Raw genomic sequence first — 50,287 nt, forward strand, 5'->3', positions numbered from 1 at the left:
CTCATCTCGAATTAATCCTTGAGAAAATACCCCGTAAAATCGTTAAAAGACTCAGCGCTGCCCGGGTCCTTTATATTGACCAAATAATACCCAAATATTGTGTCGTTGGCACCCGGGATAGTGGTGGTACCCGCCCCGAGGGCCAGTGCCCGCGAACCTAGGCGCGCGTATCCAGCAGCGCCCCCAGGGTCTCATCCTCTGTCGACGCGACCTTGGCGTTGGCATCAAACACCAGTTGCTCGGCTTTCATCTGCAGCAGTGGTTCCAGCTTATTCTGGCTGGTCGACTCGGCGGGTTCCGCGGCGCGCGCCACACTGCGCTCCACTTCGGTTGGGGGCCGGGTATCAACCTGGGCGATGTCATTGGCCGACCTCGCCATTTGCTGCTGGCTGATCAACATGCCCTGCAAGCCCGTGTTCGCAATTGAATCAACTGCCATGGGGTAACTCCAAAGATTTAACACTGATGCTTGAAGTCTACGCAATTTGCGCGCAAAAAACACACAAAAGCCGGCGATTTAGCGCTTACTTTAAGAACAATTTCTGTTAAGAACTCGATTTTTATGGCATCAGCCCGGTCTGCTCCCGCTTGCCGGCGCGCTAAAACACACGCCTGGCGCTTAAATCAGAACCGAAATATCCAGGCAATCGGCCACCGCCTGGCGGGTCGGCGGCTCAAGGAAGGGCACCACTCCCAGGCAGGGTGCTGGCAGCAAGGTGGTCAGGGTTTGCAGGTTTTCCTCGAAGCAACTCATGTCCGGGTCCACCCGATTGGCCACCCATCCCGCCAGCACCAGGCCGTCGCGCTGGATGGCTTCAGTGGTCAGCAGGGCGTGATTGATGCAGCCGAGCTTCATACCCACTACCAAAATCACCGCCAGCTTCATTTCCACCGCCAGGGTCGCCATGGTTTCGCGGGGGTTTAGCGGCACCCGCCAGCCACCGGCGCCCTCCACAATGGCCAGGTCCGCCGACTGCAACAGCACCCCCTGGCAAAAGCCACTGAGTCGCGCCGCCGACAACTGACGCCCTTCATGCAGAGCCGCGATGTGCGGGGCCACCGCTTCCCGCAGGGCAATCGGGTTTACCTGGGCATAGGGCAGCGGCTGGGACATGGCCGCCATCAAGGCCAGCGCATCGTCGTTGCGCAAGCCCGCGTCGGTCTCTTCACAGCCTGCCGCCACCGGCTTGCAAGCCACCGTGGTCAACCCCAGCTGGCGCGCCTTTTCCAGAATGCCGCAAGCCACCAGCGTCTTGCCGGCATCGGTATCGGTGCCGGCGACAAAGTATTTCTTTTTAGCCATGGTCACCCTCCTGCCGGGCCAACTCCAGGTAGTACACCTCCCAGCTGGCGGGCAAGCGCTGCCGGGCATCGCGAAATTTTTCGTAGGCGCGCTTGAACGCCAGGATGCGCTGGCGGCCGGTCAAGCCGCCGCTCTGGCCGCGATTCATATTGTGAGCGCCCAGGGTCTTTAATTCGTAAGTGAGCTCGCGCACATCCTTGTAGTGCATAACGATTGTCTCTGTGTGCCAGTTGCGCAACGCCAGGCCACTGCCTGCCAGCGCCGCGCGAATAGCCGCTTCACCGGCAAATTGATTGACGTGGGTGTACTGGTCAACTTCGCTCCAGGCTGCACGCAATTCCGCCAGGGTGCCGGGCCCGAGCGTGGCGATATAAACGCGGCCATCGGCCGCCACCACCCGGCCCAACTCCTGGAACAGGGCCGGTAAATCCGCACACCACTGCAGCGCCATGGCGGAAAAAATACAGTCGACAGCGCCCTCGGCCAGCGGCAGGTATTCGGCATCGCCGCACACCCAGGTAAAGTCGCCGCGCTTTTCCCGGGCGTAGCGCAACATGCCTTCCGCCAGGTCCAGCCCCAGCACCTGCCCAAAGCGCGGCGCCAGCTGGGGCATAAAATAACCGGTGCCACAGCCCAGGTCGAGGCACAGCTCTGCCCGCGGCGGCGCCACCCGCGCCAGCAAGCTATGGCCCACCTGGCGCTGCAGTTCGGCCACGCTGTCGTAGGTCGCCGCCGCCTTGCCGAAGGAGCGGGCGATCTTGCGCTTGGCCACCGCGCGCTCGGCGGCCTGCAGAAAACGGCCGATGCGGGCGCCGATCGTCGCCGGCGCCGACCAGTGCAGGGCGTGCCCGGTGGCCGGCACAACTTCGACCAACTGGTCCCGGTTCAAGGCGCGCACGGCGCGGGCAGCGGCAACCGGCACCAGGGCATCAGCGGCGCCGAACAGGTGCAGCGCCGGCACCGTCATGGCGGCCAGGGCCGAACGATTATCCAGCGCCTGCAACCAATTCAAGGCCTGTTGCCAGGACTCGGCAGTGGCCTCACGGGAACTCTGGGCACACTGGCGCAGCGGCTTGAGTAACTGCCGGGCACGGGCATCGCCCTTGGCCATCAGGCCGGCAAAGCGCTGCAGGGTCTGGCCCTCGTCCGCGGCCAAACCGGCGCTAAAACGTTCAAAGGTCGGCGGGTCCATGGCCTCGGGCCAATCCGCGCGCGCCACAAAGCAGGCGTTGGTGGCCAGGGTCACCAGCGCCGTCACCCGCTGCGGATAGCGCGCCGCCAACTGCGTCGCCAACATCCCGCCAAGGGACCAACCGAGCAGGGCAAAACGCGGCGGCAAGTCCTCCAGCAATTGTTCCAGAAAGCGATCGATGTCGGCGCTGGCCGGGGCCTTGCCAAAACCGGGCAAGTCCACCACCCGCACTTCAATACTGGCGCCGAAATATTGCAACAGCGGCTGCCAGGAGCGACCGTCACTGCCCCAGCCGTGCAACAACACCAGCGGTTCGCTGCCGGCCAGAACCGGGCCCGGGCTCGCCTCGGGGGAATGGGTCTCGGGTGAGGAATTGAAATTGGATAGCGTCACAGGGCCAGCGTCCGTTGCAGTGCCTGCAGCAGGGCGTCTACCTGCTCCTGCGAATGGGCGGCAGAGAACGTGATACGCAGGCGGGAAGTGCCCGGCGGCACGGTCGGCGGCCGAATCGCCGCCACCCAAAAACCCTGCTCCTGCAGCGCACTGGCTAACTGCAGTGCGGACTCGGCAGAACCCAACAGCACCGGCTGGATGGCGGTCTCGGAATCCATCAACTGCAAACCCAACGCTGTCGCCCCCTGGCGAAAGCGCTGTACCAGGCTGTGCAAATGCTGCCGACGCCACTCCTCTGCCGCGATCAGGCGCAAGCTGGCTCGGGTCGCCGCCGCCACTGCCGCCGGCATGGCGGTGGTGTAGATATAGGGTCGCGCCTGCTGGATCAGGGTCTCGATCAGGACTTCACTGCCCGCCACAAAAGCGCCAAACGAGCCGACCGCCTTGCCCAGCGTACCCATCAAAATGGGCAGCTGTTGCTGGCTCAGGCCATAGTGCACCGCGGTGCCCGCGCCGCCCGCACCGAGGCAGCCAAAGCCGTGGGCATCGTCCGCCATCAGCCAGGCGTTGTAGCGCTGGCACAGGCTGGCCAGCTGCGGCAGCGGCGCCAGGTCGCCGTCCATACTGAACACCGCATCCACGACCACCAGTTTGCGGCGCGCCTCGGAGCGAGCCAGTTTGCCCTCCAGGTCGGCCAGGTCATTGTGTCGAAAACGCTGGAAACGAGCCCCGGACAGGAGCCCGCCGTCCAGCAGCGAGGCGTGATTGAGCTTGTCTTCAAACACCGCGTCACCCTTGCCCACCAGTGCATTGATGGTGCCGAGATTGGCCATGTAGCCGGTGGAAAACAGCAGTGCCCGCTCGCGCCCGGTGGCCGCAGCCAGCTCCTGCTCCAGTTGCTGGTGTTCGCGGGAGTGACCGCACACCAGGTGCGACGCGCCACTGCCCACGCCGTAGTGGCTGGCGCAGGACTGCAGCGCTTCAACAAGATGCGGGTGATTGGCCAGGCCCAGGTAGTCGTTGCTGCAGAAGTTGACCAGCCTCTGGCCGGCAACCACCACTTCCGCCCCCTGGGCCGACTCGACGTTGCGCCGCTGGCGATACAAATGCTGTTGCCGCCGCGCGTCGAGGGCGCCGGACAATTCGTCATCAAGCGACATGATAAAAGCCTAAAAGCAACATAACGGCGGCGCTACCCGCGCCGCCGCCAGACCAATTAACTGGCGGCGTTGTAGAAGAATTTATCCGAGCGCGCCGCATCCAGGGCCTGTCGTACTTCGCTTTCCTGGCCCTCTTCATCGGCGTGCACTTCATACTTCTCGGTATTGATGCCGAGCCGCTTGAGCAACTGCATATCCTTGCTGGCTTCGGGGTTGGGAGTGGTGAGCAGCTTCTCGCCGTAGAAGATTGAATTGGCACCGGCCATAAAGGCCATGGCCTGCATTTGCTCATTCATTTCTTCGCGACCGGCGGACAGGCGCACGTGGGACTTCGGCATCACAATACGGGCGACGGCGATGGTGCGGATAAAATCAAACGGATCCAGGTCCGCCTGCTCTGCCAGCGGGGTACCCTCGACCCGCACCAGCATATTGACCGGCACGGATTCCGGGTGCTGGGGCATGGTGGCCAGCTGGTGCAGCAAGCCGACCCGGTCTTCCTGGCCTTCGCCCATACCGACGATACCGCCACTGCACACTTTCATGCCGGCGGCGCGCACATTACCCAAAGTATCGAGGCGATCCTGGTAGGTGCGGGTGGTAATGATATCGCCGTAGAACTCCGGCGAGGTATCGAGGTTGTGGTTGTAGTAGTCGAGCCCGGCCTGGGCCAATTGCTCCGCCTGGTCACCGGACACCATGCCCAGTGTCATGCAGGTTTCCAATCCCAGCGCCTTGACGCTTTTGACCATTTCGGTGACGTAGGGCATGTCTTTTTTCTTCGGTGAACGCCAGGCGGCGCCCATGCAGAAGCGAGTGGCACCACTGGCCTTGGCCGCCCGGGCCTCCTCCAGCACCTTCTCGACTTTCATCAGCTTTTCTTTCTCAAGGCCGGTGTCGTAGCGCGCGCTCTGCGGGCAATATTTGCAATCCTCGGGGCAGGCGCCGGTCTTGATGGAGCAGAGGGTACTGATCTGCACTTCGTTGGGATTGAAGTGCTGGCGGTGGACGACTTGCGCCTGGAACATCAAGTCGTTGAACGGCAGATCAAACAGTGCCGCGATTTCTGCGCGGCTCCAATCGTTGCGAATTTCTGTAGCAGTGCCCATCATCCTGAAAACCTGTTAATGTCACCCGATCAGCGACGCGTTAATAATAGTGGGAGTGCCGACTGCCTCTGGCAAACAGCCAAGCCGAGCTTCGGCCGGTGCACTCGGGCACCGACTGGTGGCAAAATCCCGCCTGATAGATAAAAACTGAAACCCAAAAAGTGCCTAAATAATAACCGGTTACAGCCAGTTGTCAACCAAAATTGGCCACCAAGGTTAACAGCCAGGACAGAGACTATGCCAACCAGGGAAGGTAAGCATAACGGCAACCCCAGTGGCTGGAGGCGACTGCTGCCGCAACAGCTGTGTCGCCACTGCTATAGCCGCAACCCCCAGGGCAGCCTTTGCAGCGCCTGCCGGCGCGACCTCAACGACCCGCTGCCACGCTGCCCGCGCTGCGCCCATCCACTGCCCTGCGCAACCCCCACCGGGGTCGACTGCGGCGAGTGCCTCGCCAACCCGCCACCGTTTCAGCGGGTGATTACCGCCTACCCCTACCAGCCGCCCATCAGTGACTGGATCAATCGCTTCAAGCACCAGCGCGACCTGCGCGATGGCCACTTGCTGAGCCGGTTGCTGATCGACCGAATCGAGCTGGCCTACTGCCAGCAGCCACTGCCAGAGTTACTGGTTCCAGTGCCCCTGCACTGGACCCGGCAACTGAGCCGCGGCTTCAACCAGGCCGGCTGGATCAGTCGCTGCCTGCAACAACACTTTGCCATTTCCGCCTGCCCGGCCTTGCGCCGCCACAGGACCAGCCACAGCCAGCAGGGCCTGGATCGGAAGCAGCGCCAAAATAACCTCCACGGCGCCTATCAATTGGCGCCGCGCTTCGCTGCCCGGTTGCACAATCGACACATTGCCCTGGTGGATGACGTGGTCACCACCAGCGCCACCGCCCGCACCCTCAGTGCCCTGTTGCTGGCCGCGGGCGCCCGGCGGGTGGATGTCTGGTGCCTGGCGCGCACTGCGCGGGCCCATCCCTCGCCACCGCGCACGCCACTCACCTGACGATATGCCGCCCGCGACGGCTCTGGCGATAACTGGCCTTGAAGCCCGGCAGCGAGCGCAAACGCAGGCATTATCGAGCGCCGGCACAGCTTCCGGATTAGACCGCTCCAGCGCTTTGCGGCACAATGGTTCATCGGGCTCAATCGCCACAGGACACTATGACACTTTCGCATCCGTATGAATCTCTAACCCCGGACACCGTGCTCGACGCGGTAGAGCAACAGGGCCATATCTGCGACGGTCGTATCCTGGCCTTAAACAGCTATGAAAACCGGGTCTACCAGGTTGGCATCGAGGGTCAGCAACCGCTGATCGCCAAATTCTACCGCCCCCAGCGCTGGAGTCGTGCCCAGATCCAGGAGGAGCACGATTTTTGTGCCGAGCTGGTGGCCCACGAGTTGCCCGTAGTGGCGCCGCTGCTCAGCGAGCGCGGCGTCACTATTCTGCAGCACAAGGATTTTCTGTTCGCCCTGTTCGAGCGTCGCGGCGGCCACGCCCCCGAACTGGACAATCTCGCCAACCTCGAAATCATGGGTCGCTTCCTGGGCCGCATGCACAACATTGGCTACCTCAAGTCGTTCAACACCCGCCCCGCCATCAGCGTCCAGGGTTACGCCATCGACAGTATTAAATTCCTGCGCGAGCACGGCTTTATTCCGCCGGAGCTGGATAACGCCTACACCACCCTGACCGACCACCTGATCAGCCTGGTGCAGCAACGCTTTGCCGAAACCCACTATGAAAGCCTGCGCATTCACGGCGACTGCCACCAGGGCAATATTCTGTGGCGCGATGACATGCCCAACTTTGTCGACTTTGACGATACCCTGACCGGCCCGGCGGTGCAGGACTTGTGGATGCTGCTGTCGGGCAACCGCGACCAGCAACAGACCCAGCTGGCGAAAATTCTCGCTGGCTACCAGCAGTTTTGCCCCTTCAATGGCGCCGAGCTCAATTTGGTCGAAAGCCTGCGCAGCCTGCGCATCATCAACTACAGTGCCTGGCTGGCCCGACGCTGGGACGACCCCGCCTTCCCCCGCAATTTTCCCTGGTTCAACACCCAGCGCTATTGGTCCGACCATATCCTCACCCTGCGCGAGCAAATGGCAGCCCTGCAAGAGCCGCCGCTGTCCATGCCCTGGTAGATAATCACTGGCGGAGCGGGGATAATAGTGGCATTAGCCAGGGGAAACAGATCCATGACCGCAAGCGACGACAACATTTGGCAGGCCATTCGCCTGGAGGTAGAAGAGCAGGCCAGTGCCGAGCCCATCCTGGCCAGTTTTCTGCACGCCACCATCCTCAATCACAGCAGCCTGGAAGACTCGCTCAGCTTTCACCTGGCCAACAAACTGGACTGCCCGGCCGCCTCGGCCATGCAGATCCGGGAGGTCGTACAACAGGCGCTGGGCGCAGACCCCAGCCTCGGTCACGCCCTGCGCGCCGACCTGATCGCGGTCAAAAACCGCGATTCCGCCTGCATCAACCTGTCCACCCCGTTTCTGTTCTTCAAAGGCTTTCACGCCCTGCAGTCTTACCGGATCGCGCACTGGCTCTGGAACCACAACCGCCGCGAACTGGCCCTGTTCCTGCAAAACCGTATCTCCGTGGTATTTGCCGTGGACATCCACCCGGCGGCGCAGATCGGCGAGGGCATTATGCTCGATCACGCCACCGGCATCGTCATCGGTGAAACCGCGGTGGTGGAAAACAACGTCTCGATTATGCACTCGGTCACCCTCGGCGGCACCGGCAAGGAGTGCGGCGATCGCCACCCGAAAGTGCGGGCCGGGGTCCTGATTGGGCCGGGTGCCAAAATACTCGGTAATATTGAAGTGGGCGCCGGCGCCAAAGTCTGCGCCGGCAGCGTGGTGCTGAAGCCGGTGCCGGCACACAGCATTATCGCCGGAGTGCCGGCAACGGTAGTGGGCCGGGTCGACTCCAACCTGCCCGCCTGGGAAATGGACCAGGGTATTGGCGCGACCGTCTAGGGTCCGCCCGGGAACTCCGATATTGCCCTCTTGCCGTCATTCCCGCGCAGGCGGGAATCTATATATATCAAGCACTTACTGGCCCCCAGGACGCCAGCTACACCCGATCCACCGGAAAGGCCAGCACCGCGGCAATCTCAGCCGCCCCGGCTTGTTGCATCAACAGGCGGTCCACCCCCAGCGCCACCCCGGCGCACGCCGGCAAGCCACTGGCCAGCGCCGCCAGCAAGTGCTCGTCCGCCGCCAGCTCGGGCAAACCCAGCTGTTGTCGCCTGGCACTATCGGCGGCAAAGCGGCGACGCTGCTCAACCGCATCGGTTAACTCCCAGTAACCATTGGCCAGCTCCATACCATTGACATAGGCCTCGAAGCGCCGCGCCACCCGTTGACCTTGAGCGTCAGTCGCAACCCGGGCCAGCGCCGCCTGGGAGGCGGGGTAGTCGTAGACAAACACCAGGCCGCGGCCGAGGGCGGGCTCGATCACATGGGTCATCAGCACATCCAGCCAGGTGTCGACATCGGCCTCCTGCCAGGCCACATCCACGTGCTCAGCGGCAAGCGCACGCAGCTGCTCGGCACTGGCCCGGTGCGGATCGATTCCCAGCTGGCTCTCGAACAACTCCCGATAGGACACCCTGCGGATCGATTCCAGCTCCAGGCAGTCGCCCAGCAGGGCCTCCACCTCATCCATCAATTGCTGCTCATCCAGATCCAGCCGATACCATTCCAGCATGGTGAATTCGGGGTTGTGACGGCGCCCGGCTTCGCCCCGGCGAAACGCCTTGCCGAGGCTGTAGATATCGCCTACACCCGCCGCCAGCAGGCGTTTCATAAAGAATTCCGGCGAGGTCTGCAGGTAGCCGTCAGCCCCGTCCAGGGTTACGGCAATACTGTCGATATGGGGGTCGGTGGCGGTGTGGCGCGCCAGCAGCGGCACCTCCACTTCCAGCACGCCGCGCTGGCGAAAAAAATTCCGCAAGCGCTCATAGAGCTCGGCCCGCGCACGCAGCAGGGCCGGGGTGGCCGCAGGCGGCCAGGATGAAGACTGCATAACCGAGACTACTGTTGCGACATTGAAGGCGCGGGGCCCTGAGGAAGGCAAGTGGGGCCAGAGCCCCACCGGTAGACAAAGGAATTACTGGTCTTTGGCGCGGCTCAGGTATTCGCCGGTGCGTGTATCGACGCGAATCACCTCGCCCTCCGATAAAAACAGCGGCACCTTGACCACGGCGCCGGTGGAGAGCTTGGCCGGCTTGGTGCCACCCTGGGCGGTGTCGCCTTTGAGGCCGGGATCGGTTTCGACAATTTCCAGCTCCACGTGATTGGGCGGGGTAACCGCCAGCGGCGCGCCGTTGAACAGGGTTACGGTGACCTTGTCCTGCTCCTTCAGCCACTTGGCAGAATCGCCAACCGCCTTGGCATCCGCCTGGTGCTGCTCAAAGGTGGTGGGCTCCATAAAGTGCCAGAACTCGCCATCACTGTAGAGGTACTCCATCTCGTGGTCGCGCACATCGGCGGCCTCCAGGCTCTCGCCGGAACGGAACGTCCGCTCCCAGACCCGGCCCGAGTTAAGGTTGCGCAGCTTGACCCGGTTAAAGGCCTGGCCCTTGCCCGGCTTGACGAACTCGTTATCCAAAATGGCACAGGGCTCGCCGTCGAGCATGACTTTCATGCCGCTGCGAAATTCGTTGGTGGAGTAGGTGCTCATAGTCACTCTCTGCTTCAGTTGCTATTGCTGTAGGTATTGGTAATTGAACTAGTGTAGCGCTGAAATAATTACCGGTTGAATTTGAGGGCGGCATTATACAGCAGCCGCTGCGGCGATATAAGCCGCCAGCAGCAGTCTAATGCGCTGGCAATGGCCAGCAGAGGGGAAAGACCTGTTCGATATTCATTGCTACAATGCGCCACCCGCTGCGCTGATGATACCCGGATATGTCCCAACTGCTGCCAACACACCCCGAAAAAACCTGGCAAGAAGAGCTGATCGATGCCGTGCGCGACCCGGCGCTGTTGCTGCAGCAGCTCGACCTGCCAGTGACACTGCTGGAGCACGCCCGCCTCGCCAGCCGCGACTTCAGCCTCAAAGTACCCCGCCCCTTCTTGCAGCGCATGCGCAAGGGCGACATCAATGACCCGTTGCTGCGCCAGGTACTGCCGCTCGCCGCGGAGCTTGAAGAGACCGAGGGGTACAGCACCGACCCGCTGCAGGAGCAGGCTTACAACGCCCACAGCGGCATGGTGCACAAGTACCGGGGGCGAGTGCTGCTGATTGTCGCACCCAACTGCGCGGTCAATTGCCGCTACTGTTTTCGCCGCCACTTCCCCTACCAGGACAACAATCCCGGCCGCCAGCAGTGGCAGCAAGTATTCGCCCAATTGCGCGCCGACCAGAGTATCAGCGAAGTCATTTTCAGTGGCGGCGACCCACTCGCCAGTCCGGACCGGCACCTGCAATGGCTGGTTGACTCGATCGCAGCCATTCCTCACATTCGCCGCCTGCGCGTGCATACCCGCCTGCCGGTGGTCATCCCGCAGCGCATCACCACCGACACCCTGGGCTGGCTGGCGGGCTCCAGGTTGCACTGCAGCGTGGTACTGCACATCAACCATCGCCAGGAGCTCGATGCCGCAGTGGGCGGCGCGATCGCGCAACTGCGCGACGCAGGCATCACTGTGCTCAACCAGTCGGTGTTGCTGAAGGGTGTCAACGACTGTGCGCAAACCCTGGCGGAGCTGAGTGAGGCGCTGTTTGAACAGGGCGTCTTGCCCTACTACCTGCATTTACTCGACCGAGTCCAGGGGGCGGCTCACTTCGGGGTTGACGAGCCCCGGGCGATTGCCCTGCACCGTCAGCTGCAGGCGCGCCTGCCCGGCTACCTGGTGCCGAGGCTGGCGCGAGATGATGCCGGGGCCAGCGGTAAAACCCTGGTCAGTTAAGAGCCCAAACTAGCCGCACGGACAACCACTGCGACCCGCCCGTGCTAAACTGCTAAACTTTATCCAGACGATTACTGTAAATACTGGTAATCTCCGCCCGAAGACAGAACCTGTTCGCCCGCGGTGAATCCGCGCAAACCTGGCGTTTGCGCGAATCGAATAGCAAGGGAGTACAGACTAAGAAGATGAGCATGCAGGCCGACTTGAATTCTCTGATCACAGCACTGGAGCTGCCAGACACCAATCTGAACTCGCTCAGCTTTTGCAAAAGCAGTCGGGTCGCCGCGCTTACGTCCTGGGTAGAAAGCCTGCCGGTCACGCAGATGAATCGCACCGGCACCATACTCTACAAAGCGGTACCGGAAATACCTCGCCTCAACACCTCCGCCGGCAATCGACTGGAAATACTGGAAGCCCTGCGCCCCTGTGTGCAGCAGACCATCCAGGGTTTGACCAAGCACTTCCTGGAGCAGCCACTGTTGCATTCGGACGCAGCCATGAAAACCGCCATCGTCGCCCAGGCGCTGCAACGCCACCTCAGCGTTGGCTATTACCAGGTAGTGAGAGAGATAACGCGGGCTCGCCCCGGTGGCAATTTCAAAGGTGCGGAAAAAAAGACCCTCGCCACGGCGGTGCACCGCGCCCTCAGTGGCCTCGGCTTGCAATTCCTGCGCAGCTCGCAAATCTACACCCAGCCCACCGCCCGCCTGTGGCTGGAAATCAATACCCTGTACCGGATCGCCGAGAGTTTCGAGCTGCTTAAATTTCCCTGCCTCGACCCGCTGCTGAAGACACGCAGCGCCAACAGCATCGAACAAGCGTACTTTCGCATCACGCTGCTGGCCTGCGCCCGCCCCAATCAACTCACCCCCAAGGAAGTCCGCATCGTCTACGACCTGACGGAGAGTTGGTCAACCCTGGTACAACTGGCGCCATTGAGCGACGCCACACGTGATCTCTACGGCATCGACCTGGGCGCCAATAGCGAGCCCCGCTACGCCTCCGAATTGCCCGAACCGCGCACGCCGGAATGCCGACAGCTGGTGCTCAGCCACCTGCTGGACACCATCGCCAAACAACTGGACAGCGATGCCGAAGGCCAGGCAATTATCGAGTTACCCGCCAGCCTGCCCGCTCACTTGCTGCAGCACCTGCTGACCACCTGGGGCACAAAACTGGAGCGCCTGAACCCCAGGAACCAGCGCCAGGCCGAACTGGAGGTCGCCATCGGACTGACCAACATTCACTTCCACCTGGCCCAGCAAAAATCCTTCAATGAATTTATCCGCGGTACCCAGAGTTCGCGCTACAACTTCAGCCTCAGTGACGAGAGCGGGGCCGGCGACCCGTGGGACAACGCCTTTGATTCGGAAGGGCTCGGACGCAGCAATGTCGAGCTGAACCTGAGTCTCGACATGGACGCCAAAGCAAAGGGCGACGCCAACGATCAGCCGGGGAACGCCCAACCGACCATTTACCCGGTGCAAATGCTGGATTTCAGCAGCGACGGTTACCGCCTCGACTGGCGTGGCGAGGCGCCGTCCCAGCTCAAGGCCGGTGAAATCATCAGCGTGCGTGAACCGGGCAGCAGCGACTATCGTCTCGGCGTCATCCGCTGGGCCAAACAACACAAGCACGGCACCCAGCTGGGTATCCAGGTGCTGGCCCACAAAATCAAGGCCGCCGCAGCCCAACAACTGCAAAAAATCGGCGAAGACAATGTGTATATGCGCGCGATGCTGGCAACCGAATCCCGCCACAGCGAAGAGTACACTCGCCTGGTTACCGCCGCCCATCCGTTTCGCGCGCGCAACAAAGTCAGGATCAGGGACGGCAACCAGACCCGTTCGGCACTGTTGAGTGAGCTGCAATTTTCCAGCGCCAGTGTCTGCATATTCAAATATCGCCTGCAGCAAACTGCCAGTGATGCCGTTGCCCCTCCCGATGAAGATGGCGGCATCCGCTCCAGTTGGTAAACGCCGGGAAGTGATTTTTTGAGACCTGCATCACACTTTTACCAACCCGGCACCGCCCCTTCGGCTACTGGCGATCATTTACCCTGTTCTCAACCCAACCAGGGCTTGTTATCCCTTACATTTGGCCAGAAATAGCTATATCCTTCGCCGTATATCAATTTCCAACTCCCTCCCGCCGAGGCTCGTCAAACAGGACCACTATCGCCTTTGAACCCGGCTGCCAGCCGACTTTGACTTGCATCGTTCAAAATAGGGAATATTGCAGAACTTTATGAGCGCCAACGAAACCATTCGCCTGCTGATCATCAATGACTCCCGCGATGAAGTCGAACGGCTGGTCAGCATGCTGCAAAATGCCGGCCGCTCTGTCCGCCCGCAACATGCCGAAAGCGAAGAAGCTTTTATCAAGCTGTTGGAAGAGCAGATCTGGGACCTGCTGATCGCCCACGAGAGCAGCACCCAACTGCCCCCGGTTACCGCCCTGCGCCAGATCAACCGCCTCAACAAGGATCTACCCATGATCCTGATAAGCGATGGCGAAGCGTCACAAGCGGTGGTGGAGGGGCTTAAGCTCGGCGCCCGGGACGTGGTGCAACTGGACCAGGACCAACACCTGCTGCTGGTTATGCAGCGGGAACTGGAAAACCGCGAGCACCGCCAGCGCCGGCGCCTGGCCGACCGCAAGTTGCGCGAAGCCGAGCGTCGCGGGCAGCAACTGCTGGACAGCTCCCGGGATGCCATCGCCTACGTTCACGACGGCATGTTTCTGTACGTCAACCAGGCGTTTGCCGAATGCTTTGGCTACAGCGATCGCGACGACCTCGACTGTGTGCCCGTTATCGATATGGTGACTGCGGCAGAGCAGGACAAGACCCGGCAATTCCTGAAAGATTTTTCGCTCAAAGGGGAAGAGGCCGAGCTGTGCCAGCTAACCTTCGCCGGCATCTGCGGGGACGGCTCAACCCGCTCAGTAACGGTTAATGTCGCCACGGCCTTCTACGATGAAGAACTCTGCATCCAGTTTCAATTGCCCTCCGCAGAGCAGGCCGGCGACAACCCGCTGCAGGCACAGCTGCAGCAAATCAAGGAGTGCGACCCGCTCACCAACCTGCTCAACCGCCAGTCCCTGACCGAGCGCCTGGAGCAGGAAATATCGAAAAACCTCGACCAGCAGGCCACCTCCACCCTGCTCTTTATCGAGCTGGACGGTTTCTTTGAAACCCTGCTGCCAGAATTGGGCGTTGGCGGCTCGGAGCAACTGGTCATTGAAGTTGCCGACTTTCTCCGCGCCCGCAGCGCTGACGCCGAGTCCCTGGCCCGCTTTAGCGACAACAGCTATATGCTGCTGTGCCCCAACCAGAGTGCGGAAGCCGCCCTCAAGCGCGCGGCACAGCTGTGTCGAGAGCTGCAAGCGCACACCATCACCATTGGCGATTACAGCGGCCAGGTCACCGCCAGTATCGGCATCGCGGTGGCCAACGAAACCAGTCACAGCGCCGAAGACATCATCAACAATGCCCTGAAAGCGGTCGAGACCCTGCACACAGAACTGGCCGGCAACGCCTGCCAGCTGTACGAGCCCGCCCCCGCGGTAGAGGAAAAAAGCGCGGAAGAAATTGCCAAGGCCGTACAAACCGCGCTCAGCAACAACCGCTTCCAGCTGATGTTCCAGCCGATTATCAGCCTGCGCGGCTCCGAGGATGAGCACTACGAAGTGCTGCTGCGCATGCTGGACGAAAACGACGAGCTGGTATCACCCAGCGACTTTATGCAGGCAGCGGAGAAGAAAGGCGCCAGCACCCGGATCGATCGCTGGGCCATCCTGGAGACCATCAAGATGTTGGCCGCCCACCGCGCCGGCGGCCACAAGACCCGCGTCCTGCTCAACCTGAGCAGCCAGTCCATGCTCGACGAGACCCTGGCCCCATGGCTCAAGGTGGCCTTCCAGGCCGCCAACCTCAGCACCGACGCCGTTATTTTCCAGGTCGATGAGCGCAGTGTCAGTGGTCACCTGGAGGCGGCCGCAAAGTTCTTCAAAGCCATTGCTGCCATTGGCTGTCGCACCTCGCTCAGCAACTTCGGCTGTGCCCTCAACCCGTTCGACAACCTGGACCACATCACCCCCGACTACGTCAAGGTGCACGGCTCATTCACCCGGGACATTCAAAGCAGCAGTGAGGGGTCGGCGGTGCTCAGGAATCTGATCAAACAGTTGCTGGAAGCGCAAAAAATCACCATTGTGCCCTACGTCGAAAATGCCAGCGTGCTGTCTTCGCTCTGGCAAACCGGCGTGCACTATATCCAGGGGCACTACCTGCAGGGGCCGGCCCAGTCCATGAACTACGACTTCAATATGGAGGGCTAGCTTCTAGATACTGTTCTCGTCCCGGTCGCGAAAACCGATCAGGTAGAGAATGCCGTCCAGACCGAGATTAGAGATCGACTGCTTGGCCGAGGCCTTTACCAATGGCTTGGCCCGAAACGCAATACCCAGCCCGGCGATACTGAGCATGGGCAAATCGTTGGCCCCATCGCCCACCGCAATCACCTGCTCCAGTGACAGGTTCTCCCGCGCCGCCAGTTCGCGCAACAACTGCGCCTTGCGCTCGCCGTCGACGACCTCGCCGCTGACATTGCCCGTCACCTTGCCGTCCTTGATTTCCAGCTCATTGGCATAGACGTAGTCGATACCCAACTTTTTCTGCACGTAACGGCCGAAATAATTGAAGCCGCCGGACAGAATCGCGGTTTTAAAGCCCAGCTTGCTCAGCGTCGACACCAGCCGCTCGGCGCCTTCGGTCACCGGCAATCGCTCGGCAATACCCGCCAGCACCGACTCATCCAGCCCCTTCAACAGGGCCACGCGGCGGCTGAAACTCTCTTTAAAATCCAGCTCTCCGCGCATCGCAGCCTCGGTAATGGCAACCACCTCGTCGCCCACTCCGGCGGCCTTGGCCAGTTCATCAATCACCTCGGCCTCAATCAGGGTGGAGTCCATATCGAAGCAGACCAGGCGCCGGTTGCGGCGATAGATGTTGTCTTCCTGGAAGGCGATATCGGCGTCCAGACGTACCGACAGCTCCATAAAATCCGAGCGCAGCGCCCCCAGGTTGGCGGTATTGCCCCGCGCCGAAAACTCCACGCAGGCCTTGGTCTGGCTGCTTTCGCAGTCGAGCCGCACCCGACCGGAGAGGCGACTGATGTTGTCGATATTGAGACCGTGTTGCTTGGCCACCGTGGTCACCTCAGCAATCTGCTGGGCGGTGATCTTGCGCGCCAGCAGGGTCACGATATGTCGATCTTTGCCCTGCTGGCTGACCCAGTGACTGTAGCTCGCCTCGGAAATCGGCTGGAAACGCACCTGCATGCCCAGCTCGTGGGATTTGAACAGCACATCTTTTAACACCGGCGACGACTCGTACTCCGGCGGTATTTCCACCAGCAACCCCAGGGTCAGGTTATCGTGGATAACCGCCTGGCCAATATCCAGGATATTGGCCTTGTATTGCGCCAAAATGCTGGTCATGGCGGAGGTGACACCGGGCTTGTCGGCACCGGAAATATTGATTAAAAGTATTTCTTTCACACGCAGGGCTCAATTACCAGTAAAATGTAGCGGCATTATAGCTTTACTCGTCAGTCAGACTGAAATATTCTCTGCCGCCACACCGATCAGGCGTGCGGCCTGACTCCACCGCCAGATACGAATACACCCAAATGCCTTTGCAAACTGTGCTACAGCTGCTGCGCACGCCCTTGTTTTTAGCCAGCCTGACGGCACTCATCACCCTGTTGCTGAGCGCCAGCATCTTCCAGACACAGCAATCCAGCTTGCTGGACAAGCGCAACAACCACTATGGCAATGCGCTGGCCTCCCTCGCCGCGCGCCAGGCCACTGACGCCACGCTCAATCACGACCTGGTCAGCCTGCAGGTCACCGTGCGCGACGTGGCCCGCAACCCGCACGTGCTCAGCACCACCATCCACGACGTGGAAAACCAGCTACTGGTGCAGGCCGGCAGTAACGCCATCAGCCGCGGCTTCCTGCCGGAGCAAACCCGCTCCTACTCGGCACCGATTACCTTCCAGGACAGTATTGCCGGCTACGTGACAGTAACCCTGGACACCCAGGCGCTGTACGAACAGCGCGACAATGCCTGGCTGCTCGGCCTGGTGGGGCTGTGCCTGGCCCTGCTGGCCCTGAGCACGCTGAACCTGCGCAAAAAACCGGAGCCGTCGCCGGCGGCAGCCAACTCCGCCACAGAAGCCGCCGCTGACAGCGACGCCGATATCGCCCTCCCGGGCCGCAACCAGACCGGGGAGGGAGCCATATTTATCGCCCTGAAATTACACTGCCTGAATATGCCGGCGCTGGAACGCCAACTCAGCGCCTCCCTGCGCCAGCAGCTGGTGGCCGACATGGAGCGCTACCTGAGCGGCATCAACACCATCTACAGCGGCCGCATCCACGCCGCCGACAACCGGGATATTGAACTGCACTTCCAGGGCGACGACCTGGAAAACACCGTGTTCCGCGCCATCTGTGCCGCCCAGCTGTTGTTTCGCCTGCTGGACGGTCGCCGCGACGGCATTCCGCTGCACTACGCCGCGGCGGTCTTCGCCCTGCAGCGCTCCAGCCAGCTCAGTGTGCGCCTGCAGCAGTCAGCTCTGCAGCGACAGTGCCAGCAGGCCCTGCAGCAACAGGTCCGCGGCGGGCTGCTGGTCCACGCCGGCGAGTGCAGCACCTCACCGCTGCTGCAGCGACTGCAGTGCCAGGATCATCTGCTGGACGACACCTGGCTGCAAGTCAGCGGCCTGCAGTCCGGCTATGCGGGACTACTGGACAAGCAGGCGCAGCAGCTGAACCCGCCGGATTAGCCGCCGCTGCGCCAGGGCCGGCTCATGCCCCCAAATCCGATTCAGCTCCCCAGGTAGCGCTTGCGCTTGGCGGCCTTCATCTTGCTGAGATCCGCCACAAACAAGCCGTCCAGGCAGTCGGAAAAATCCGGGTCGACACTGAAGGAGAGCAACTGAAACCCGCCCTCCTCGAACAGTGCCGCGTACTGCTTGAACAACACCGGCACCTTTTCCCCCTGCGCCTGAAAAACTTGCTGCAAGTGATTGAAACCCGCCTCGCGGTCCATGCCCTGGTACTCCAGCACCAGTTCTGCGCGGCGCTGGGGCTCCAGCCAGTAGGGCTGGTTGGCACACGCCAGCGCCTGGGCACTGGCGTAGTAAGTCTTGTAGTAGTACACCAGGTGATCCACCAGTGGCTTGGGGAAGCGGGCGCTCACGGTTACCGGGCCGACCAGGTAACGCACCTCGGGACGGTGCTGGAGATAGGCGCCAATACCCTGCCAGAGATAATCGAGACTGCTCTTGCCCCAATAGGCCGGGCTGACAAAGCTGCGCCCCAGCTCGATACCCTGCTCCAGCAACTGCTGAAAGGCCGGCTGGAACTGGAACAGGCTGCGGGTGTACAGCCCCTGCTCACCGCTGTCGGCCAGTATCCGTTGCATATCCCCGAGCCGATAGGCCCCGGCCACCGCCAGCGCCTCCTGGTCCCACAGCACCAGGTGCAGGTAGTTGCGATCAAAGCGATCGAGGTCGCGCCGGGCGCCGGTGCCCTCGCCCACTTTGCGAAAGGTTATTTCCCGCAGGCGCCCGATCTCCCGCATCATCACCGGACTGCCCTGATACCCGGTCAGTAAAATCCGCTTGCCATCCCGGGTACTGCCGAGACAGGTCATGGTGCTGATTTCAGCCAGCAACAAGCGCCGATCTTCCGGGTGGGCAATGGTTTTCTCAGTGACAAAACTGGGTCGCTTGTTTTTCCGCCCCACCTTGTAGAGGTGCTTCTTCAGGCGCGCAATCAAAGCCTTGTCGTTCAAACTGTCGCTCTCGAGGGCGGCTGCGGGAATCGGCTCGCCGATGCGAAAGTGGATGGTGGCGGAGCGCTTGTTGAACATCTCCTGCGCCAGCAGTGCGGTACCCAGCGGCTTGTAGAGCATGGAAGCGCTGTAGAACCAGAGCGAATTCTTGGCCCGGATATGCACCGGTAACAGCGGCACCTGGCTGCGCCGCGCCAACTGCAGAAAGCCGGGGCGCCAGCGGGTGTCCTTGACCCCCGAGGGTCGGGCCCGGGAAACCTCGCCGGCGGGGAACAGGATCACTGCGTGGCCGTTTTGCAGTTCGCGCAGGGCGGCGCGAAAGGTTTTCATCACCCTGGAGCCACCCATATTATCGGCGGCGATAAACAGCGGGTGCAGGTCCTGGAAATTCATCAACATATCGTTGGCGAGAATTTTTACGTCCGGGCGCACCTCATACACCATCCGCAATATAGCCAGCCCGTCCAGCGAGCCAATGGGGTGGTTGGCGATGATGACTACCCCGCCCTGGTCAGGGATATTGCCCTTGTCGCGACTGGAGACGGTATAGCTGAAGTTGAAATAATCGAAAACACTGTCGATAAACTCGATCGGTGCGGCGCCGGTGTGCTCGGCCAGGAAACTGTTGATCTCCTGCTCATGGGCCAGCTTGCGCAGCAGGGAAAAGGTGGATCTTTTTATTAATTGCGGCTGCTGCGTAAATGCGGGAAATTTTTTGCAGACGGTTTGCTCTATATTGATCATCTCGATTGCCCTCCAGAACAGCCGCCAAATTACTGCAGTCCTGTGACAATCAGGTGATAAAACCGTGGCAGAAATATGACGGCCGACAGCTCACGCCGGGGCAACCCGCCTGCTGAACGGCCTAACTATTGGGCCGTCAGTCTATTGAGATATCGTTGAAATCGGTGATTTGGCGCTCGCTAAAGGCCGCGGTGCGCTTTTCCAGCTGCGCCATCACCGCCTCTTTCTGGTTGTGGCTGTGGAGTACCCGCGTGGCGATATACTCCTCGGTTTGCAGCCCCCTATGGCGGTCACCATGCCAGGTGTTATTGAGCAGGTATTTGCCAAAGCACACGGCATCGGGGTTGCGGCTGGCAATTTCCACTGCCATTTTTAACGCCGCTTCGCGCGGCGCGTCGTGCAACCGGGTTACCAGGCCTAATTGCCGGGCTTCCTCCGCCGCCACTATGCGACCACTGAACATCAGCTCCTTGGCCACATCGAGACGCACCAGGTCGCGCAAGTTCTGGCTTGCGCCCATATCCGGGACCAGGCCCCACTTGACTTCCATCAGCGACAGACGGCTGCCCGGATGAGCGATGCGGATATCCGCGCCGAGGGCGATCTGCAAACCGCCGCCGTACACAACCCCGTGCAGGGCACAGATAACCGGCACCGGCACCTCGGCCCAGACAGCGGCACAGGCCTGGTAAAAATTCGGGGTAAAGCCACCCCGCCCGGGGCCAAAGGGATCGGCAAAGGCCTGCGGGTCGGCGAAGTTCTCCAGGTCCAGGCCGGCACAGAACGAGGCCCCTTCGCCGGACAGCACCACCGCCCGGATTTTACGATTGCTGACCAGCTGCTTGCCAGCCTCGGCGATGGCATCGAACATGGGGATACTAAGGGCGTTCATCTTGTCGGGCCGATTGAGACGCACATCGGCCACTCCGGCCTGGATATTGACTGTCACCAGTTCTGCTGTCATAACGCCTTCCCTTTTTTAGTAACTTTTATCGCGGTAACTTTTATGACCGAAACATTGCCTCCCTGGCAACTGGCCGGTCAGCACAAGTAAAGAAGCTCACGCCTCCTCTTTATTCCCTGCATTCACCACATTCACAGCATTCACAGCGAAAGGTATCCCCCTGCTGGTTTCACGCCGGCGCCACCCGGGAAACTCAATGCACCGGTTCCTTCTGCACCGGCTGGTCGATGATCAGGCCGCCGTCGCGCCAGCGTTTGTAGTCTTCCAGATCCTTGCCCACCAGATCAAACACCAGCTTGAAAATAAAGGCGTCGTCCAGGTAGCCTGCCAGCGGAATAAAATCCGGCACGGCATCCAGCGGGGTCACGAAGTACAACATCGCTCCACCCAGGGCCACCAGCGTGCGCCAGGGGACCTCCCGATAGGTGCCACTGCTGTAACTGCCCATCAGTGCGGACGCGGTTTTGATATCCTCCCATATCGACGCCAGTGTTTCGGGAATACTGCGACCGACTCGCTGCAGCTTGCCACGAGCGGCCTCAAAGATCGGCTTGAGGTCCTGCTTGCGGAGGGTGTTGGCGTACAGGGTAAAGCGCTCCCGCGCCGCCTGCTTGCGTTTTTCTGATATATTCATAGCAATTGTCCTGCCAGGTTGTTTCACGCCCTGCGTGCTTGTTATATCCTCTATCCTACCCCCATCACAGCGGCCTTAACAGCAATCTGCAGCAGGGCGTTACTTATAAATTACAAGGCCATTATATGACCCTCAGCCACTTGGTAATCGCTTTTGCCGTTATCCTGGTCGCCGCCCTGGCCTGGCAGAATGCCGGCTTTCGCGATCGTGCCCTCGGTTGCGCGCGCCAGCACTGCGAGCGGATGCAGGTGCAGCTGCTGGATGAGACGATCGCCCTGGTGCGCATCTCCATCGGTCGCGACCAGCGCGGCAATTTCGGCCTGCGCCGGCAGTACGAATTCGAGTTTACCGTCACCGGCGAAAATCGCTATCGCGGACAACTGCGCCTGTTCAGCCGGCGTATCGAGAGTATCGAGCTGCAGCCACACCAGGTATAAATCAGCGCCGCACATGCCGCTTTACCCCGGCCGACAAAGCCACACAGATCTTTACCCGTGCTTGACCCACCTTAGTATTCAATTCTCTATTATTACTCACGCATCAAAGAGAAACGAGAACTGCAACCAACCCACGCACGAGGTGTAAAATGATTATTGGAGCTTTAACACTTGTATCTTACTTCGCCATTCTGGGTTTGATCGCCGCCGATGATCTGGCGCCGGCCTTTAACCAGCAGGCTTAAGTAAACCCGGTTAACAAACAAGCAGCGGGCCGGCGAACACAAACAGTCGTTCGGCCCAGAGTACAGACACATTAAAAAAGCGGCCACTGGCCGCTTTTTTTGTTGCCTGAGCCGCGCACTACTTGTCGTGATGCACGTCCAGTTGCGGGAACGGAATCTCGATGCCCACCTCGTCGAAACGGGTTTTGATTTTCTCCGTCAGGGCGAACTTAACCGGCCAGAAATTGGCGGTGTCTACCCAGCAGCGGAAGGCAAAGTTTACCGACGAATCCGCCAGCTCCAGGCAGCCAATGGTCACCGCCGGGTCCTTCAACACGCGCTCGTCGGCATCGGCAATTTCCTGCAACGTCTGCTTCACCAACGCCAGGTTCGAGCCGTAGCCGACCCCGACAACCAGATCGACGCGCCGGGTGGCCATGGCGGAGTAATTGGTAATGATATTACCCATTACCGCATTGTTGGCGATGGTCACCACCTTGTTGTCCGGGGTGGTCAAAATGGTTGAGAAGATAGAGATCTCCTTGACCACACCGGCGGAACCACCGGCTTCCACATAGTCGCCCACCTTGAACGGGCGAAACAAAATCAACAACACCCCGGCGGCAAAATTCGCCAGCGAGCCCTGCAGGGCAAAGCCAATCGCCAAACCGGCCGCACCCAATACTGCCACAAACGACGCCGTCTGGATTCCCAACTGGCTGAGGGTGGCGATAACGACGATGACCAACAGTACGTAATAAACGATATTGCGGGTAAAACGACCGATGGTCGGATCCACTTTTCTCGAATTAAGCCCTTTCATCAGCCCGTTGGCGATGGTATTGGCGATCCACTTACCGACGATGTAGACGACAATCGCCATCAACAGCTTGAGACCGTAGGTGACAAATAACTCGGGGGCTTTTTCCATTACCTGATCGAGATTGAACTCCATGCTTTCTCCTTACTAAAGGTTTTAATCGACTACGACTGTACCCTGAACAGCGGTTCAAGCTGCATCGATTGATTGCTTACCAGAATTAACATTACCGGGTCAGGAACGGCGCTTTTGGTGCTTTTCGAGGTTATCGCGGCGCTTGCGATCACTCTTGCGCAGCATAATGTAAGTCGCTCCAGTGCTGCCATGATGTTTCTGTGCGGAGTGAAATGCAAGTACCTCGTCCAGTTGCGGCAGCCAATGAGCGACGCAACTCTTGATCAGTGCCGGCTGCTGCCGCCCCTCACCGCGACCATGGGTCACCAGGGCACAGCGAATATCGTGTTGCAGGCAATCCTTGACGAAAGTGAAGAGCGCATTGCGCGCCTGCTCAATGGTGTGGTTGTGCAAGTCGAGACGGGCTTCAATGCTGTATTTACCGAGGCGCAAATTGCGATAGACACCGTTTTGCACACCGGGGCGCTTGAATTCCAGCAGCGCGTGGGGGTCCAGTTGCTCGACGAAATCACCCGATAACAGATTGTTTGAGCGGCGCATATCGGCAGTGGCCGCCTTGCGCCGCTCGAGGCTGTTAAAGCGACTTTCCGCGCTGTTTTTCAACACCACTCGGGGCTCGGCCTTGATCGGCTTGACATCGCCCATGGCGGCGCGAAATGCATCTAAATCTGTAGGGTCACGACCGGACATGGTTTCCTCCCGCTCTGGCAGAGCTTGCGCGGTATAAATGCCGCCTGTTAATAGCTGGGCAACCTCGGATTCATTCACGGGTGCATGAATCCGGGGTTGACCAAATGCAACAGGAGGAATTGTAGCAGGAGATAGCGGTCCGGAGTTAGCCGGGCAACCGCTTGAAGAAGCAGACAGAGCTCTGCGGACCAGCCGCGGAGCCCTGTCTAGCCGTTAGCGATTGAGCCGGTTTTCGATCAGCTCATCCACCACCGCGGGGTCGGCCAGGGTGGAAGTATCACCCAGGTTTTCCAGTTCATTGGCCGCCACCTTGCGCAGGATGCGGCGCATGATCTTGCCCGAGCGAGTCTTGGGCAGCCCCGGCGCCCACTGGATCCAGTCCGGCTTGGCAATGGGGCCGATCTCCTGCACGCAGAGTTGCACCAGCGCCTTGCGCAGCTCATCCGAAGGCTCGACTCCGGCCATGGGCGTTACGTAGCAGTAGATGCCCTGCCCTTTAACGTCATGGGGTGCGCCCACCACCGCCGCCTCGGCGATATCCGGGTGCAGTACCAGCGCGCTCTCAATCTCGGCGGTACCCATGCGATGGCCGCTGACGTTGAGCACATCGTCGACCCGGCCGGTTATCCAGTAGTAACCGTCGGCATCGCGACGGGCACCGTCACCGGTAAAGTAGTAACCCGGGTAGGTGGAATAATAGGTGTCAATACAGCGCTGGTGATCCCCGTAAACCGTGCGAATCTGGCTCGGCCAGGAGGCCTTGATCGCCAGTGAGCCCTCACAGGCACCCTCAATCTCCTTGCCTTCGGCATCGAGAATTACCGGCTGTACACCGAAGAAGGGCAGGGTCGCCGAGCCGGGCTTGAGATCGGTGGCGCCCGGCAGCGGGGTCAGCATATGGGCACCGGTTTCAGTTTGCCACCAGGTATCGACGATCGGGCAGCGTGACTCTCCCACTACCCGGTAGTACCACTCCCAGGCCTCGGGGTTGATGGGCTCACCCACGGTACCCAGCAGGCGCAATGAAGCTCGCGAGGTGCCGGTGACCATCTCGTTACCGGCCCCCATCAGGGCCCGGATCGCCGTCGGTGCGGTGTAGAAAATATTGACCTGGTGCTTGTCCACCACTTCCCAGCAGCGAGCGGCACTGGGGTAGGTCGGCACTCCTTCAAACATCAAGGTGATGGCGCCATTGGTCAGCGGCCCGTAGACGATATAACTGTGCCCGGTGACCCAGCCCACATCCGCGGTACACCAGTAGACGTCACCCTCGTGGTAATCGAAGGTGTACTTGTGGGTCATGGCAGACTGCAGCAGATAGCCGGCGGTGGTGTGCAAGACACCCTTGGGCTGGCCGGTCGAGCCAGAGGTATAGAGAATAAACAGCGGGTCTTCCGCGCCCATGGCTTCCGGTTCACAGTCACCGGCGGCGGTGGCAGTTGCCTCGCCGTACCAGATATCCCGGCCTTCCGTCCACGCCACTTCACCGCCGGTGCGTTTTACCACCAGGCAGGTGTGCACGCCCGAGCACTTGGCCAGTGCCTTGTCCGCATTGCCTTTCAGGGGCACAGACTTGCCACCGCGCACACCGCCATCGGCAGTGATCAGCACTTTACAGTCAGAGTCGAGAATACGCCCCTGCAGGGCCTCGGGGGAAAAACCGCCAAAGACAATGGAGTGGACCGCACCAATCCTGGCGCAGGCCAGCATGGCGTAAGCCGCCTGGGGAATCATCGGCAGGTAGATACAAACCCGATCGCCCTTCTTGACGCCCCGCTCCTTGAGCACATTGGCGAGCCTGCAGACTTCGTCGTACAGCTCCTGGTAGGTGATTTTTTGATCCTCATTGGGATCATCCCCTTCCCAGATAATGGCCACCTGGTCGGCTCTGGCCGGCAGGTGTCGATCGATGCAGTTGACACTTGCATTCAGCTCACCACCCTCAAACCAGCTGGCAGTGCCCTTGTGGAAGTCAAACTGCTGGACCGTCTCCCAGGGTTTGCTCCAGGTGAGAAACTCCTCAGCTTGCTGGGCCCAGAAAGTATCCGGGTCCTCCACCGATTGCTTGTACATCGCCTCGTACTTGTCTTTGTCAATCCAGGCGGACCGGGCGAGTTCTTCAGATACCGGGTATAAATGAACTTCTGACATATCAACTCCAATCTGATCACTATTTATTGTTCGACTGAGTCCATCTTAGGGCACCTGCGGCAAGGACAACACCCTACTTTGGTCGGAATCCCCGGGGCCTGGCGGGGCAATCCACAAGATTCACTCCCTGCTGCTGCAGTTTCTGCGCAACAATACCTGCGAAACAATACCTGCGAAACAATACCTTAGATAAAGAGTCCGGGATAAAGAGCCCGGGATAGAGTGCCGGCGACAGAACCCCAGCACCAACAGCCCTTGCCCTGTGCGCCGATCAGGCCGCACTACTCCGCGACTGTCCCGCACCTGTCAACTGAGCGTCACCGAAACATTATCAATAAGCCTGGCGCCAGTGACGAACATCGCCCCCAACAGGGTAATGCGCTGGTCCTCCGCCGCTGCCGGGCGCAAGCTGTCACTGTTCATAATGGCAAAGTAGTCCACTTTGAAACCCGCCTGTTCAATCTGCTGGCAGGCCTCGCGCTGAATCCGGTCAAAATCCTTGCGCCCGGCGCGAATCTGGTCGACAGCCCAGTTCAGGCTTTGGTTCAGCTGCACCACCCGCGGCCGCTCCGCCGGGGTAATAAAGCCGTTGCGCGAACTCATGGCCAGCCCGTCCGCCTCACGCAGGGTCTCGCCAGCGGTAATCTGCACCGGCATGCACAAGTCTGCCGCCATGCGCCGAATCACCGCTAACTGCTGGTAATCCTTGCTGCCAAACACCGCTTCATCCGGCTGCACGATATTGAACAGCTTGGTCACCACCGTGGTTACCCCCTCGAAGTGACCGGGCCGACTGGCGCCGCAGAGCACGTCGGTCATTACCGGGCAGATCACCCGGGTCTGTGCCTCCATACCATTGGGGTACATTTCCCGGTCATCGGGATGAAAAACGTAGTCGCAGCCCGCCGCCGCCAGCTTGTCGCAGTCGTCCTGGAAGGTGCGCGGGTATTTGTCCAGATCCTCGTTTTTGCCAAACTGTAAGCCGTTGACAAAAATCGAACACACCACCACATCGTTGCTCTGCCGCGCCCGCTCAATCAGGCTGATGTGACCGCGATGGAGATTGCCCATGGTGGGCACGAAGCCGATACGCTTGCCAGCCAGGCGCTCGCCGCGCAGGGCCTCGCGCAGCGGGGTGATATGGTGGTGTATTTGCATAGCATCATCCTGTTAATACTGATGGTGACTGTGTATTGATGGCGCCGGGAGTATACTGCAAGGGAGTGACTGTAACCCGGCGGCACAGAATGGTGCTGCCGTATTGGCCTGGTCTAGGAGCCTGTCGGACTTAGGGTTGCTCTGCTGCGAAAAAGCCGAGTTTGGCCATTTTTTAACCATTTTCTCGTTAAATAGAACCACTATTCGCCTCAAAAATGGTTAAAAACTGACTCAAATCGGACTTTCTCTCGCTACGGGCACCTAAGTCCGACAGGCTCCTAGAAATCGTCCATCTGGTTATAGTACTCCGGCGCCAGGTTCTCGAAACGGGTAAATTTGCCCACAAACGCCGCTTTACTGGTGCCCACCTCGCCGTTACGCTGCTTGCCCACAATCAGTTCGGCAACGCCCTTGTCCTGGCTCTCCTCGTTGTAGTACTCGTCCCGGTAGATAAACAGGATCACGTCGGCATCCTGCTCGATGGCGCCCGATTCCCGCAGATCCGAGTTCATCGGCCGCTTATTTGGGCGCTGCTCCACGCCCCGGTTCAACTGCGACAGGGCAATGACCGGGCAGCTGTACTCCTTGGCCAGGGCCTTGAGGGAGCGTGATATTTCCGAGATCTCCTGGGTCCGGCCCTCGCTGCGACCGGACACCTGCATCAGCTGCAGGTAGTCGAGCATGATCATGCCCGGCCGGCTGCGCTCCTCCAACTCTTCCTGGGTCAGCTCGGGATTCTTCTGCTGCAACTCCATCAAGTGGGTGCGGGTCACTCGCTTGACCCGGGCCCGCACCTCTTGCGGCGTCAGCCCGGGGGTATCGTCGATATACAGCGGCTTATCCTTGAGCTTGGCCACCGCGGTGGAGAGCTTGGGCCAGTCCTCCTCGGTGAGGGAGCCGTTGCGCAACTTGTTGGCCTCGATGCGCCCCAGCGAGGACAGCATCCGCATCACCAGGGCATCGGCCGGCATCTCCATACTGAACACCAGCGCCGGCTTCGACTGGGTCATGATTGCCGCCTCGACAAAATTCAGCGCCAGCGCGGTCTTGCCCATAGAGGGCCGCGCCGCGAGGATAATCAGCTCGCCCGGCTGCCAGCCCGAAGTGCGCTCGTCGAGGTCGGTGAGGCCACTGGAGAGGCCGGTGAGATCGCTGCCGGAGCGAAAGCGCTGGTCGATCTTTTCGACCGATATCTTCAGCAGCGAATTGGCGTCCAGAAAGCCGCCGTCCTTGGGTCGCTCTTCGGCAATTTGCGCCACCCGCCGCTCGGCCATCTGCAGCAGGTCGTCGGAATCCAGGCCGGCCGGGTTCTGGCTGGAGCGGCTGATCTCATTGGCGGCGTGGATCAGCTGGCGCAGGGTTGAGCGCTCCCGCACAATCCTGGCGTAGGCGCTGATATTGGTGGCACTGGGGGTATGGGATGCCATCTCGGACAGGTAGCTGAGCCCGCCGACCCGTTCCAGCAGATCGTTGCGGTGCAGCTCTTCCGACAGGGTAATGACATCGAGGGGCTGGCCGTCTTCCGCCAGGCGCGCCATCATCAGGAAAATCTGGCTGTGGCTCTCGCGGTAGAAATCCGTTTCGGAGAGGATTTCCGAGACCTGGTCAAAGCGCTGGTTATCCAGCATCAGGCCGCCCAGCACCGCCTGTTCTGCCTCGATTGAATGCGGCATCGGGTCCCGCGCCGCCGGCTCCTCGCGCCTGGCGTCGTAGTCCTGATTGTAGTCCGGATCATAGTCCGGCTGGTAATCCAGTGAGGGCGGGTAGGAGTCGGTCATGACAGTGGCAGATCAGGTTTTGGGGAGCAGGGTAGTGTGCAACCGGGCGGCCGGAATGGCAAGTGCCCAGCCGGGAAATCCTCTGCGCAGGGGCCGCTGCCCGGGCAGCCAACCCACCCGGGTGCTGCCTCTGTAACGCACACGGGCGCAACACCTTGCCAACTGTGCAAGTGCACAGCAGCCTGGGGTTGCGCCCGTGGTGAGAAGAATTGCGCGGGGACCACAGCGGCCATTACGACTACTGCGCGGCCCTTGCGTCAGCTCTTCAGCTTGCCAGCTTCAGCTATTCAGCGTCGACTATTCAGCTTCAACGACGATCTTAACGGTGCAGGTGACTTCGGCGTGCAGCTGCACGTCCACATCAAATTCACCCACTTCCCGCAGCGTGCCTTCCGGCAGCTTCACTTCCGACTTGCTCACTTCCACGCCTGCAGCAGTGATGGCGTCGGCCAGGTCGCGAGTACCGATGGAGCCAAACAGCTTGCCCTCGTCGCCGGCATTCGCCTTGATATTGACCACCAGGTCTTTGAGCTTCTCGGCGCGAGCTTCAGCTACTGCCTTCTTCTCAGCTGCAGCTGCTTCCAGTTCGGCGCGACGGGCTTCAAACTCAGCCACGTTGGCTGCAGTTGCCGGTATTGCCTTACCCTGTGGGATCAGGAAGTTGCGACCGAAACCGGCCTTCACAGACACCTGGTCACCAATGGTGCCAAGCTTGCCCACTTTTTCGAGCAGAATAACGTTCATTTCGTTAATCCCCTAAGTTAAATTCAACATTCACACACTGTGTTTACTCGCCGGCACTTTTGTCCAGGCGAACCTTGATGCGTGAACGAAAGTCTATCCACGTATCCATCACTGCCATTATTGCCAGCAGAGCCGTTAACGGGCTCACCAGCAACAGGCCCAAATAAAACAAAATCAGCCACTGTACGCCCATCGCCCGGGCCTTGACCGCGTAATGCACAATTGCGACACCAACCAGCACCAGCGGCAAGCCGAACACGCTCGCCCAAATGCGGTAATCGCCGCCCTGCAACCAGCAGTACAACAGGGCTGCAAAACAGGCCAGTGCCTGTACCGGCGACAACCGCAAGCTGTGGAACTCTGCCTGCAACCCACCGGGGTTGTAGAGCAGTGCCTGCCACCAGCGCCCCAGCAACACACTCAGTAGCGAGCTCACTGCGACCACGTAGGCGATCAGGCCCACCACAAAGTTTTCCGAGGGTGCCAGTATTGCAGTGCCCTCGGGAGCTTCCGCTTGCATCTGCGCAAACATATCCCCCAGCGCCCGGGTAATATCGGCGACCGGATCCGGGATAGCCATGGCTGTCAGCAGCGCCAGCAGGCAACTGAGGGCGATAACACCCATCATCGTTGACGGCCAGCTATTGCTGCTGCGCAGCAACTGCGCGGCCAGGTAAGTTACCAGCAGGCCGGCAAAGGTCACTACCGGCATCAGCGGCCCCAGATTACTGATCCAGAGCGCCGCCAGCGCCGGCAACATCGCCCACAGCAAAATCATGCTGCCGTCGAGACTGCCGCGGCGCAGGGTTACCAGGGCAACCGTAGCCGGGCTGATCAACGGAAACCAGCTGCCCGCAATAGCCACCACAGCGGCCTGCACGCGACCACGCATAATAAAATTCGCCAGGGCGCGCACAGTAGTATTGTCTTATTCGTGGCTGTCCGTATAGGGCAGCAGAGCCAGGTAACGAGCGCGCTTGACCGCAGTGGCCAATTGACGCTGATACTTCGCTTTGGTACCTGTAATACGGCTGGGTACAATTTTACCGGTCTCTGAGACGTAGGCCTTCAGAGTTTCCAGGTCTTTATAGTCGATCTGCTTTACACCTTCGGCTGTGAAGCGGCAGAACTTACGACGACGGAAAAAACGTGCCATGTAATTACTCCTTATTCTTCGTCAGCTTCTTCAGTGCCAGAATCTTCGTTAGAAGAACTGTTATCTGCGCTGTCATTCCTGTTGGGGTTATCATCGCGACGCTCCTGGCGGCTGGCCTTGCGCTCGCGACTCTCTTTCTCCGCCTTCATGATCGGCGACTCTTCGCTAACACCTTCGTCCATACGCATAACCAGGTTACGCAGGATGGCATCGTTATAGCGGAAGTTGGTGGTCAACTCTTCCAACACTTCTTCACTGCACTCCACATTCATCAGAATGTAATGGGCCTTGTGAATCTTGTTGATGGAGTAAGCCATTTGACGGCGACCCCAGTCTTCAAGGCGGTGCACAGCACCACCGGCATCCTTGATGGTTGCAGTGTAGCGATCAACCATGCCGGACACTTGCTCGCTCTGGTCCGGATGAACCAGAAAAACTATTTCGTAATGACGCATTATGGCTCCTTACGGGTTAAAGCCTCCCGGACCGTTTCCACAGAAACCAGGCCAGTGAGGCAAGGAGAACCGGAAATTTCACTCCGGTCGTATTTGGGGCCGCGTATTCTAGGCGGCCTCCCCGGTGATTGCAACAATTTGTCGCTTTATTGATCAGCAGCCAAAGGCTATGCTCGTCACCTCGGCCCCTGTGGCCCATGACTCACCCCAGCAAACCTTTCGGGAGATTTAGCAATGCGCATTTGGGTTGACGCCGACGCCACCCCCAAACCGGTCAAGGATATCCTCTTCCGCGCCGCCCAGCGCCAGCAGGTAACCACCACCCTGGTAGCCAACCAGCCCCTGAGCCTGCCCAATTCGCCCTACCTGAAAAGCGTGCAGGTGGCGGCCGGCTTCGATATCGCCGACAACTACATCGTGCAGCAGTGCCAGGCGGGCGACCTGGTGATCACCGCCGACATCCCCCTGGCCGCCGAAGTGGTGGCCAAGGGCGCCGTCGCCATCGATCCACGGGGCGAAAAATACAGCCGCGAAAATATCCGCCAGCGCCTGGCAATGCGCGATTTTATGGAGGAAATGCGCAGCATCGGACAAGTCAGTGGCGGCCCCAAGGCCTTCAACCACCAGGATCGCCAGGCGTTTGCCAACAGCCTCGACCGACTGCTGAGCAAGCGGCCGACCCCGCGACCGAGCGGCAATTAGAGGGCAAACCCATGTGCGGCAGATACAACATCATCGACGACAGCCTGACCCAGGTACTGGTTATCCAGCTCGGCATCGACCTGCGCCTGCCGACGCGCTTTAACATCGCACCCACCGAGCAGGTCCCCGTTATCCATGAAGCCGACGGCCAGCGCCAGTGCCGGCAGATGCGCTGGTGGCTGGTGCCCTCCTGGTCGGACGGACCCGGTACAAAATACGCCATGTTCAATGCCCGCGCCGAATCAGTGGCCACCAGCCCGGCCTTTCGCGGCCCGTTCCGGCGCCAGCGGGCGATCCTGCCGGCGAGCAATTTTATCGAGTGGCAGCCGCAGGACAATGGCAAACAGGCCTGGCAGATCGCTCGCCCGGACGCCGCCATAGCTTTCGCCGGACTCTGGGACTGCTGGCAACGGGACGACCAGGTCATCTATTCCTGTACGATTGTCACCACCGACGCGGTACCGCAATTTCGCCATATCCACAAACGCATGCCCCTGATGCTGGACAGCGCCGCCTGTGAGCAGTGGCTCGACCACAACCAGCCAGCCAGCGCCATCGCCCCGCTACTGCAACCCCACTTGCCCGGCCCCCTGGCGGTGACCCCGGTTAGCAACACCATCAATAACGCCCGTCACAAGATCCCGGCCACAGCCACCGGCCCCAGCGAGACGATTGAAGCCCACCAGCCCGACGGCGATTAAGCGGCACCTGACAAGGCCACCTGCCAAAAAATACCACTCCTTTGTCAACCCTTGCGCCGGCCGCGCGTTATATAGAGCAAGCGCCTGTTTTTACCTTGCGCCCCGGACCGACGGGTTTCAGACCGGCCGGTAGCGGCGGCAACTGGCCCCGCAATCTGCCTGCTATTTTATTTAAAAGGAGTACCACTTATGAAAATTCGCACCCTGCCCCTGCTGGCCCTGCTCAGTATCGCACTGCCCACCATGGCCCAGGCCGATGCTGGCGATCGTATCGAAAGGCACTATGATAATAAAGGCGATCGCATCGAACGCCACCTCGATCGCAAGGGGGATCGCATCGAGCGCCACTATGATAAACAGGCTGACCGGGCCGATGCTGCCGGCAAACCACGGCTGGCCGACAAGCTGGAAAACCGGGGCGACCGCATCGACAATCACCTCAGTAAAAAAGGCGCCAGAATCGATCACCATCTGGACAAGAAAGGACAAAGGCTGCATCGTCGCTATGACCAACAGCATTAACCGCACATCAATAGACCTTTTTCAACTGCCGGGAGTCTGAGCTGGACAAGCCACAGGCAATGGACAGATTCCTGGCATCGGTGGAGCGCCGCGCCTACTGCATTGCCAATATGGCGGTGGGCAATCGGGAGGACGCGCTCGACCTGGTGCAGGAGACAATGATCAAGTTGGTCGACCAGTATTTACACAAACCCGAGCCGGAATGGCCCGCACTCTTTCACACCATCCTGCAGAGCAAAATCCGCGATTTCTATCGTCGCGAGCGAGTGCGCAAGCGCTGGCGAGTCTGGCTCGACCGGTTTGGCTTCGGCGACGAGCAGGATCCGCACGACGCGCCGGACCCACTCAGCCAGGCCCCCGACCCCAACCTGCAGGAACCCCAGGTCGAGATTGACAACCACCGCGGCATGGAGCGATTAAACTCCGCGCTGCAGGGCTTGCCGCCGCGCCAACAGCAGGCGTTTCTGCTGCGCGCCTGGGAGGGTCTGAGTACCGACGAAACCGCGCGCGCTATGGGCATTTCCAATGGCAGCGTGAAAACCCACTATGCGCGGGCGCGAGCAGTGTTGCAGCAAGAGTTACAGGATTACCAATCATGACGATTTCCAAAACCATCGACCCGGGCAAGCACAGATGCCCGCAACCATAGAAAACCGCAACCGGCGAGAGTAAGTAATGGCCAACCGCAAAGATCAATCACCGCACCACCCGGGCCAGGAGCAGGAGCAGGCGCTGGCCACGGCAATTCGCCAGCAGTTGGACCAGCAGGTGGACAGCCTGGACGCGAGCACTGTGTCGCGCCTGCGCCAGGCCCGCGCCCGGGCCATGGAGCACGCCGCCGGCCGCCTGCGCCGCCCGGCAATGCCGCTGTGGGGGGCCGGCCTGGCCAGCGCCAGCGTGTTTGCCCTGGCCATGTTACTGTGGTTGTCACCCCCCGCCTCCCTCGACGACGACGCTCTGGATTACAGCTCGCTGGATGAAGGCTCTCTGGACAACATGGAGCCACTGTTCACCGATACCGACATCCTGCTCGATGACGAAAGCGTGGAGTTTTACGGCGAGCTGGATTTTTATCTCTGGTTGCAACGGGAAGGGTTGCAACGGGAAGGGTTACAACTGGAAGGACTGCCACCGAATGGCCTGGAGCCGGAAGAGCTGGAACCGGATCGACGCCAACGCCAGGGGCCAGACTCCAGTGAAGCCTGAATACTGGCTCTGGGCCTATATTGCCCTCCCCGCTGCTGCGGGTATCGCCCTGCCGGCGGCGGCTGGCGACAGCGGCGACTTCCCCAGCGAGGCACTGCTGGAGTTTTTGGCAGACTGGGAGCTGCCCGACGGTGACTGGGTAGCACCCGAGGAGATCGCCGGCATGAACATCCCCACCGATCCGGCCGAGTCCGAGCTAAAGCCCATTGCTGGCGAGGTTAAAGACGATGAAGAGAAGTAAGCTGTTGGTCCTGAGACCGCTACCGTTGGCGCTGCTGCTGAGCGCACTGCTGTTGAGTGGCTGGTACTCGCCCTCCGCCCGCGCCGACGAGGCCCCGGCCTGGCAGGACCTGAGCAAGAGCGAACAGCGAGTCCTGCAGCGCCTGCGGGACAACTGGGCAACGCTGCCCGCCGCGCAACGGCAGAAATTACAGCGCGGCGCCCAGCGCTGGTCCAATATGACCCCGGAGCAGCGCAAGCTGGCCAGCAAGCGCTTCCAGCACTGGCAATCACTGAGTCCGGAGCAGCGGCAACGAATACGCCGCCAGTTCCAGCGCTTTCAACAACTGCCCAAAGAACAACAGGATAAACTGCGCGACGCGCGCAAAGCGTTCCAGCAACTGCCCAAGGAGCGCCGGGAACAACTGCAGTCGAAATGGCGCCACATGACCCCGGAACAGCGCCGCCGGGTCATTCAGCGCCTGGATCGCCGTCACGATCAACTGCAGCGTCAACAGGATCGGCAACAAGACTATCGCCAACAGGAATATCGCCAAAACGAGTACCGTCAGCAGCAGTACCAGCGTCAGCAACAATACCAACAACAGTACCAACAACAGTACCAACAACAGCCGCGGGAGCAGCGCTACGACCGTCGTTAGTCGTGCCGGTGATTACTCAGGGCACCGGCTCGGGAATCGACCGCACCGATACGTCCTGCTGGATCGGATAGACAGGGGGACCAAACTGATTAAAAACGGCGACATCAGCGGCATCACGGCCGTAACCTATGGCCACATACCCGGCCCGCAATTGCGGCTGGGTGGCGTCAAAGGTATACCAGCGCCCCCCCACATAAGCCTCAAACCAGGCGTGCAAATCCATGGGCTGCAAGTCGTATAGATAGCCCACCACCAGCCGCGCTGGAATACTGATACTGCGGCACATGGCCATACCCAGGTGCGCCAGGTCCCGGCAAACCCCCGACTGGCGCTGATTGACCTCCACCGCCGAGATGGGAACATCGCTGCTGCCGGGCAGGTAACTGATGTTTTTGCGCAGCCAGTCGGTGATCGCCGCCACTTGGTCGTAGCCCGCCCACTGGCCGCTGGTGATAGACGATGTCATCTTGTTAAAACGGTCAGACTCACAGTAGCGGCTGGGCAGCAGGTAAGTAAGCACTTCCTCCGGCAGGTTTTGAATCTCGACAAAGCAGGCGCCTGGCGCCTCGTCCACCTGGTCGGCAGTCATAACATCGGCGTTGGTGTGAACGCTGAATGTGCCCGGCGGGGCGATCAGGCGCTGGCACAGGTTGCCGTAGCCGTCGGTGACTTCATAGGCCGCAATACTCGGCACCAGCCGATACTCTTCCCGCGCCACCCACTGCTGCGCACCACTGCGCGGTCGCAGCATCAACACGAAAGGTGTCGGTACCGAAATATCAAAACTTAAATCACAGCTGGTTCGCAACCACATCTCGCCTCCCGGAGGCTTGCGCCCGTTTTTAATTACCCCGCTTCATCGCCGTTCTTATTCGACGTTCAGCCTGGGCTTGCGGCTCGGACTTACTATTCGGACTGTCTATATGAACTTTCTATTCGGACTTTCGCCACAGGCTTTCAATTGGTGCCTGCAACCCTCAACGGTTCGCCGTCGGGCCTCACTGCGCCGCCCATTGCCACCACTGATCAGCAACGGCAGCAATGGGACGGGGCTATAATTAACGGAATTGTTAACGGAAGAATTTCTTGACCGCGGCGCCCAAATCATCCGCCAGGTCGTCAAACTTGCCGGCCAGCTTTTCCCAGTTGTCCTCAGCCGCGTCGGCCACTTCCGCCAACTTGCCTTTCGCCGTCTTCAGCTTGGACTCCAGCTTGTCGATTTGCTCGTGGGTCTCTATTTTTTTATCCGCCACTTCGCCCTTAAGGCGGGCCTTGAGGCCATCAATTTTGGCAGCCTGCTCGTCAATTTTGGCCTGTGCCTTCTCAATATACGCTTCTCGTTTTCCCATTTTCCTAACACTCCCTGGTTAAAGAAAAAAACACCTTGAACCTGCCTCCGGGCACCTGCTCTGGGGCGCGCCCCACGGCACTCCTGCCGCTGACAATGGCACCTTCCGGTAAACTGCGCAAGGTCTATCTTCGCCGTCGCAGCGGCCAACGCTGTTTCTACTCTGCACGCCCATTTGTGGTGCGACGACAAGGTCAATGCGCTTGCCGTCGCGCGCTCAAAGAGCATACAGCAGCGTTTATTTCCGCTTTATTACCCTGCCAGACTTGCCTGGCTTCTTGCCACACCTGGCCAGAAAAGAGCACCGAGACGGCACATCGGGGACAGGCTAAATTACTTGCCCTGCTTTTTCAGGCCACTCAGGCTACCGCCGGTAAAGGTCCATCCGTCGACCGTGTCCGCGACACCAGGGCGGGTCAAATATCAGTTGCGCCACAAATTTTTGGTCTACACTGAAATCGATAACACCGATAAAAAGCTGCACGCCAGCCGCAGCTTGCCCGACGCTAGCACCGCCCCGGGCCACAACACCCTGATTACGAGAACAGCAGCTATGTTAAAACCGGCCACGCCCCTGGATGAATCCACCCGCATGGAGACCCTGCGCTCACTCAAACTTCTGGATACCGCACCGGAAGAGCGCTTTGACCGCCTCACTCGCCTCGCCAAGCGCATGTTTGGAGTGCCCATCTCCCTGGTCAGTATTGTCGACAGCGATCGCCAGTGGTTTAAATCGAAACAGGGGCTCGAGGCCGAACAGACCCCGCGAGACATCTCCTTTTGTGGCCATGCCATTCTCGGCGATGAAATTTTTATGGTGCCCAATGCCCTGGAGGACGAGCGTTTCGCCGACAATCCGCTGGTCACCAACGACCCCAACATTCGTTTCTACGCCGGCTGCCCACTGAAAGTCTTTAACGGCAGCAAGCTGGGCACGCTCTGCATCATTGACCGCGAACCGCGGGAGTTTAACGAAGAGGACCTGAGTGTGCTGAAAGACCTGGCGGTGATGGCGGAGCAGGAAATTGCCGCCATCCAGCTGGCGACCCTGGACGAGTTGACCCTGATTTCCAATCGGCGCGGGTTCCTGACCCTGGCACAACACACCTTGAACCTGTGCAATCGCAAACAGATTCCCGCCACCCTGCTGTCGTTCGACCTGGACGAATTCAAAGCCATCAACGACACTTTTGGTCACGCCGAGGGCGACAAGGCGCTGACCGTATTCGCCGAGCAGATGCGCAAGGTGTTTCGCGATTCCGACGTTTTCGCGCGTATGGGCGGGGATGAATTCGTGGCCCTGGTCACCAATACCGACGCCTCGTCCATCGCCACGGTACTGGACCGCTTTGGCAATGCCATCGACACCTACAACGCCACGGCGAAGCGCGGCTACGACATAAAGTACAGTGTCGGCAGCATCAGCTATGACCCGGCCAAAAAGTCCTCCATTGAAGACTTGCTGGAGCGGGCCGACAGCAAAATGTACGAGGAAAAACGGGCGGAAAAAGCCTAACTGGCAGGCCCTGTTGCAACACCACCCTGGCGAGCCCTACCCTCGTTCGCCGGGGGCGGCGCCAGGGCAATGGAACGCTCGTGCATGGCATCAATAAAGCGCCCGGTAATATCACTGGCATGCAAGCGCTCAAAGCGAATATCGATCACGTAGGCCTTGATAATCAGGCGCAGCAGGTAGTCGTAATCGTGGCGCAACTCCACCGTGACACTGATCGGTTTCTTTAAAAACGTATAGGGCGAGGCGATGGCCGCCTGGCGCGCCAGCGACTGCACCTCTTGCACCGGAACCGAGCGCGGCAAATCAATTTTAACCACCACCATCTCCGACAATTCGCCGCTATTGGCGTTGGACACAGCGTTTTCCAGCACCACCGAATTGGGCACCATAATGGTGTTGTCGTCCAGGGTCCGCAGCCAGGTGACACTCAGGTCGAGCTTGATCACCTCGCCGTAGTGGCCGCCAAACTCCACCATGTCACCGACCCGAAACGGCGGGTTGAAAATCATCATCACCCCTGCCAACAGGTTGCGCACCCCACCCTGGGCCGCCAGGCCAATGGCCAAACCCAGCGAACCGAGTACAGCAAAGATCACCGGCTGGGGCGGTTGGATGATTCGAAAGACAATATAGGCCGTCACCAAAAACCAGATAACAATGCGCAGCACCGGGAACAATTGACCGAGCTGCAGGCGGTAACGGGGGTAGTGATCGATCAGCTTGTGGGTGCCGAACAATAGCACCCGCAGCAGTAACCAGGTCAACAGCAGGGCTAGCGCTACCCGCGTAAACATGGTCAGCGAGAGCAACTCGACTATCTGGGCCAGGACATCTTGCTCCATACTCTCTCTCTTGATGCTGATAGTTGGTAAAAACGGTTAGTGCAAATAGTTAGCACAAGTCGTGAATAAAGCAGTTAATACAGGTAATTGGCGTTGGTCAAAAATTTATTGATCACGTTGGAATAGAGCGGCATTAAGCGATAGGTCGCATCCGCAATTCCCTTGTCACAGCGCTGTAACAGGCACAGGTGGTGCAAATGCTCCAGCAATAGCCAACTTGAATCCTGACTGGAAAGAAACACAGCGCGGTGATCGGCAATGCTCAACTGCCCATTGGCGGCGATTTCCGCCAGGGTAAACAACTCGCCGTGCACCAGCTGTTTCAGCGGGCTAAAGTCCATGGGTATCAGCGGCCGCACCGACAACTCCCGGCTCTCTTCACCCACAAACAGCGCATCGAGAAAATAGAAAAAGGCCAGATCCGGCTTGCCCTCGCTGAGCTTGCTGAGATCGCTCAACACCGGCGTCAGCAGGCTGGGCATTTGCCCCGCTTCACCGCCCCCATTACTGCCACTGTTTTTGCCACCCTTATTGCCACTCTTGTTGCCACTAGCAGCCTCGGCCTCCAGGGCCAGGCCGGCGGCGCGCAAGCGCACAGTAAAACACTGGCCCAACTCGGCTTCACTAAAGGCTGGCAGCTGGATACAGTCATCAAAATAGCGCTGCGCGCCGTAAGCGTAGCCGATTCGCTGCCAGGCGAACAACTCAAAGCCCACCACCCACAGGTGCCGGCTTTGGGTGGCGACCATCAGCGCGCCGAAGCAGCGCAGCGACTCCTCCGCCCCCATGATACGACCGGCAAAGAAATGCGCATCGTCAACCACTATGACCCGCGGCTTCTGTTGCTGGAGGAATTCAACCAGCTTTTCCAGTGACTCGACCGGTCGCTTGCAGCCAACCAGTTTGCTCAACATCGCCAGGGTGTCGGTGGCATCCTGGGGACGATGCGCCAGTCGACCATAGCGGAAGGATTCCTGCTCCTCCAGGCGCAGCGCCAGCTGTTGTAAAAATGAACTGGTGCCATATCCCTGCCGGCCGACCACGGCGATGATGGTATTGCGCCCGGCTCGCCACCTTACCAGCGCCGCGTCGAAGCGCTGCAACTCAGCTTCACGACCGATAAATCGCAAATCCCCCGCCGCCAGCGGCTCCACCGCAAACGCCGCCAGCAGGTCGTCCGGCAGCGGCACCGCCTGATAGCGTTGCTGCCGGTACGCCGGCGCCGCCACACACAAATCGGTGAGTAGTACTTTCGCTTCCGCCGGACTCGCCGGCTGGCGACCAAGCAACTGCAAAAACCGTCCACTAACCGCTGACCAAAGGTTCGCCATTCGGGCTGTCACCGCCCACCGGGTAGGATCGTTCATGGTTCCCCAACACTAGACTGAATTCCTGGCGCCCAGCCTACACTAACGCTGCCGCCGCGCCTACTGGCGCCAACGTATACACTCCTGCGGCCCGCCGCTATCCTGCTGCACTAGCCTTCCGCACTTCCCTGCTGCACTACCCTGCTGCACAGGTCTCAAAAACCCGCAGGCGTACATCCACGGTGACTGTTAATTGCGCCAGCGCCGCAGCCTTTTCCCGCCCCGCGGCACTGGCCCGGTGCAGGTGCGGAGTCATGGCCAACAGGTCGGCGATGGCACCCCCGCCCTGCAGCTCGAGAGGGTAGTGGATCGTCTCGCCATACAAGTGGCGAAACCCTGCCGGCGCGGATCGCTCCGCGCCGCGCTCCGGCTTCAGTATCGGGTAGATAATTTCGCGCAGCTCGCGCAAGTGATCGGGCCCGGCATCTACCTGCAGCAGCTGGCCACCGGGCTTCAGCACCCGGGCAAATTCGCTGTAGGCAGGAAAGCCAAACACACACAGGAGCCTGTCCAGGGTGGCCGGCAGCACCGGCAAGTTGGCATTGCTGCCCACCACCCAGGCCGGCTGCCTGTCCCGCTTGGCCGCCGCCTGCACCGCCCACTTGGATATATCCAGCCCCAACAGGGCCAACTCTTGCTCGGGGCCAGTGGCTGCAGCCAGTTGGCGCAAATAGTAACCCTCGCCACAACCGGCATCGAGGCAGCTGGCCGCGGCGGGGAGGTTGGCCAGCACCGCCTGGTTAAGCGCGCGGGCAACCGGCAGGTAGGCGCCGCTGTCGAGAAAACGCCGCCGAGCGGCGACCATGGCCTTGCTGTCTCCCGGGTCCCGCGAGCGCTTGTTCTGCACTGGCAGCAGGTGTGTATAGCCCTGGCTGGCGACATCAAAGTTGTGGCCGGCGGCACAGCGCCAGGCAGCCCCCTCGCGCCGCAGGGGGTTGCCGTCCAGCGGGCAAGCCAGAGCGCTGAAGGGGATAATACTCATAAGGTTTGTGTCCTTGAAAACGTGCGCTGCGCATAATACGCAGCAAAGGCGCGAAGCGACAGATCAATCTCAGGCAGCTGCGGCACCCGGTCACCAGTAGCAGCTCGTCGGCAACCACCAACCTGGTCGCGGCTTCTGCCGGTCAGGCTATAGCTCGCTTCAGGCCCAGGTTCTGGCTCTCTCCGGGCCCAGGCCATAAGCTCATTGCCGATCACAGCTGGCTTTTGGTTACAGATCGCTCCGGGCACAGTTCACTCGATCGCATAGCGACGCAGCGACAGGGTCTTGTTGCGGAAGACCACGCCCTCCGCTTGCAGCCGCGATTTCTGTAGCTGGTAAGCGGCACTGCCCTCCGGCAGCGACAACTGTCCCCTTGCGTTGACCACCCGGTGCCAGGGCAGGGTCGAGCCCGGTGGCAACTGCCGCAGAGTGGCGCCCACAAAGCGCGCGTGCCCTGGGCAACCAACCAGCCGGGCAATTTGCCCATAGGTCGCCACCTTGCCCGGGGGAATCAGGGCGACCGCCTGCCAGATGCTCGCCCGCATCGCTGCCATATCCATCCTCTGCCCCTCATCAACCACCGCGCGGGAACCAATATTTCCATGCACAGCTATTTCCACCCACTATCTCCACCCACTATCTCCACTCCACCTGCTATCGCCACCTACATTAATCTCTACACATGAATCTCTGCACAAGCATCACCACGAACAAGTATCCCCTGGTGGACGTTGCGGAAATGCGCCGTGCAGATACTCCTGCGCCTTACAAAACTTGTTGCGCCAGCGGCAATTTTAGGCCGGCCCCTTGTCACAATGTGACAAAAACTGCATCATCGCGGCCTCGTGTTTGTGTCGGTTTTTTTATCACTTTGGCGTTGCTTGCCTTAATGGTTCAGCGGGGTGTCAGAAAATGATCAAATCGTCACCCCTGTCACCATTGAAATTGGCGAAAAAACCTCAAATAAGCCTGCCGACAGGGGCAAAAAGCCCGGATAGGGGCGCAAACAGGGGTTTGTACCACCCTCCGTATATTAGTGGCATGAAATATGCTGCTTTACTAGTCAAGTTGGCGAAAGCCACAACACTCTACCGACCTATCGATCTAAAGTCACAGAGGCAAACATAGAGGTAATTTCTGTGAAAGGTTCAGTTTCAAAAGAAACACTGGCTCGGGAAAACCGTCAATTCCAGGACACCGGCGGTGTCAGCGCAGTCAATCGCAGCCACCATTTTATTCCTGCCTTTCAGGATTCAGCCAGCGGCAAGGCTTATCAATCGTGCTTTGCCGACGGCACCCCGGCGCCCATACATATACTGGAAGGGCTGCCAGATTATCTGGTCTGCGAACGCTCAGACGAGGGTGACGTAAAAAGTGCCGTCGATACTGTCACCGCGGGCTTTCTTTACGCCGGACAGTTTTACACCCGCGAGCAGGCCGCTGCCGCCCTGGCCGAGCCCGCCCGGGAACCGTCGCCAATGCCGCTGGCGCAACCCGAGATCAACCCGAACCAACAGAACTGGTGTTTTCCCACCGACGATTGGCAATTACAGGGGGCCGACGGTTAACGTCTCCCCCACCTAATTCAAATCGACGGCGTATTTTTTTAGCAGTTCCAGCGGTACGATTTCCAGTGCCTTGATATGGGTTTTACGCAAGTGCACTCGCGGTGCCCTGTTATTTTCCAGTGCTTCCAGCCAGCGCGCCGCGCACAGGCACCAGCTGTCCCCGGGCTTCAGCCCCTTGAAATCGTATTCCGGTACCGGCGTCGACAAATCATTGCCCTTGAACCGGGAGTACTCCAGAAACGCTTTCGATGCCTCGATACAAACGGTGTGCGAGCCCAGATCGTCCCTGCAGGTATTGCATTTGCCGTCCCGGAAAAAACCGGTTACCGGGTCTTCACCACACACGTCCAGTGGCTCCCCGAATATATTGATCGATTCATCCATTTTCATTAATCACGCTCTCTCAATAACGGCTGCTGCTCATAAAAGCTTGTCACCTTAAAAGCTTCTGCCCTAAAAGCTTCTAGCCATAGAAGCTTCCAACCGGATACTGTGCCTGTTGCGCGCGGACGCCGCCGGATAAAACCGGCTGCGCCCTGCTAGGCCGCGGCAAACGCTTGCTCGAGGTCCGCGATAATATCGTCGATGTGCTCAATGCCAATACACAACCGCAGCATCTCCGGGGTGACTCCGGCCACCTTCAATTCCTGTTCGTTCAACTGCCGGTGGGTAGTAGACGCGGGATGGCAGCTCAGCGACTTGGTGTCACCTATGTTCACCAGTCGTTTGATCATCTGCAGCGCATCGTAAAACTTGACCCCGGCGGCAAAGCCCCCCTTGATGCCAAAGGTCATCAGCGATGACGGCCGGCCGTTAAAATACTTCTTTGCCAGGGCGTGGTATTTGTCGCCCTCCAGGCCCGCATAGCTGACCCACTCCACCTTTGGGTGGTCCCGCAGATAGCGGGCCACCGCAGCCGCGTTATCACAGTGCCGCTCCATCCGCAGTGGCAGGGTTTCCATACCTTGCAGCAGCATAAACGCGTTCATGGGTGAGAGTGCCGCGCCGGTATTGCGCAGCGGTACTGTTCGCGCCCGGGCAATAAAGGCCGCGGCGCCAAACTGCTGGGTATACACAACACCGTGATAGGCCGGCTCAGGCTCATTCAACATCGGGAAGCGCTCTTTGTGCTGATCCCAGGGAAACTTGCCCGAATCGACAATTATGCCGCCCAGCGAATTGCCATGGCCGCCCATATATTTGGTGAGCGAATGCACCACAATGTCGGCACCGTACTCGATCGGGTTGAGCAGCGCCGGGGTAGCGACGGTATTGTCCACAATTAACGGCACCCCACGCTGGTGGGCGAGGGTCGCAATCGGCTCAATATCGACGATATTGCCAGCGGGGTTACCGATGGTTTCACAGAATACCGCCTTGGTCTTGTCATCCATAAGTGCCGCCAGGTCTTCCGCACGATCAGAGCTGGCAAAGCGGACCTCTATCCCCTGCTTGGGCAACATGTGGGCGAACAGGGTATAGGTGCCGCCATAGAGTTGGGGGGTGGTGACGATGTTGTCGCCCGCCTCGGCAATGGTCAGGATCGCATAATTGATTGCCGCGCTTCCAGCTGACACCGCCAGCGCGGCAATCCCGCCCTCCAGTGCGGCCACCCGCTTTTCCAGCACGTCCCAGGTTGGGTTCATAATCCGAGTATAGATATTGCCGGGCACAGCCAAATCAAACAGGTCAGCCCCGTGCTGGGCGCTGTCAAACTCGTAGGACACGGTTTGATAAATGGGCACCGCGCAGGCCTTGGTGGTGGGATCGGTTTCGTACCCTTCGTGAATGCAAATCGTCTCTTTTTTCATTGTTGTGTTTCCCTGGTTGTTGCCCTGCGGGTCGCGCAGATTGGGTCGTTATTCTAACAAGTCCTGGATCGCCGCGAACAGCAGTGCTGCGCCGCACGTTGCTCAATCATAGCCTGAAGTGCCCCCTTTGATCGAGTGACTCCCGTGCCGATTTCGCCGGCTCGGATGCTGCTGCCACCGCTCGTGTGCTCACTGGCTTGCGCTGATTTTACTGGCATGGTTTCTCTGGCATGAATTCACTGCAATGGTTTCACTGCTTTATATCAGCAAATACTCCATTGACCTGAGCCGCGAGGTCAGCGGCGTACAATTCGATTTCAAGCCCGCGGCGACCGGCACTGACATAAACCGTCGGAAAGCCAGTCGCCGACTCATCAATGACCGTCCGCAGCCGCTTTTTCTGGCCCAGCGGGCTGACGCCGCCCAGGACATAACCGGTAACCCTCTCTACATCGGCTTGATTGGCCATGACCGCCTTCTTGGCCGCCAGCGCCCTGGCCACCAGCTTCATACTGAGCATGGAAGACACGGGCACCACCGCCACTGCCAACTCCTTGCCGTCGAGACTCACAACCAGCGTCTTGAATACCCTGCTCGCCGACACACCCAGCTTGTCCGTAGCTTCCAAACCATAGGATTCGCTGGCGGCGTCGTGCTGGTACTCATGCACCCGGTGTTTGATATTGTGCTTTTTGGCAGTTGCAATTGCCGGCGTCATATTTTATTCCTGCTATGGCTGCTGTCCGAGACGATTTAGTCCAAGAAAGTTTTAGCCCTGCCCGGCTTAGTCCGACAAATAGTATTCAACCGTTGATACAACCCTGACCTTCTTGATATGCGGGTTGTTCTTGTCTCTCGACGCGATGCTGAATTGCCCTTGTGAGGCCCTTTTTATTTTGCCAAGCCGACTGGCGGAATCTGTGGCAAATTTCTCCGCAACCTCTCTCGCTTTGCGGGTGGCTTCTTCTATCATTTCCGGTTTGATCTTGTTTAGCCCGGTAAAAATATATTCCGTTTGTGATTGATAATCCCCACCGGTGAACACAATACCTTGCTTGCCAAGCTTTGACAAAGAACTCATGATCGCCCGGGCAGCTTGTATATTATCTGAATAAACGGTAACCACTTGCACCGCGGTATAGCGATATTCCGCCCTCTGGGCTCCACCGTATTGCTGGGCAGACTTATCAGTAATTGCCGGCGATGACAGGGATATTTCAGACTCTGCAATTCCGCCTTCGAGAAGGAACGCTTTGATCCGGGAAGTATTTTCTTCCATGGATTCGTACAGGGATTCCAGTTCATTACTGGCCGCGGCAAACTGAATCGGCCAAATCACTATATCCGCGTCGTACTCTCGCTCAGACAGGCCTTTTACCACCACACTTCGTTCATACTGCTTGAATTCTATCGCTGCTTTACCGAGCAGAAACCCCAGGCTTGCCAGCCCAAGAAAAATAAAAGCACCCAAAATGAACCCGTTAAGCCTGCTATCCACCTGCATGTGACCTCCAAAAAATAGACGCTTGCAGTAGCGATACATCATATCGCACAGCAAGTCCTTGCAGATTCCAGTTTTAGCATTGAATTCAGCTAGTCCGACAAGACTTCGTATTTACCGCTGCTTCGAATATACAGAGTTGACTCATGCCCCTTTTCTAAAGATACGCGGTGCCCAAAATCACCTGCAGAACCAAAGTAACTGCCTGGACCCAGCCTTTTCCCACGTTTGCGGTCGTCATAACTTAAAGCGCCTGCAACAACTATCGCCTTGAATGTATCCGCCCCAGTCTTGATTCTACCCTTAAAGTTGGCCGGGAGCTTTAGCATAGAACCGTGCAATTTTCCTTCGCTGGTATCACCCCACAAATAGGCCATTTCTACGCCTGATTTACCGACCCGCACGGCATCGGACGCGCCTAACCAGACAATATTGGATTTATCAACATTTACGGGCCGCTCGCCATTATCAAAGGCTTTCTCAACAGGCTGGACAAGGTATGGACCACTATTTATCTCAATATATGCGACATTTTTCTGACCATTGGCGGCAGTGATGTGCGTCTCGCCTGCGGGTTGCGTCCAAAACGAACCCGCCGGCAGCCACATACTTTCCGCATTTGGGTCATCGTTGTGCAGCTCGCCACTGATAACAACACCGCGATAGGTAATATTGTGAATATGAGGAGGCGAAGAAAACCCCTCCGGGAACTGAAGTAAAATACCAGACGCAGTATCCTTGGTTCTATCACCCCACAAATCTGCTGCCCTCGGGCCCTTATCTCCCCTGGCAGGGTTCAAATAGCCCCACTTGACGTCAGCAGCAGACACCACCTCAAAACCGGATTCTTCGATCCCTGCTTCGGCATAGAGGGAGACCTTCAGCCCCAATAGAAGCAGTGCAATAACCAACTTACTCAAATACATACAATTTTTCCTGACCGTTTATTTATGCAGTTCTCGAATATCAGTGGACAATTCAACTATTTCAGGGTTCAGATTTCGATCCGGATTAAAACCGAATATGTTTCTCTGAAACCTGCTTTACAACAGCTTAGTATCCTGGATTAGCTTGCCACTGGCTAATTTTCTGGCAGTGAATCATATTCCTTTCGTTTTTCTTCTTGCCACTTCGCCATCGATCCAGGGGCTTTCCGGAACGATGTGAAAACTGGAGTATTGACGGAGCAGTATTCAGTCATTGCATTGACTTCAGGCGTACGCTTGCCGGGGACTACCAACTCAATAGGCGTATCTACAGTTGACAATGCGATACCCAAATATATATTTTTATCCGTCCAACTGCTGCCACTTGTTATGAATTTTAAGCTGCGCCATAATGTGTACCAATATAGTACTTAATACACACGGGTGCAACATGAGAACTAACATAGTAATTGACGACCAATTAATGGCGGACGCTCTACAAGCAACAGGTCTACACACAAAAAAAGAGGTGGTAGAAGAAGGACTTAGGACCCTGATAAAGCTGCGAAAGCAGGCCGAAATTAGAGATTTGCGAGGCAAACTTAAATGGGAGGGGGATTTAGACGACATGAGAAAGAATAAGTGATAGTAGTTGATACGAGCGTTTGGATAGACTACTTCAATGGCCGAATTACGCCGGAAACGGAAAGGCTGGACTCCTCTCTCGGCAACAGCGCTGTCGCTGCTGGAGACCTGATAGTATTGGAAATACTGCAAGGCTTCCGCTCCGATAAAGATTATAAAACCGCTAAAAAATACCTAGCCTCTTTGCACCAGTACAATATGCTTACACCAGATTTAGCGATTAAAGGGGCTGAAAATTACCGCAAGCTTAGAAAGAAAGGCATCACTATCAGAAAGACTGCAGATGTGATAATTGCTACATTTTGCATTGAGCATCGACTTCCCCTTTTGTACACGGACAAAGACTTTTTGCCATTTACCCATCACTTGAAGCTACGCTCGGTGCTGGAGAAATCATAACGCCGCTGTAACTGGCGGAAAATACGAAGCTGTTTTTTGTGCAACAACGAGCGCTGCGAAAGCACAAAAAACGGCGCAGTATTTTGCGTCCGGATCACAGCTTTGTTAGCTCTCACGATTCCAGAGCGCGAAGCACCAACTCCGGTTCTTTTGCTACAACATTCAAGAGAACTAAAGCCGGCCCCTGTGGAGTACGGTCTCCGCGCTCCCAATGCCGAAGAGTGCTGACACTAATGCCAAATGCAGATGCAAACTCACTCTGAGACATACCTACTTTAGCTCTGATATGCTTTACGTCGATAGGAGCAAATTCGTGGATAACGGCCTTTTTCACTTTACCTTCAGAGAAGTCAATTGCCTCGGTGAGTCCCTGCTTGATGCTTGAATATGCGCTAGCCATTTGTACCACCATAATGTTTAAGTAAAAGGCTTGTGATTTTGGCCAGTTCGTTACGCTCAGCTTTACTGATATTGGCCTTTTCACCCTTGCCAAATACGGTAAGGAGAAACAGAGGCATAGTGCCATCATGGAAGTAATAGATTATTCTGACGCCACCACTTTTGCCTTTACCTTGTGCAGACCATCGCAGCTTTCGAATGCCTCCAGTGCCCTGCAAAAGATCACCAGACTGAGGGTGAACGGCTAGGTAATTGATAATACTGGCCTTTTCTTCAGTCTTAAGTAGATTCGATGATCTTTTTATGAATTCAGGGAGTTCTACAATTGTCTGCACAGGGCGAATTGTAATCCAATGGATTATAGGCGGTCAACGGTCGCTTTTCCGTGCTAACGTTTTGCTCACCGGCGCCCGCTGCGGCGTTTGATTTTGCGCCATAATGGAGCGGAGCGGAATGCACAAAAACAAACGCCGCAGCGGGTGTCCGAGTGTAGCAATTTGTTAAGCTTAGGATGCAATTTCGTAGGGTCGAACTTGCAACTCAGATTGATGTTGACGCGCCACCCAAAGATCATAAGCATTCTGCAACCTCAGCCAATGATCTGCAGATGGCGTCTTGAAAGCTAGCTCCAGCCGCAACGCCATCTCAGGAGTAATGGAACCACGACCATTTAATACTTTGGACAGCGTTTTACGACTTATATTTAGATGCTCAGAGACATTAGTAATTGTCACGCCAGTAGGCTCAATTACCAATTCTTTAAGAATCTCACCCGGATGGGCCGGATTATGCATACTCATTAGTGATAATCCTCATAGTTTACTATTTCAGCGTCCTTACCCGAAAAACCAAATGTAACCCGCCAATTTCCGCTCACCGAGACGGACCAAATACCTTTACGACTGCCTTTCAGTTCATGCAAACGGAGGCCAGGCAAGTCCATATCATTTGGGCTTTCAGCTTGATCAAGGTTGGTAAGAATTAGCCTCAAACGTTTGGCATGCTTCGATTGAATGCCTGAAGTTTTACCGGTGCGATAGAACCGTTCGAGCCCTTTATGAACGAAACTGATAATCATGCAATATTGTAACCTTATGGGTTACGGTGTCAAGTGCTGATTTTCAAGCTTAACGCCTTGCTCAGCGGTTGGAGTGAATTGGCGGCTTTTTGCAAACAAGGTGACAATTTGCCCCAATCCGACTGGAGCAGCTTGTTACAACTTGCCTCATTTGTGGCGCATTGCTACAATTGGGGCGGTGATATTGACCCCTAGAGGATATGACTGTGGCAACTACTAGCATACGATTAGACCAAGAACTTATTGATAAAGCCACCATAATGGCGAAAGCACTGAACCGGACACCACCCAAGCAAATAGAACACTGGGCCAAAATTGGCGAAATTATGGAAGATAACCCGGATTTGCCGTATGAATTCGTTAAGCAAGCAATAATAGCGCAAGCTGAGAAAGAAGCGGGAAAGCTGGAGAGCTACGATTTTGGTTAAAGCAACCAGTGTTTTACAAACACCTAGCTTCAAGAAGGCCGTAAAAAAACTTAAGCCAAACCAAAAGAAAGAGCTGGATACTGTCATCAAAGAGTTAATGGCCAAACCAACTCTTGGCGAACAGAAAAAGGGAGATCTATCTTTCTTGCGTGTGCACAAATTTAAGATGAATAAACAGCTTACATTATTGGGGTATAGTTTTAACGATGGCACGCTTGCTCTCGAATTACTGGCACTTGGTTCGCATGAAAATTTTTACCGCGATCTAAAACGCAGAACCTAGAGTTGGTCGTGGTAGAACGCCCGGTTACCCGGACGCCCCCACACAGATCCCGGCGTGCGGGATTACCGCACCGGGCTCCTCAGTAATAACATTGCTACCGTGCATGGGCAGCCCCCTTCTCGAACA

Annotated in this window: 56 protein-coding genes; 21 read left to right on the forward strand and 35 right to left on the reverse strand. The window is 58.5% G+C overall.

All coding sequences use genetic code 11. From position 1 onward, the window contains the following. Window positions 1–157: 157 nt before the first annotated feature. The 5 genes from G8764_RS17360 to bioB form a co-directional block, all read right to left on the reverse strand. Complete coding sequence (locus G8764_RS17360; protein ID WP_166165934.1) at window positions 158–439, reverse strand: hypothetical protein; 282 nt, start codon at window positions 437–439, stop codon at window positions 158–160. 180 nt (window positions 440–619) lie between these two features. Next, window positions 620–1,303, reverse strand: a complete 684-nt coding sequence (gene bioD / locus G8764_RS17365; RefSeq protein WP_166165935.1) for a dethiobiotin synthase — start codon at window positions 1,301–1,303, stop codon at window positions 620–622. Beyond that, the gene (gene bioC / locus G8764_RS17370; RefSeq protein ID WP_341806411.1) at window positions 1,296–2,888 is read right to left on the reverse strand and encodes a malonyl-ACP O-methyltransferase BioC; all 1,593 of its coding nucleotides are present in this window, start codon (window positions 2,886–2,888) and stop codon (window positions 1,296–1,298) included. The genes bioD and bioC overlap by 8 nt, the downstream gene beginning before the upstream one ends. Then, the gene (gene bioF / locus G8764_RS17375) at window positions 2,885–4,048 is read right to left on the reverse strand and encodes an 8-amino-7-oxononanoate synthase (protein WP_166165936.1); all 1,164 of its coding nucleotides are present in this window, start codon (window positions 4,046–4,048) and stop codon (window positions 2,885–2,887) included. The genes bioC and bioF overlap by 4 nt, the downstream gene beginning before the upstream one ends. 56 nt (window positions 4,049–4,104) lie before the next feature. Further along, the gene (bioB, locus tag G8764_RS17380; protein WP_207951941.1) at window positions 4,105–5,160 is read right to left on the reverse strand and encodes a biotin synthase BioB; all 1,056 of its coding nucleotides are present in this window, start codon (window positions 5,158–5,160) and stop codon (window positions 4,105–4,107) included. A 234-nt stretch (window positions 5,161–5,394) separates the two neighbouring features. Here bioB and G8764_RS17385 point away from each other — a divergent pair, with 234 nt between their 5' ends. The 3 genes from G8764_RS17385 to cysE all read left to right on the forward strand — a co-directional run bounded on the left by G8764_RS17385 (window position 5,395) and on the right by cysE (window position 8,159). Continuing rightward, window positions 5,395–6,168 (forward strand): ComF family protein, encoded by a 774-nt coding sequence (locus G8764_RS17385; RefSeq protein WP_166165937.1) that lies wholly within the window; start codon window positions 5,395–5,397, stop codon window positions 6,166–6,168. A 158-nt stretch (window positions 6,169–6,326) separates the two neighbouring features. Continuing rightward, window positions 6,327–7,313, forward strand: a complete 987-nt coding sequence (locus tag G8764_RS17390; RefSeq protein WP_166165938.1) for a serine/threonine protein kinase — start codon at window positions 6,327–6,329, stop codon at window positions 7,311–7,313. 54 nt (window positions 7,314–7,367) lie between these two features. Beyond that, window positions 7,368–8,159 (forward strand): serine O-acetyltransferase, encoded by a 792-nt coding sequence (gene cysE, locus G8764_RS17395; protein ID WP_166165939.1) that lies wholly within the window; start codon window positions 7,368–7,370, stop codon window positions 8,157–8,159. 97 nt (window positions 8,160–8,256) lie between these two features. On the opposite strand, the gene epmA is transcribed toward cysE, so the two are convergent. Together epmA and efp are read right to left on the reverse strand one after the other, a co-directional pair. Further along, a complete protein-coding gene (gene epmA, locus G8764_RS17400; protein WP_166165940.1) occupies window positions 8,257–9,210 on the reverse strand; it encodes an EF-P lysine aminoacylase EpmA in 954 nt (317 codons plus the stop codon). A gap of 84 nt (window positions 9,211–9,294) precedes the next feature. Next, entirely contained in the window at window positions 9,295–9,867 is a 573-nt protein-coding gene (efp, locus tag G8764_RS17405) for an elongation factor P (protein WP_166165941.1), read from the reverse strand. Window positions 9,868–10,094: 227 nt separating this feature from the next. On the opposite strand from efp, the gene epmB reads away from it, so the two are divergent. The 3 genes from epmB (at window position 10,095) to G8764_RS17420 (ending at window position 15,440) form a co-directional block, all read left to right on the forward strand. After that, on the forward strand, window positions 10,095–11,099 hold the full coding sequence (gene epmB / locus G8764_RS17410) for an EF-P beta-lysylation protein EpmB (RefSeq protein ID WP_166165942.1): 1,005 nt from the start codon (window positions 10,095–10,097) through the stop codon (window positions 11,097–11,099). Window positions 11,100–11,284: 185 nt separating this feature from the next. Then, window positions 11,285–13,075: a hypothetical protein gene (locus tag G8764_RS17415; protein ID WP_207951942.1), complete on the forward strand. Its 1,791-nt coding sequence runs from the start codon at window positions 11,285–11,287 to the stop codon at window positions 13,073–13,075. A 271-nt stretch (window positions 13,076–13,346) separates the two neighbouring features. Continuing rightward, entirely contained in the window at window positions 13,347–15,440 is a 2,094-nt protein-coding gene (locus G8764_RS17420) for an EAL domain-containing response regulator (RefSeq protein ID WP_166165944.1), read from the forward strand. 3 nt (window positions 15,441–15,443) lie between these two features. Here the strand turns inward: G8764_RS17420 and serB are convergent, their stop codons facing one another. Beyond that, the gene (gene serB, locus G8764_RS17425) at window positions 15,444–16,661 is read right to left on the reverse strand and encodes a phosphoserine phosphatase SerB (RefSeq protein ID WP_166165945.1); all 1,218 of its coding nucleotides are present in this window, start codon (window positions 16,659–16,661) and stop codon (window positions 15,444–15,446) included. A 131-nt stretch (window positions 16,662–16,792) separates the two neighbouring features. On the opposite strand from serB, the gene G8764_RS17430 reads away from it, so the two are divergent. Next, window positions 16,793–17,953 carry a hypothetical protein gene (locus tag G8764_RS17430; protein ID WP_166165946.1) on the forward strand — a complete coding sequence of 387 codons (1,161 nt, stop codon included), beginning with the start codon at window positions 16,793–16,795 and terminating at the stop codon, window positions 17,951–17,953. A 41-nt stretch (window positions 17,954–17,994) separates the two neighbouring features. Here G8764_RS17430 and olsF read toward each other — a convergent pair whose 3' ends face one another. From olsF to G8764_RS17445, 3 genes are all read right to left on the reverse strand, one after another. Continuing rightward, the gene (olsF, locus tag G8764_RS17435; protein WP_166165947.1) at window positions 17,995–19,710 is read right to left on the reverse strand and encodes a bifunctional ornithine lipid synthase OlsF; all 1,716 of its coding nucleotides are present in this window, start codon (window positions 19,708–19,710) and stop codon (window positions 17,995–17,997) included. A 136-nt stretch (window positions 19,711–19,846) separates the two neighbouring features. Continuing rightward, window positions 19,847–20,674, reverse strand: coding sequence for a crotonase/enoyl-CoA hydratase family protein (locus G8764_RS17440; protein ID WP_166165948.1), 828 nt, complete (start codon window positions 20,672–20,674; stop codon window positions 19,847–19,849). 193 nt (window positions 20,675–20,867) lie between these two features. After that, on the reverse strand, window positions 20,868–21,308 hold the full coding sequence (locus G8764_RS17445) for a YkvA family protein (RefSeq protein WP_166165949.1): 441 nt from the start codon (window positions 21,306–21,308) through the stop codon (window positions 20,868–20,870). A gap of 125 nt (window positions 21,309–21,433) precedes the next feature. Here G8764_RS17445 and G8764_RS17450 point away from each other — a divergent pair, with 125 nt between their 5' ends. After that, window positions 21,434–21,745, forward strand: coding sequence for a DUF3301 domain-containing protein (locus tag G8764_RS17450; protein WP_166165950.1), 312 nt, complete (start codon window positions 21,434–21,436; stop codon window positions 21,743–21,745). Between the two features lie 363 nt (window positions 21,746–22,108). Here G8764_RS17450 and G8764_RS17455 read toward each other — a convergent pair whose 3' ends face one another. From G8764_RS17455 to rpsF, 9 genes are all read right to left on the reverse strand, one after another. After that, entirely contained in the window at window positions 22,109–22,924 is an 816-nt protein-coding gene (locus G8764_RS17455; protein WP_166165951.1) for a mechanosensitive ion channel family protein, read from the reverse strand. A 99-nt stretch (window positions 22,925–23,023) separates the two neighbouring features. Beyond that, on the reverse strand, window positions 23,024–23,692 hold the full coding sequence (smrA, locus tag G8764_RS17460) for a DNA endonuclease SmrA (protein WP_425049215.1): 669 nt from the start codon (window positions 23,690–23,692) through the stop codon (window positions 23,024–23,026). Window positions 23,693–23,827: 135 nt separating this feature from the next. Next, window positions 23,828–25,765 (reverse strand): acetate--CoA ligase, encoded by a 1,938-nt coding sequence (acs, locus tag G8764_RS17465; protein ID WP_166165952.1) that lies wholly within the window; start codon window positions 25,763–25,765, stop codon window positions 23,828–23,830. A 306-nt stretch (window positions 25,766–26,071) separates the two neighbouring features. Next, window positions 26,072–26,923 (reverse strand): pantoate--beta-alanine ligase, encoded by an 852-nt coding sequence (gene panC, locus G8764_RS17470; protein ID WP_166165953.1) that lies wholly within the window; start codon window positions 26,921–26,923, stop codon window positions 26,072–26,074. A 278-nt stretch (window positions 26,924–27,201) separates the two neighbouring features. Continuing rightward, complete coding sequence (gene dnaB / locus G8764_RS17475) at window positions 27,202–28,596, reverse strand: replicative DNA helicase (RefSeq protein ID WP_166166067.1); 1,395 nt, start codon at window positions 28,594–28,596, stop codon at window positions 27,202–27,204. Between the two features lie 402 nt (window positions 28,597–28,998). Continuing rightward, complete coding sequence (gene rplI, locus G8764_RS17480; RefSeq protein WP_166165954.1) at window positions 28,999–29,445, reverse strand: 50S ribosomal protein L9; 447 nt, start codon at window positions 29,443–29,445, stop codon at window positions 28,999–29,001. 43 nt (window positions 29,446–29,488) lie between these two features. Next, window positions 29,489–30,337: a hypothetical protein gene (locus G8764_RS17485; RefSeq protein WP_166165955.1), complete on the reverse strand. Its 849-nt coding sequence runs from the start codon at window positions 30,335–30,337 to the stop codon at window positions 29,489–29,491. A gap of 36 nt (window positions 30,338–30,373) precedes the next feature. Beyond that, complete coding sequence (rpsR, locus tag G8764_RS17490; protein ID WP_121466651.1) at window positions 30,374–30,601, reverse strand: 30S ribosomal protein S18; 228 nt, start codon at window positions 30,599–30,601, stop codon at window positions 30,374–30,376. Window positions 30,602–30,612: 11 nt separating this feature from the next. Continuing rightward, a complete protein-coding gene (gene rpsF / locus G8764_RS17495) occupies window positions 30,613–31,056 on the reverse strand; it encodes a 30S ribosomal protein S6 (protein WP_166165957.1) in 444 nt (147 codons plus the stop codon). Between the two features lie 234 nt (window positions 31,057–31,290). Between rpsF and G8764_RS17500 the strand changes: the two genes are divergently transcribed. The 7 genes from G8764_RS17500 to G8764_RS17530 all read left to right on the forward strand — a co-directional run bounded on the left by G8764_RS17500 (window position 31,291) and on the right by G8764_RS17530 (window position 35,068). Continuing rightward, window positions 31,291–31,758 carry a YaiI/YqxD family protein gene (locus tag G8764_RS17500; RefSeq protein ID WP_166165959.1) on the forward strand — a complete coding sequence of 156 codons (468 nt, stop codon included), beginning with the start codon at window positions 31,291–31,293 and terminating at the stop codon, window positions 31,756–31,758. Window positions 31,759–31,769: 11 nt separating this feature from the next. Further along, window positions 31,770–32,459, forward strand: a complete 690-nt coding sequence (locus G8764_RS17505) for an SOS response-associated peptidase (RefSeq protein WP_166165961.1) — start codon at window positions 31,770–31,772, stop codon at window positions 32,457–32,459. Between the two features lie 189 nt (window positions 32,460–32,648). Continuing rightward, window positions 32,649–32,981, forward strand: coding sequence for a hypothetical protein (locus G8764_RS17510; RefSeq protein WP_166165963.1), 333 nt, complete (start codon window positions 32,649–32,651; stop codon window positions 32,979–32,981). 41 nt (window positions 32,982–33,022) lie between these two features. Beyond that, window positions 33,023–33,580, forward strand: coding sequence for an RNA polymerase sigma factor (locus tag G8764_RS17515; protein ID WP_166166069.1), 558 nt, complete (start codon window positions 33,023–33,025; stop codon window positions 33,578–33,580). A gap of 76 nt (window positions 33,581–33,656) precedes the next feature. Next, window positions 33,657–34,187, forward strand: coding sequence for a DUF3619 family protein (locus G8764_RS17520; protein WP_166165965.1), 531 nt, complete (start codon window positions 33,657–33,659; stop codon window positions 34,185–34,187). Next, window positions 34,177–34,428: a hypothetical protein gene (locus G8764_RS17525; RefSeq protein WP_166165967.1), complete on the forward strand. Its 252-nt coding sequence runs from the start codon at window positions 34,177–34,179 to the stop codon at window positions 34,426–34,428. Before G8764_RS17520 ends, G8764_RS17525 begins: the two co-directional genes overlap by 11 nt. Then, window positions 34,415–35,068 carry a DUF3106 domain-containing protein gene (locus tag G8764_RS17530; RefSeq protein ID WP_166165969.1) on the forward strand — a complete coding sequence of 218 codons (654 nt, stop codon included), beginning with the start codon at window positions 34,415–34,417 and terminating at the stop codon, window positions 35,066–35,068. The genes G8764_RS17525 and G8764_RS17530 overlap by 14 nt, the downstream gene beginning before the upstream one ends. A 16-nt stretch (window positions 35,069–35,084) precedes the next feature. Here the strand turns inward: G8764_RS17530 and G8764_RS17535 are convergent, their stop codons facing one another. Together G8764_RS17535 and G8764_RS17540 are read right to left on the reverse strand one after the other, a co-directional pair. Further along, window positions 35,085–35,882 carry a transglutaminase-like domain-containing protein gene (locus G8764_RS17535; RefSeq protein WP_166165971.1) on the reverse strand — a complete coding sequence of 266 codons (798 nt, stop codon included), beginning with the start codon at window positions 35,880–35,882 and terminating at the stop codon, window positions 35,085–35,087. Window positions 35,883–36,138: 256 nt separating this feature from the next. After that, window positions 36,139–36,417 (reverse strand): coiled-coil domain-containing protein 22, encoded by a 279-nt coding sequence (locus G8764_RS17540; protein ID WP_166165973.1) that lies wholly within the window; start codon window positions 36,415–36,417, stop codon window positions 36,139–36,141. A 393-nt stretch (window positions 36,418–36,810) separates the two neighbouring features. Between G8764_RS17540 and G8764_RS17545 the strand changes: the two genes are divergently transcribed. After that, window positions 36,811–37,932, forward strand: a complete 1,122-nt coding sequence (locus G8764_RS17545; protein WP_341806412.1) for a sensor domain-containing diguanylate cyclase — start codon at window positions 36,811–36,813, stop codon at window positions 37,930–37,932. Here G8764_RS17545 and G8764_RS17550 read toward each other — a convergent pair. The 4 genes from G8764_RS17550 to G8764_RS17565 all read right to left on the reverse strand — a co-directional run bounded on the left by G8764_RS17550 (window position 37,929) and on the right by G8764_RS17565 (window position 41,743). Beyond that, on the reverse strand, window positions 37,929–38,774 hold the full coding sequence (locus tag G8764_RS17550; protein WP_166165975.1) for a mechanosensitive ion channel family protein: 846 nt from the start codon (window positions 38,772–38,774) through the stop codon (window positions 37,929–37,931). The two genes, G8764_RS17545 and G8764_RS17550, sit on opposite strands and share 4 nt — an antisense overlap. Window positions 38,775–38,848: 74 nt before the next feature. After that, window positions 38,849–40,105 carry an ATP-binding protein gene (locus tag G8764_RS17555; RefSeq protein ID WP_166165977.1) on the reverse strand — a complete coding sequence of 419 codons (1,257 nt, stop codon included), beginning with the start codon at window positions 40,103–40,105 and terminating at the stop codon, window positions 38,849–38,851. A 172-nt stretch (window positions 40,106–40,277) separates the two neighbouring features. Then, window positions 40,278–41,123: a putative RNA methyltransferase gene (locus G8764_RS17560; protein ID WP_166165979.1), complete on the reverse strand. Its 846-nt coding sequence runs from the start codon at window positions 41,121–41,123 to the stop codon at window positions 40,278–40,280. A gap of 251 nt (window positions 41,124–41,374) precedes the next feature. Continuing rightward, the gene (locus tag G8764_RS17565; RefSeq protein ID WP_341806413.1) at window positions 41,375–41,743 is read right to left on the reverse strand and encodes an MGMT family protein; all 369 of its coding nucleotides are present in this window, start codon (window positions 41,741–41,743) and stop codon (window positions 41,375–41,377) included. Between the two features lie 519 nt (window positions 41,744–42,262). Between G8764_RS17565 and G8764_RS17570 the strand changes: the two genes are divergently transcribed. Beyond that, window positions 42,263–42,691 (forward strand): hypothetical protein, encoded by a 429-nt coding sequence (locus G8764_RS17570; RefSeq protein ID WP_207951945.1) that lies wholly within the window; start codon window positions 42,263–42,265, stop codon window positions 42,689–42,691. A gap of 12 nt (window positions 42,692–42,703) precedes the next feature. On the opposite strand, the gene G8764_RS17575 is transcribed toward G8764_RS17570, so the two are convergent. The 5 genes from G8764_RS17575 to G8764_RS17595 all read right to left on the reverse strand — a co-directional run bounded on the left by G8764_RS17575 (window position 42,704) and on the right by G8764_RS17595 (window position 46,929). Further along, on the reverse strand, window positions 42,704–43,081 hold the full coding sequence (locus G8764_RS17575; RefSeq protein ID WP_166165981.1) for a DUF2237 family protein: 378 nt from the start codon (window positions 43,079–43,081) through the stop codon (window positions 42,704–42,706). 149 nt (window positions 43,082–43,230) lie between these two features. Next, window positions 43,231–44,502: an O-acetylhomoserine aminocarboxypropyltransferase/cysteine synthase family protein gene (locus G8764_RS17580; protein ID WP_166165983.1), complete on the reverse strand. Its 1,272-nt coding sequence runs from the start codon at window positions 44,500–44,502 to the stop codon at window positions 43,231–43,233. A gap of 250 nt (window positions 44,503–44,752) precedes the next feature. Continuing rightward, window positions 44,753–45,220 carry a Cys-tRNA(Pro) deacylase gene (ybaK, locus tag G8764_RS17585; RefSeq protein ID WP_166166015.1) on the reverse strand — a complete coding sequence of 156 codons (468 nt, stop codon included), beginning with the start codon at window positions 45,218–45,220 and terminating at the stop codon, window positions 44,753–44,755. 66 nt (window positions 45,221–45,286) lie between these two features. Further along, the gene (locus G8764_RS17590) at window positions 45,287–46,048 is read right to left on the reverse strand and encodes an SIMPL domain-containing protein (protein WP_243748859.1); all 762 of its coding nucleotides are present in this window, start codon (window positions 46,046–46,048) and stop codon (window positions 45,287–45,289) included. Between the two features lie 47 nt (window positions 46,049–46,095). Next, window positions 46,096–46,929: a DUF4437 domain-containing protein gene (locus G8764_RS17595; RefSeq protein WP_166166017.1), complete on the reverse strand. Its 834-nt coding sequence runs from the start codon at window positions 46,927–46,929 to the stop codon at window positions 46,096–46,098. A gap of 451 nt (window positions 46,930–47,380) precedes the next feature. Here G8764_RS17595 and G8764_RS17600 point away from each other — a divergent pair, with 451 nt between their 5' ends. Together G8764_RS17600 and vapC are read left to right on the forward strand one after the other, a co-directional pair. Continuing rightward, complete coding sequence (locus tag G8764_RS17600) at window positions 47,381–47,575, forward strand: type II toxin-antitoxin system VapB family antitoxin (protein ID WP_166166019.1); 195 nt, start codon at window positions 47,381–47,383, stop codon at window positions 47,573–47,575. After that, a complete protein-coding gene (vapC, locus tag G8764_RS17605; RefSeq protein ID WP_166166021.1) occupies window positions 47,572–47,973 on the forward strand; it encodes a type II toxin-antitoxin system VapC family toxin in 402 nt (133 codons plus the stop codon). The genes G8764_RS17600 and vapC overlap by 4 nt, the downstream gene beginning before the upstream one ends. Before the next feature lie 112 nt (window positions 47,974–48,085). On the opposite strand, the gene nadS is transcribed toward vapC, so the two are convergent. The 4 genes from nadS to G8764_RS17625 all read right to left on the reverse strand — a co-directional run bounded on the left by nadS (window position 48,086) and on the right by G8764_RS17625 (window position 49,450). Further along, the gene (gene nadS / locus G8764_RS17610) at window positions 48,086–48,373 is read right to left on the reverse strand and encodes a NadS family protein (RefSeq protein ID WP_166166023.1); all 288 of its coding nucleotides are present in this window, start codon (window positions 48,371–48,373) and stop codon (window positions 48,086–48,088) included. Further along, window positions 48,366–48,707 (reverse strand): type II toxin-antitoxin system RelE/ParE family toxin, encoded by a 342-nt coding sequence (locus G8764_RS17615; protein ID WP_166166025.1) that lies wholly within the window; start codon window positions 48,705–48,707, stop codon window positions 48,366–48,368. Before G8764_RS17615 ends, nadS begins: the two co-directional genes overlap by 8 nt. Window positions 48,708–48,878: 171 nt before the next feature. Further along, window positions 48,879–49,172, reverse strand: a complete 294-nt coding sequence (locus tag G8764_RS17620; RefSeq protein ID WP_166166027.1) for a HigA family addiction module antitoxin — start codon at window positions 49,170–49,172, stop codon at window positions 48,879–48,881. Then, entirely contained in the window at window positions 49,172–49,450 is a 279-nt protein-coding gene (locus G8764_RS17625; protein WP_166166029.1) for a type II toxin-antitoxin system RelE/ParE family toxin, read from the reverse strand. The genes G8764_RS17620 and G8764_RS17625 overlap by 1 nt, the downstream gene beginning before the upstream one ends. Before the next feature lie 206 nt (window positions 49,451–49,656). Here G8764_RS17625 and G8764_RS17630 point away from each other — a divergent pair, with 206 nt between their 5' ends. After that, a complete protein-coding gene (locus G8764_RS17630; RefSeq protein WP_166166031.1) occupies window positions 49,657–49,878 on the forward strand; it encodes a TA system antitoxin ParD family protein in 222 nt (73 codons plus the stop codon). Then, window positions 49,871–50,161, forward strand: a complete 291-nt coding sequence (locus tag G8764_RS17635) for a type II toxin-antitoxin system RelE/ParE family toxin (RefSeq protein WP_166166033.1) — start codon at window positions 49,871–49,873, stop codon at window positions 50,159–50,161. The genes G8764_RS17630 and G8764_RS17635 overlap by 8 nt, the downstream gene beginning before the upstream one ends. Window positions 50,162–50,287 lie beyond the last annotated feature (126 nt).

Source organism: Pseudomaricurvus alcaniphilus, assembly GCF_011440395.1.
Lineage (GTDB): Bacteria > Pseudomonadota > Gammaproteobacteria > Pseudomonadales > Cellvibrionaceae > Pseudomaricurvus > Pseudomaricurvus alcaniphilus.

Excerpts from the sequence above, each read along its gene's own strand:
- G8764_RS17390 (WP_166165938.1), top strand. The coding sequence starts at position 6,327 with ATGACACTTTCGCATCCGTATGAATCTCTAACCCCGGACACCGTGCTC.
- acs (WP_166165952.1), bottom strand. The coding sequence starts at position 25,765 with ATGTCAGAAGTTCATTTATACCCGGTATCTGAAGAACTCGCCCGGTCC.
- G8764_RS17440 (WP_166165948.1), bottom strand. The coding sequence starts at position 20,674 with ATGACAGCAGAACTGGTGACAGTCAATATCCAGGCCGGAGTGGCCGAT.
- G8764_RS17510 (WP_166165963.1), top strand. The coding sequence starts at position 32,649 with ATGAAAATTCGCACCCTGCCCCTGCTGGCCCTGCTCAGTATCGCACTG.
- G8764_RS17575 (WP_166165981.1), bottom strand. The coding sequence starts at position 43,081 with ATGAAAATGGATGAATCGATCAATATATTCGGGGAGCCACTGGACGTG.
- G8764_RS17620 (WP_166166027.1), bottom strand. The coding sequence starts at position 49,172 with ATGAGTATGCATAATCCGGCCCATCCGGGTGAGATTCTTAAAGAATTG.
- G8764_RS17550 (WP_166165975.1), bottom strand. The coding sequence starts at position 38,774 with ATGGAGCAAGATGTCCTGGCCCAGATAGTCGAGTTGCTCTCGCTGACC.
- G8764_RS17590 (WP_243748859.1), bottom strand. The coding sequence starts at position 46,048 with ATGATGTATCGCTACTGCAAGCGTCTATTTTTTGGAGGTCACATGCAG.
- G8764_RS17540 (WP_166165973.1), bottom strand. The coding sequence starts at position 36,417 with ATGGGAAAACGAGAAGCGTATATTGAGAAGGCACAGGCCAAAATTGAC.
- G8764_RS17450 (WP_166165950.1), top strand. The coding sequence starts at position 21,434 with ATGACCCTCAGCCACTTGGTAATCGCTTTTGCCGTTATCCTGGTCGCC.
- rpsF (WP_166165957.1), bottom strand. The coding sequence starts at position 31,056 with ATGCGTCATTACGAAATAGTTTTTCTGGTTCATCCGGACCAGAGCGAG.
- G8764_RS17560 (WP_166165979.1), bottom strand. The coding sequence starts at position 41,123 with ATGAGTATTATCCCCTTCAGCGCTCTGGCTTGCCCGCTGGACGGCAAC.
- epmB (WP_166165942.1), top strand. The coding sequence starts at position 10,095 with ATGTCCCAACTGCTGCCAACACACCCCGAAAAAACCTGGCAAGAAGAG.
- rpsR (WP_121466651.1), bottom strand. The coding sequence starts at position 30,601 with ATGGCACGTTTTTTCCGTCGTCGTAAGTTCTGCCGCTTCACAGCCGAA.
- G8764_RS17455 (WP_166165951.1), bottom strand. The coding sequence starts at position 22,924 with ATGGAGTTCAATCTCGATCAGGTAATGGAAAAAGCCCCCGAGTTATTT.
- G8764_RS17520 (WP_166165965.1), top strand. The coding sequence starts at position 33,657 with ATGGCCAACCGCAAAGATCAATCACCGCACCACCCGGGCCAGGAGCAG.
- G8764_RS17360 (WP_166165934.1), bottom strand. The coding sequence starts at position 439 with ATGGCAGTTGATTCAATTGCGAACACGGGCTTGCAGGGCATGTTGATC.
- cysE (WP_166165939.1), top strand. The coding sequence starts at position 7,368 with ATGACCGCAAGCGACGACAACATTTGGCAGGCCATTCGCCTGGAGGTA.
- dnaB (WP_166166067.1), bottom strand. The coding sequence starts at position 28,596 with ATGCCGCATTCAATCGAGGCAGAACAGGCGGTGCTGGGCGGCCTGATG.
- G8764_RS17415 (WP_207951942.1), top strand. The coding sequence starts at position 11,285 with ATGAGCATGCAGGCCGACTTGAATTCTCTGATCACAGCACTGGAGCTG.
- bioB (WP_207951941.1), bottom strand. The coding sequence starts at position 5,160 with ATGATGGGCACTGCTACAGAAATTCGCAACGATTGGAGCCGCGCAGAA.
- nadS (WP_166166023.1), bottom strand. The coding sequence starts at position 48,373 with ATGGCTAGCGCATATTCAAGCATCAAGCAGGGACTCACCGAGGCAATT.
- G8764_RS17580 (WP_166165983.1), bottom strand. The coding sequence starts at position 44,502 with ATGAAAAAAGAGACGATTTGCATTCACGAAGGGTACGAAACCGATCCC.
- olsF (WP_166165947.1), bottom strand. The coding sequence starts at position 19,710 with ATGATCAATATAGAGCAAACCGTCTGCAAAAAATTTCCCGCATTTACG.
- epmA (WP_166165940.1), bottom strand. The coding sequence starts at position 9,210 with ATGCAGTCTTCATCCTGGCCGCCTGCGGCCACCCCGGCCCTGCTGCGT.
- rplI (WP_166165954.1), bottom strand. The coding sequence starts at position 29,445 with ATGAACGTTATTCTGCTCGAAAAAGTGGGCAAGCTTGGCACCATTGGT.
- G8764_RS17485 (WP_166165955.1), bottom strand. The coding sequence starts at position 30,337 with ATGCGTGGTCGCGTGCAGGCCGCTGTGGTGGCTATTGCGGGCAGCTGG.
- G8764_RS17595 (WP_166166017.1), bottom strand. The coding sequence starts at position 46,929 with ATGTATTTGAGTAAGTTGGTTATTGCACTGCTTCTATTGGGGCTGAAG.
- panC (WP_166165953.1), bottom strand. The coding sequence starts at position 26,923 with ATGCAAATACACCACCATATCACCCCGCTGCGCGAGGCCCTGCGCGGC.
- G8764_RS17500 (WP_166165959.1), top strand. The coding sequence starts at position 31,291 with ATGCGCATTTGGGTTGACGCCGACGCCACCCCCAAACCGGTCAAGGAT.
- G8764_RS17530 (WP_166165969.1), top strand. The coding sequence starts at position 34,415 with ATGAAGAGAAGTAAGCTGTTGGTCCTGAGACCGCTACCGTTGGCGCTG.
- ybaK (WP_166166015.1), bottom strand. The coding sequence starts at position 45,220 with ATGACGCCGGCAATTGCAACTGCCAAAAAGCACAATATCAAACACCGG.
- G8764_RS17625 (WP_166166029.1), bottom strand. The coding sequence starts at position 49,450 with ATGATTATCAGTTTCGTTCATAAAGGGCTCGAACGGTTCTATCGCACC.
- efp (WP_166165941.1), bottom strand. The coding sequence starts at position 9,867 with ATGAGCACCTACTCCACCAACGAATTTCGCAGCGGCATGAAAGTCATG.
- G8764_RS17505 (WP_166165961.1), top strand. The coding sequence starts at position 31,770 with ATGTGCGGCAGATACAACATCATCGACGACAGCCTGACCCAGGTACTG.
- bioD (WP_166165935.1), bottom strand. The coding sequence starts at position 1,303 with ATGGCTAAAAAGAAATACTTTGTCGCCGGCACCGATACCGATGCCGGC.
- G8764_RS17385 (WP_166165937.1), top strand. The coding sequence starts at position 5,395 with ATGCCAACCAGGGAAGGTAAGCATAACGGCAACCCCAGTGGCTGGAGG.
- G8764_RS17420 (WP_166165944.1), top strand. The coding sequence starts at position 13,347 with ATGAGCGCCAACGAAACCATTCGCCTGCTGATCATCAATGACTCCCGC.
- G8764_RS17535 (WP_166165971.1), bottom strand. The coding sequence starts at position 35,882 with ATGTGGTTGCGAACCAGCTGTGATTTAAGTTTTGATATTTCGGTACCG.
- G8764_RS17445 (WP_166165949.1), bottom strand. The coding sequence starts at position 21,308 with ATGAATATATCAGAAAAACGCAAGCAGGCGGCGCGGGAGCGCTTTACC.
- G8764_RS17600 (WP_166166019.1), top strand. The coding sequence starts at position 47,381 with ATGAGAACTAACATAGTAATTGACGACCAATTAATGGCGGACGCTCTA.
- bioF (WP_166165936.1), bottom strand. The coding sequence starts at position 4,048 with ATGTCGCTTGATGACGAATTGTCCGGCGCCCTCGACGCGCGGCGGCAA.
- G8764_RS17555 (WP_166165977.1), bottom strand. The coding sequence starts at position 40,105 with ATGGCGAACCTTTGGTCAGCGGTTAGTGGACGGTTTTTGCAGTTGCTT.
- G8764_RS17430 (WP_166165946.1), top strand. The coding sequence starts at position 16,793 with ATGCCTTTGCAAACTGTGCTACAGCTGCTGCGCACGCCCTTGTTTTTA.